We start from the raw sequence: 57,671 nt of genomic DNA, 5'->3' as shown, positions 1-57,671 counted from the left end.
CCGACGAGGAACGGGACGCGGTGTCCGCCCAGATGCGGGGGGACAACCCCAACGCCAAGGTGGAGATCAGCCGCTTCAAGGGTCTGGGCGAGATGGACCCCCACGAGCTGTGGGAGACCACCATGAACCCCGAAACCCGTACCCTCCGGCGGATTACCCTGGAGGACGCGGTGAAGGCGGACGAAATCTTCACCATCCTCATGGGGGAAAAGGTGGAGCCCCGAAAGGAGTTCATTGAGGAGAACGCCAAGTACGTGGTAAATTTGGATATTTGAGTTTGGAGACCTCCCTTGGGAACGGTCTGTGCATCGCCCACCCCAAAAGGGCATACACTACCTCCAGTCAAAAGGAAAGGAAACCAAACTACGCTTATGATGCTATCTTCCATTCTGTTTTTGGTGGCCGCCGCCCTGCTGCCCCCGCTGGTGCTGCTGCGGGTGGTCTACCAAATGGATAAACTGGACCGGGAGCCGGGAGCCCTGCTGTTGGCCCTGTTCTTTCGGGGGGCTTTGGCCATGGTCCCCATCTTGGTGCTGGAGGTTGTGGCCGATCAGTTCATTGATTTTTTCCCCTGGCGTCCCATCGTCTACCTCTTTCTGGCCTATTTTGTGGTGCCGGGATTCATTGAGGAGGGGGTCAAGTACCGGGTTCTTCTCCGGCGCACCTGGAATGAGCCCCATTTTAACCACCGGTTTGACGGCGTGGTGTACGGGGTCTTTGTCTCCCTGGGCTTTGCCGCGGTGGAGAATGTGCTGTATGTGCTCACCTCCGGCTTTTCCACGGCGGTGGTGCGGGCCATTTTCTCCATCCCGGGCCACGCCATGTTCGGCGTGGTCATGGGGGAGGCGATGAGCCGGGCAAAATGGCTGGAGGTCCATGGACAGCGGGAACAGGCCGGGGCGGCCCGGCGGCGGGCCTGGCTTCTGCCGGCGGTTCTCCACGGTCTGTATGACTTTTTGCTCGTGGGATTTGGCTGGATTTTTTATGGATATTTCGCGGGGTTGGTGGTCTATGTGGTCCGTCTGCTGCGGCAAAGCGCCCGGGAGGACGGGCCAATCAACCTGTGAGGCGGCCTGCCTCCGACAAGACCCATCCCCCGCCGCCGGGCGGCGGCAGTGAAGGAGTGAAACTATGGCAAAGAACAAAGACTACCGGCCGGAGGACATCGCTTTCCCGGACCAGGTCATCGTGGAGTCGGAGCTGGTCAAGGAGATGAAGGACAGCTACATTGACTACGCGGTGTCCGTCATTGTGGGCCGGGCCCTGCCCGATGTGCGGGACGGACTCAAGCCCGTGCACCGGCGGATTTTATACTCCATGTATGAAAGCGGTTTGACCTCCGACAAGCCCTTCAAAAAATCCGCCACCTGCGTGGGCGACGTGCTGGGCAAGTATCACCCCCACGGGGACAGCTCCGTGTATGACGCCTTGGTCCGGCTGGCCCAGGATTTCTCCATGCGTTACCGGCTCATCGACGGCCACGGCAACTTCGGGTCCGTGGACGGCGACCCTCCCGCGGCCTATCGTTACACCGAGGCCCGCATGGCCAAGATGGCCGGGGAGATGCTGGCGGATATTGAGAAGGAGACGGTGGACTGGGACCCCAACTTCGACGAGAGCCGGAGGGAACCCCGGGTGCTGCCCGCCCGGTTTCCCAACCTGCTGGTCAACGGCTCCTCCGGCATCGCCGTGGGCATGGCCACCAACATCCCCCCCCACAATCTGCGGGAGGTCATTGACGCGGCGGTCTGCGTGCTGGACAACCCCGAGGCCGACCTGGCCGACCTGATGCAGTACGTGAAGGGGCCGGACTTTCCCACCAAGGGGATCATCATGGGCCGCTCCGGCATCCGGGCGGCCTACGCCACCGGTCGGGGCCGGGTGACCATCCGGGCCCGCACCGAGTTTGAGGAGTACGGCCGCAACCACGAGCGCACCCGGATCATTGTCACAGAGCTGCCCTACCAGGTCAACAAGCGCATGCTCATCGCCGCCATCGCCGAGCAGGTGAAGGAAAAGCGGCTGGAGGGCATCTCCGACCTCCGGGACGAGTCCGACCGCAACGGCATGCGGGTGGTCATTGAGCTCAAGCACGATGCCAACCCCCAGGTGGTGCTGAACCATCTGCTCACCCAGACCCAGCTGCAGACCACCTTTGCCATCAACATGCTGGCCCTGGTGGACAACCAGAGGCAGCCCCGGATTCTCTCCCTGCGGAATATTCTGGACGAGTACCTCACCTTCCAGGAGGAGGTCATCACCCGCCGCACCCGCTATGAAAAGCGCAAGGCCGAGGAGCGGGCCCACCTGCTGGAGGGGCTGCTCATCGCCCAGGACAACATTGACGAGGTCATTCAGATCATCCGCTCCAGCTATGACAACGCCAGGGAGAACCTGATGAACCGCTTCCACCTGGACGAGGTCCAGGCCCAGGCCATCTGCGACATGCGGCTGATCGCCCTGCAGGGCCTGAACCGGGAGAAGCTCCAGGAGGAATACAACGAGCTGGAGAAGAAGATCGCCTGGTACCAGGAGCTGCTGTCCAACCGGGAGAAGCTGGTGGGTGTGATGAAGCAGGAGCTGCTGGAGATCCGGGACAAGTACGGCGACGACCGGATGACGGAGATCCAGGACGTGGAGGACGAGATCGACATTGAGGACCTCATTGAGGAGGAGACCTGCGTCTTCACCCTCACCGCCGCCGGGTACATCAAGCGAATGCCTGTGTCCACCTACCGCGCCCAGAAGCGGGGCGGCAAGGGGGTCTCCGCCCAAAGCCTGCGGGAGGAGGACTATGTGGACACCCTGTTCACCGCCTCCAGCCACGACAACATTCTCTTCTTCACCAGTTCCGGCCGGGTGTACAAGAAGAAGGGATATCAGATTCCCGAGGCCAGCCGGACCGCCAAGGGAACCCATCTGAACAACATTTTCCAATTTGAGCCGGGAGAGCGGGTCACCGCCATGCTCCACGGCCGGGATTATGATGAGAACGGCTATCTGTTCATGGTCACCCGCAACGGCACGGTGAAGCGCACGGAGAAATCCGCCTTCCGAAACATCCGGGCGGCGGGCCTCCGGGGCCTCACCCTGGACGAGGGGGACGAGCTCATTGCCGTGCTGGAGACCGACGGGGAGGCCAATGTCCTCATCGCTACCCACGACGGCATGGCCATCTGCTTCCGGGAGACCGATGTCCGGCCCATGGGCCGGACCGCGGTGGGGGTCCGGGGCATCAAGCTCCGGCCAGGAGACTATGTCATCGGCGGGGTGCTGGCCCAGCTGGGTACTACCCTGCTGGCCATTACGGAAAACGGCTATGGCAAGCGCACCCACATTGAGGAGTACATCCGTTCCGGGGGAGAACCCCAGCACCGGGGAGGCTTCGGCCTGAAGGGATACCAGATCACCGAAAAGACTGGCAAGGCCGCCGGGGTCAAGGTGGTGGAGGAGGACGACGACATCCTGCTCATCTCCGACGACGGCACCATCATCCGCATGGCCGCCGCCGATGTGAACCTGTACAGCCGCACCGCCCAGGGAGTCCGGGTGATGCGGGTGTCCGAGGGAACCAAGGTCATCTCCCTGGCCCGGGTTCCCCAGGAGAATGAAGGGGAAACCCAGGAGGAGACATAAATGGAAAAAGAGTTTCGAAAGATCACCCTCACCTTTGGCATAATTATGGCCGTCCTGGGCGCTCTGGTGATCTGGCGCGGGGTGACAAAGATGATTCCCGTCACCGGCTGGGTCCATGGAGGACTGTTCACCCTGGGAGGCTTGTTCTTCTTCCTGGTGGGAGTGGCGCTGCTGGTGGTCCCGCCCTTGCGGGCCCGGCGGAAGAAAAAGAACGCGGAGGAGCGGGAAAAAGCGTCATGAAGCAGGTGACCATTTACACCGACGGTGCCTGCTCCGGCAACCCCGGCCCAGGGGGCTGGGGGGCGGTGCTCCTGTATGGGAGCCATCGAAAGGAGATTTCCGGCGGGGAGGCCTCCACCACCAACAACCGCATGGAGCTCACGGCGGTGATCGCCGCCCTGTCCCTGCTGAAGGAGCCCTGCGGCGTGGACCTCTATTCTGACTCCAAATACGTCATCGACGCCCTGGAGAAGGGCTGGGCCCGGGGCTGGAAAAAGCGGGGCTGGGTGAAAAGCGACAAAAAGCCCGCCCTGAACCCCGACCTGTGGGAGCAGCTGCTGGCCCTGACAGACCGGCACCAGCTGCGCTACCACTGGGTAAAAGGGCATGCGGAGAACCCCTACAACAACCGCTGTGACGAGATGGCCGTGGCGGAAAGCCGGAAGTTTAAGGCGTAACAGATGGAGGCAGCCCTCTGCAAGGGGGCTGTCTCTTCCTGCGTAAAATCCCTCTTGGCCCTGTTCGGGCCGGTGCGCCCGCCCCAGGGCGGCAAGAAAAAAGGAGAACCAATGAAGAAAAAAACCATTCTATTCGACTTGGACGGGACCCTGCTCCCCATGGACCAGGACGCCTTTACCCGTGGGTATTTCAAACTCCTGGCCCAAAAGCTGGCCCCCCACGGGTATGACCCGGCCGCTCTGGTGGACAATATCTGGGCCGGCACCGCCGCCATGGTGGGCAACGATGGCAAACGCACCAATGAGGCGGCCTTCTGGGATAGATTCGCCGCCCTGTATGGGGAGCAGGTCCGGGAGGACATCCCCCTGTTTGACGCCTTTTACCGGCAGGAGTTTCAGCAGGCCAAGGCTTTCTGCGGCTTTACCCCAAAAGCCCGGGCCGCAGTGGAGGCCTGCAAGGCCGCCGGCCATCGGGTGGCCCTGGCCACCAATCCCATCTTTCCGGCGGTGGCCACGGAGAGCCGCATCCGCTGGGCGGGGCTGGCCCCGGAGACCTTTGCATGGTACACCACCTATGAGAACATCGGCTACTGCAAGCCCAACCCCGATTATTACCGGGAGATTTTGCGGTATTTGGGCTGCCGGGCGGAGGACTGCCTGATGGTGGGCAACGATGTGGAGGAGGATATGATGGCCGCCCAGGCGGCGGGGCTGTCGGTCTTTCTGCTCACAGACTGCCTGCTCAACCGGAAAGAGAAGGACATCTCCTCCTATCCCCAGGGGGATTTTGACGCACTGCTGGCCTTTGTGGAGGAGTGGGGCGGGGAAGCCTCCCTCTGATGGAACGGATGGAAAGAAAGGTTCTCCCCAATTTCCTGGGAAATTGGGGAGAACCTTTTCGTTTTTTCTAAGTTTTCTCCGGAAAAGAGGGAAAAATGGGACTTATGAGATCCACTTTTCCACATCTTCCACGGAAAAGTCCACATGCAGCGCGGTGCTGATGCCCAGGCCCAGCACCCGGGAGAGGGTCTCCACCTCGCTGTCCACGTTTCGGGGGGTGACAAACCACTCGGCCCCCTCCTGACGGAAGAGGGCCGGGTCGAATCCCTCCTGCCCCGCCTGGTCCAGCAGGTCCAGGCAGAGGGTGGCCGCCTCCACCACCGTGGGTACACCCACGGCGATGACGGGAATCCCCAGGTGTTCCTCATCCAGGGCCATTCGGGCGTTGCCCACCCCGGAGCCGGGGACAATGCCGGTGTCAGAGACCTGGACCGTCCGGCACACCCGCTCCTGCCGGCGGGCGGCCAGGGCGTCCACGGCGATGAGGCAGGCGGGCTTGAGCTTTTTCACCACCGCCCCGATGAGCTCGCCGCTCTCGATCCCCGTGGTCCCGGTGACCCCGGCGGCCAGCGCGGAGACCGGGCGGAGGGCGGAGAAGTCCTGGGGCATGGTCTGCACCAGGTGGCGGGTGACCAGGAGAAAGTCCGTGGCCCTGGGCCCGATGGCGTCGGGGGTCACCCGGCGGTTGCCCAGGCCGGCCACCAGAACAGACCCCTGTTTGGGCAGGGTGGGCAGGGCTTCCAGCACCGCGGCCACCCCCCGGGCCGCCCGCAGAACCTCCTCCCGCTCCCGGGGCAGCTGGGGCAGCTCTAAGGTGAGATAGGTCCCCTTGGGCTTGCCCAGGGCGGCCTCCCCCTCCCGATTGAGGATTTCCACCCGGGTGAGGGGATAGCCAAAGACGGTGTCCTCCTGGGCCTTCACCCCGGCCAGACGGGTGGTCTGGGCCGCGGAACCCTCCGCCAGCTCCTTGGCCTCCAGGGCCAAATCAATTTTTCTGTCTTGGATCATGGGGCACTCCCTTCCGTCCCACCACCAGATATGGTGGGACAAGCAGATTCTAATCACTATCTTTAGCACTTTGCAAAAATTTATGTAAAAATTCAGATTTTTCTGGAAAAAAGGTTGCAATTTCAAGCGGGGTATGCTAAAATACATTCTCGCACAGAACTTTTGTGACAAAATGAATCAATCGGAGGAGGTGTTTGGTTTGCCGAATATCAAGTCTGCCAAGAAGCGTGTTCTGGTCAATCAGACAAAGGCCGCCAGAAACAAGGCCGCAAAGTCCGCCCTGAAGACTCAGCTGAAGTATTTTGATGCTGCTATCAACGAAGGCAACCGCAGCGAGGCCGATAAGAGATACAAGGAAGCTGTCAAGGCTGTGGATCAGGCTGCTGCCCGTGGTCTGATGCATAAGAACACCGCAGCCAACCGCAAGAGCAAGATGACCCTGCGGCTGAACAAGATTCCTCAGTAACGAGAAGGACTTACGGAAAACCGTCTGATTGGATCAGACGGTTTTTTTGTATTGGGCTTTTCCCGCCTTGGCGGCGGGAAAAACCAGCATGAGACGGGTTCTCCGGTCCCAATCCGGGCATCCTATCTCTGTCTCCCTCTCTCCCACCATACCGCAGAAAGGACCGTATATGGATACTTCCGCAGACGCCTATTTTCCCGATCCACGCCCCCTGCCGCCTGGACAGCGGCGGCAGCTGTGGGCCCGTCTGGCCATTCGGCTGGGGATTTTTTTGTCCCTGGTTCTCTTCCTCTGCCTGGCGGGCCGCCCTCTGCTCTCCCTGTGCATGCCCTTTGCCCTGGCTCTTTTGGCCACCTGGTTGACCGAGCCATTGCTCCGGTTTTTCCACAGGCGGTGGAACATTCCCCGGGGCATAGGGGCCATTGTCCTGATTTTGCTCCTGGTGGGAGCTCTGGGTGGCCTAATGGCGGCTCTCATTTGGAAAGGCTGGAGTGAACTTTCCACCCTGTGGGGAAACTGGGACCAAGGCTGGAACGCCTTTCAGGAGACTTACTATCAGCTCAGCCATGCCCTGGACAAGTGGCTGGCCTATCTGCCCCAGCAGGTGCAGGACACCCTTTGGAATCTGTCGGACCGGCTGCTGGCCTGGCTGGAGGAATTTGTTTATAATCTGTTACCGAAGACCACCTCAGCGGTGCGGAGCATCTCCTCCTTTGTGCTGGCCTTTCTCTTTTTCCTGGTGGCCTGGTATTTTACCGCCGAGGATTATCCCAATCTCCGCCGGGTGGCCCGGGAGACCATTCCCCGGAGTGTCCGGCGCATCGGCGTACAGGCCCGGGGCGCTTTTTCCGCCGCCTTTGGGGGCTATCTCAAGGCGGAGATTCTGGTCTCCCTGGGGGTGACGGGGATTCTTTTGGTGGGCTTTTTCCTGCTTCGGCAGCCCTATTGGGTGCTGCTGGCGGTGGCCCTGGGCATTTTGGACTTTATCCCCATTGTGGGGGCGGGGACGGTGATGGTCCCCTGGTCTGTCATTCTCCTGGTGCTGGGGGAGTGGAAGCGGGGCGTGGCCTTTCTGGCGGTGTGGGGGGTTATCTGCCTCTTCCGCCGGATGATTGAGCCCAAGATCGTGGGGGACCAGACAGGGCTGCACCCCCTGCTCTCCCTGCTGGCCATTTACGTGGGCATGAAGTTAGGGGGCGTGGTGGCGATGATCCTGGCCCCGGTTCTGCTGCTGATGCTCCGGAACCTGTGGCGGGCGGGGATGTTCCACGCCACCGTCCGGGACCTCACCATGGCGGCCCGGGATATGGCGGCCATCCTCCATGGCAGACCGGAGGAGACAGACCCGCCAGAGCCCGAAAAACCCGGCGAAACCGTTCAAAAAATGGAGAAAGAAAGTTAAAAGTTTTTCTACTTCGATTTCACGAAATCTTCATAAATATCCGCTATACTGACCACAGTAAAAAGAGCACGGGGTCTTCCCTTGGGAGGGGCCTTTGCATCCTCAGAAAACAGGATGGACTGGAGGCATACTTATGGACTACTACGGCAACGACAACGGCAATCAGAACGGCGGCTATTCTCACGATCCCTTTGCTTCGGGAGATGGCCCCTCCTTTCAAGGCTCCGGCTTTCAGGGGCCAAACTTTGACGGGGGAAGTCCCCGGGGGAAAAAGCCCAGAAAGCCCTTGAGTGCCAGACAGAAAAGCACCTTAAAGGTCGTGGCCCTGTGTCTGGTGTGCGCCCTGGTGGGCGGTTTGGCCCATCCTGTGTACAATGCCGTCACCGGCGGAAATGGGACCACCATTTACACCGGCAACCGAACCCCCACCAAGGTGGACACCGCCGCAGTGAACACGGAGAAGGAACTGACCACCGCGGAGATTTACGCCAAGTATGTCAGCTCCTGCGTGGGCATCACCGTGGACATCGTCAGCACCAACATCTTTGGCCAGACCGTCACCGGCGCGGCCGCCGGCTCCGGCTTTGTCATCACCGAGGACGGCTACATCCTCACCAACTACCACGTCATTGACGGGGCCAACTCCATCAAGGTGACCTTCTCTGACGGTAAGGAGTATACCGCCACCTATGTGGGCGGCGAGGAGGCCAACGACATCGCTGTCATCAAGGTGGAGGCCACCGGCCTGACCCCCGTGGTCATTGGCAGCTCCAGCGACATGCTGGTGGGGGAGCAGGTCACCACCATCGGCAACCCCTTGGGAGAGCTGACCTTCTCGGAGACCACCGGCATCATCTCCGCCCTGGACCGCACCATTACCATGAGTGACGGCAACAAGATGAATATGATCCAGACCGACTGCGCCATCAACTCCGGCAACTCCGGCGGTCCCCTGTTCAACAGCCACGGGGAGGTCATCGGCATTGTCTCGGCCAAGTATTCCTCCAGCGCCAGTTCCTCCTCAGCCTCGGTAGAGGGTTTGGGCTTCGCCATCCCCATGGATGACGTGGCGGACATGGTTTCGGAGCTGGTCACCAATGGCTACGTCACCGGCAAGCCTCTCATGGGCATCTCCGTGGGCGACGTGGCTGAGGATGTGCAGGCCTACGGCGTCCCGGCCGGCGCGGCGGTGAAAGTGGTCACCCCCGGCCTGTGCGGGGAGAAAGCCGGCCTGCAAGAGGGTGATATCATCACCAAGATCAACGACACAGAGGTGGCCTCGGGGAATGACCTCATCACCGCCAAGGACAACTACAAGCCTGGGGACACGGTGAATCTCACGGTCTATCGGGATGGAAAAACCATCACCGTGAAGCTGACCTTGGAGGAGTCCACCCCGGAAAAAACAGCCCAACAGGACCAAGCCCAGAAGGAATATGAAGAACAGCAGCAGCAACAGTTGCAGCAAGAGCAGCAGCAAGGCAGCGGCGGCTGGCCTTTCGGCGGCTTTGGGTACTGATTCTATACATTGTGTGTTCAACAACAAAATAGCATCACCAAACCACCTGGGGCGGCCCTTTGATCAGGGCCGCCCCAGGTGGCATTTTTTCAGCATACAGAACATAGGGATTCGTTAGCTTCCAACAAAAGTCTGAACATGATAGTATAGAAGAAGGGTCAACGTATTGGTGTCAGCATCCCAGGCACCATGCCAGTCATCTTGATACCAGCTGCCCTGGGGCTGACTGTCCGGGTGACTGAGATCACAAACCGGGATCATCACTTCTCCATACAGAGCGCGGGCTGGAGTATGAAACTGTCTGGCAAGACCGGATTCGGTGACATACCCAGTATCCCCCATGCGGTAGTCAAAAAAGGCACAGGTCTGGGAGATCATACTAATGCAATAGATCTGCTGAATGGGCCACCACATTTCCGAGTAAGGGTCGTTGATGTTCCAGAGGGGGTTATTGGTGTGCTCGGTGCCATGGTCTTTTATCAGGCGCCTTTCCACATCATAGATGTCTTTGATGGAGGCATAGACCACGTTGTCCACGATTTGGAGCTGAATTTCGTCCGTCTCCTCTTCCCATAGGACGGTTCCTTCCTCTGCGTACTGCACCACAAGATGTATCTCCGGATTCAGCCCCTGCTCCATCTCATGGAGCATCCGCTGAATCATCACCACCGCCTCGGCCCGGGTGGAGGTCTGGTTGGGACGGAAGGTGTTGTCGGGGTAGCCCTCCAGGATGCCGGCCTGGACCGCCTCATGGACATACCCCTTCATCCAGTCCAGAATCTCGGCGTTGTCCGCGAAGGGGAGGTCTTCTCCCGCATACTGGTTGGCCGGATAGACCAGGCCCAGGGCCCGGTCGGTCATCAGGGCGATTTCGTACCGGGCGATCTCCTTTTCCGGCCGGAAGTTTTTGCCGTTGTAGTCATCGGGCACCACCATGCCGGAGTAAAGGGCGGCGTCCGTCCAGCCCTGGGTGGTCAGCCAATGGCCGTCCATGTCGTTGAGGATGGGGACATACTTTTTTTCCGAATACCGGCCATCCTTTGTGGTTGCGGTCTCTGTCATCCAAGCCACCGTCTCGCTGTCCGGGGTCAGATGGATGGCGTCCAGCAGGAGCTTGGTGAACTCCGCCCGGGTGATGGTCTTTTCCGGCTGGAAGCTGCCATCGGGATAGCCGTCTACCCACCCGGCGGCCACTGCCTCCTGAATTTCCTTCTGGGCCCAGTGGCCCTGTACATCCCATAGAGGGTTGCCGCTGCCTGGGGAAGCCGCCGCCGCAGGGATCAGCAAGGTGACCGCCAGCAGGGCGCATACCATTTGCCGCATTGGTTTCATAGGAATCTCTCCTTTCTTTTCTTTCGTCCGGCAGGACGTCCTATATAAACTAAGACGGATTTCCGGTGGAAATGCAAGGGGTTTTTCCAAATTTTTTGCCTGGCTGCCTCAAATTTTCAAAAAACTATGCACAAAAAACCCTTCTCTTGTGGAAAAAGGGCGAGAGAACCGGCGGCGCCAGAGGGGAAAGAGGAAAAATCGGCGCGCTCCCTTGACGCAGGCGGGAAAAGGTGATAGAATACCCCGATGTAAGAGGCTGTGACCGGGAAGAGTACCCCCACTTCCCCGCCCAAGAGAGGAGCCGGACGGTGCAAGGCTCTGGCGGTGGTGGAGGGAAGGCGCCCGTAAGCCGCGGGGAGGCAATGCCCCGCCGGTTCCCCGCCGTTATCGGGTTCGAGTGCGGGCCGCGTTCTTTTTTCGGCCCGAATTCAGGTGGTACCACGGAGAACCTCCGCCCTGAGCTTTCCGCTCAGGGCGTTTTTTTGTCCCCAAAGACTGCCCCATTTTCCCGTAAATTACAAACGAAGGAGTTTGACAGGATATGAAAAACAACGAAAAGACCATGGAAAAAGTCGTGGCCCTGTGTAAGGGCCGCGGGTTCGTCTTCCCCGGCAGCGAAATCTACGGCGGCTTGGCCAACACCTGGGACTACGGCCCCCTGGGTGTGGAGCTGAAGAACAACGTGAAGAAGGCCTGGTGGAAGAAGTTCGTCCAGGAAAACCCCTACAACGTGGGTCTGGATGCCGCCATTCTGATGAACCCCCAGGTGTGGGTGGCCTCCGGTCACGTGGGGGGCTTCTCCGATCCCCTCATGGACTGCAAGGAGTGCAAGGAGCGGTTCCGGGCGGACAAGGTCATCGAGGGCTGGTGCGAGGAGAACGGCTTCGACCTGGGCAAGTCCGTGGACGCCCTGAGCCAGGCGGAGATGAAGGAATTTGTGGAGGAGCACAACATCCCCTGCCCCTCCTGCGGGGGCCACAACTGGACCGATATCCGCCAGTTTAACCTGATGTTCAAGACCTTCCAGGGGGTCACCGAGGACGCCAAGAACACCGTCTACCTGCGCCCCGAGACCGCCCAGGGCATTTTTGTCAACTTCCAGAACGTCCAGCGGACCACCCGGAAGAAGCTCCCCTTCGGGGTCTGCCAGATCGGCAAGTCCTTCCGCAACGAGATCACTCCCGGCAACTTCACCTTCCGCACCCGGGAGTTTGAGCAGATGGAGCTGGAGTTCTTCTGCAAGCCCGGCAGCGAGTTGGACTGGTTTGCCTACTGGAAAGACTTCTGCCACAAGTGGCTGCTGGAGCTGGGCATGCGGGAGGAGAACCTCCGCCTGCGGGACCACGAGCCCGAGGAGCTCTCCCACTACTCCAACGCCACCACCGACTTTGAGTTTGCCTTCCCCTTCGGCTGGGGTGAGCTGTGGGGGGTGGCCTCCCGGACCAACTACGATCTGAACGCCCACCAGACCACCTCTGGCAAGGATCAGACCTATTTCGACCAGGAGTCCGGGGAGCATTACATCCCCTTCGTCATTGAGCCCTCCCTGGGGGCCGACCGGGTGACCCTGGCCTTCCTGGTGGACGCCTACGACGAGGAAGTGGTGGGCCAGGACAAGAACGGCAAGGACGATGTCCGCACCGTGCTCCGCCTCCACCCCGCCCTGGCGCCCTTCAAGTGCGCCGTGCTCCCCCTGTCCAAGAAGCTGGGCCCCGCCGCCCAGGAGATCCAGCAGATGCTGGCCAAGGACTTTATGGTGGACTATGACGAGGCCGGCTCCATCGGCAAGCGGTACCGCCGCCAGGACGAGATCGGCACCCCCTACTGCGTCACCGTGGACTTTGAGACCGTGGGGGACGGGGAGAAGGCGGCCGACCACTGCGTCACCGTCCGGGACCGGGACACCATGGAACAGGTCCGCCTGCCCATTGACCAGTTGAAGGCATATCTCCAGGAAAAGATGGCGTTCTGAGAAAAAATTAAAAAAAAGTTAACGATTTCCTCTTGCATTTTTTCACAATTTGCGTCTAAATAAAATAGTCCCTGCTGAATGAGCAAATTTTCTGGGGGTGGGAGCCGGCTGTTTCTTCGTGCCGGTTTCCGCCCCCGGGGTGTTATTGGCCTGCCCGGCGGGTCCTTGATGCCCAAGCAAGGAGGTTTTCATGAAACAGACAGACAAAGCTTTGGACAAAAATCGGCCCGGCCAGGAGCAGGGCCTCTCTTTCTGGCAGTGTTTTGCCCGGAACTGGCTGTACAGCCGGGACCTGCCCGGTCTGCGGCCCTATCTCTATATCATCCCCTTCTTCCTGGCCTATTTGGTGCTGGATTTCTCCCTGCGGTTTACCTACCGGGGCATGGGCATTGTGGGGGTCAAATACCTCCCGGCGGGGTTGTTCACCCTGGGCTGGGCACTGGTTTTCGCGGGGCTGGTGTTCTTCCTGCCCAAGGTGCCCCGGTGGTTTGTCCGGTGCGTGCCCCTGGTGACCTTTGTGGTGCTGGCCATCACCCACAGCGGGTTTATGAGTGCCTTTCGAAAGTTCTTCTCCTTTTCTTCCCTCTCCTTTGGGGGGACGGGGAGCTTTGTGGACGCCTCATATATCACCATCAACTGGAAGGTCATCGCCGGTTCGGCCATCGCGGTGCTGCTGATGATGATCTCCGGGCGGCTGCTGAAGGTCATCCCCCCCAAGCCCGTCAAGGGGTCTGTGCTGGCCGGGGTGCTGGCCTGCCTGGTGGGGGCGGGACTGGTGGCCTTCACCCACATCCATTACTTCCCTGTGGTGGACCGGATGATCTGGGAGACCTCCCCCGAGGAGAACCAGCGCATGGCCTACCATGAGTTCAACGACACCACCAACGCCCTGATGGTCAGCGGTCTGTATCAGTACACCGTCCGGGACCTGGGGCGGCTGCTCTTCCCCCAAGACACCATGACCGACGGGGAGCGGCAGCAGATAGACGACTATGTGGCCGAGTATGAGGCCGCCCAGAAGGACAACGCCTATACCGGCCTGCTGGCGGGGAAAAACGTCATAATGGTCCAGCTGGAGGCCATTGACACCTGGATGCTCCAGGAGGCCTACATGCCCAACCTGGCCAAGCTGAAGTCCGAGGGGCTGGTGTTTACCAACCATTACACCCCGGCCTACATCTCCGCCGGCACCTTCAACACCGAGTTTATGACCAACAGCGGCCTGCTGCCGGCCACCGGGGGCATCTCCACCTCGGTGTATACTGAGAATGCTTTCCCCTACTCCATGGCCAATCTCTTCCGCCAGGCGGGGTACACGGCCCGCTCCTTCCACAACAGCGACGGGCAGGTGTATGACCGGGGCCTCATCCACCCCAATCTGGGCTATGAGAAGTACTATGGGGGCTACGACATGCAGATGGAGAGCTACCAGCTGGACCGCCATCTCATCAACGGCTTTGACGAGATGACCGAGGGGGACCCCTTCTATTCCTTCGTCATCACCTACTCCGCCCACGGCCCCTACGGGGAGGAAAACGGTGTTTACCAAGCCCATGCGGAGGAGGCCCAGGCCGCGGCCCAGCGCACCGACGGCAACTATGTCTACGCGGTGGCGGGGGCCATGGAGACCGATCTGTTCATCGGCGAGCTGGTGGACCGCCTGACCCAGGAGGGCCTGCTGGAGGACACGGTGCTGATCTTCTACGCCGACCACTATGATTACTACATGATGGATGACCAACTGAACATGCAGATCAAAGGAGTGGACAACGGAAATCTGCTCCAACACACCGACTTTTTCATCTGGTCAGCGGACTTAGCGCCCACCCAGATTGACAAGGTGACCTCCAGCCTGGACGTGCTGCCCACGGTGGCCAACCTCTTTGGCCTGGATACCAGCGGAGCCTTCCTGGCCGGCCACGACGGTCTGGGGGACCAGGGAGGGTATGTCTTCTTCTCCGACGGCAGCTGGTATGACGGGACCACCTACTGGTCCAGCAAGAATGGAGGCGCCGGGGATGAGGCGCGCTCGGCGGAGATCAACCGTATCACCACCCTCAGCAACCGGGTGCTGGCGGGAAATTACTACGGGACAGCGGAGCAATCCCCCTGAAAGAGGAGACAAACAAGCGATGCAAACCAAGAAATCCAAACGAATCTTGCCCCGCTCCGCGGTGCTGACGCTTTTGCTGCTGGTGGCGGCGGGGCTGTCCATCAGCGCCTTTTCCCTGGCCCTGTCGGGGTGGAACGGAGTCAGCTGGGCGGGCAATCCCACCCTGTTTTTCTGGAACACCCTGCCGGTGTTTCTCCTGCTGGGCCTGATTTGGCTGGCCTCCGGGCAGGCCTGGCTGGCCTGCCTGGTGACGGGGGCGCTGATCTTCCTCCTCACCGGCGCCAACTACTTCAAGGTGATGTTTCGGGATGACCCCATGCTCTGGGAGGACCTGTTCCGCATGCGGGAGGGCCTCCAGATGTCTGACCAATATCAGGTGGCGCTGACCCCTATGATGTTCCTGTGGATCGGAGTCATTGTGGCTGCCACAGTGGTTCTCTTCTTCCTGGGCCGGGGCCGGCCCAAGGCCACCCTGCGCCTGCTGGCCCTGACAGCAGTGGGGATGGTGAGCCTGGTTTGTTTTGACTACATTTACCCCGACGATCAGCGGTACACCGCCCTGGCGGGGGAGCATGCCCAGGACGAGCGGGAGGCCTATGCCGCCACGGGGGTGGTCTATCCCTTTTTCCACAGCGCGGGGGATTACCTGTCCTCTTCCAGTTCCTATGACGAGCGGGCCGCCCGCCAGACCTACAACCAGTATACCGACGGGGTCATTCCCCCGGAGAAAAAGGTCAACCTGATCTCCATTCAGATGGAGGCCTTTGCCGACCTCTCCCTGTACGACATCGACGGCCTGTCCCCGGAGGTCTACCGGGACTTCCACGAGCTCCAGGCCGAGAGCTATTCCGGCACCCTCATCACCGACATCTTCGCCGGGGGCACCACCGAGACCGAGTGGGCTGTCCTCACCGGGGGCAACCAGCACGGGGATTTTAAGACCAAGACCGATTCCGTGGCCTGGTACCTGAAGAGCCAGGGCTACACCGCCAACGGCTCCCACCCCTGCCGGGACTGGTTCTATGACCGCAAGCACGTCAACCCCAACCTGGGGCTGGACGACTACCTCTTCACGGACAACTACTACTACCAGTTCATTGAGGAAGGGGAGGACGTGGCCTATGACGAGGTCTTCTTCCCCGATCTCCAGCAGCGTCTGACAGAGTATTTCAACACCAACGACGCCCCTCTGTTCTCCTTCAATGTGACCTACCAGGGCCACGGTCCCTACAACATGGAGAGGACCTACTGGGGGGACAGCTACTGCACCGGGGACTATTCCCAGTCCACCCTCAACGCCCTGAACAACTACTTCTACTTAGTCCAGGACAGCTCGGCCTACATGAAGTCTTTCACCCAGTACCTGGACAGCCTGGACGAGCCGGTGGTCCTCCTCCTCTACGGGGACCACAAACCCTGGATGGGCAACCACGGGGTGATCTACGAGGGCATGGGCATCAGCCTGGACACCACCACGGAGGAGGGCTTCCGCAATTACTACTCCACCTGGTACATGATCTGGGGCAACCAGGCCGCCAAGGATCTGCTGGGCCAGGACTTCCAGGGCCAGGGGCCCGACCTGTCCCCCTGCTTTTTGATGAATGAGGTCTTTGAGCTCATCGGCTGGGAGGGGTCGGCCTACATGCAGGCCCAGCGGGAGACCGCCCACACCCTCCCCGTCCTCCACACCACCGGCTGGGCGGAGGAGAACGGCGTGCTCACCCCCACCCCCTCTCCCGCGGCCCAGGCCCGGATGGAGGAATTCCAGAATCTGTCCACCTATGACCGGACCCGGTTTGAGTGAGTCCGAAGGGGAAAGAAGTTCACAAAGCAAGGGAAAAAACCGGAAATGCCCCGGGATTTCCCAGGAAAAAGAGGAAAAAACCTCCCTTATCCCTTGTGATAAGGGAGGTTTTGTGTTATCCTGTAATATGTATTGTTATTTGCATTTTTTCTTTCTTCGCCCCGCCGGGGCACGGAAGTAAGGATAGAAAATTTCCCGAACCGAGGTCCCAATCATGAAATACCAGCAGTGGAACATCGCACAGCGGTCCCAGGAGGCCTATAAAGCCATGGAACGGCAGGGGGTCCCCACCCTGGTGGCCGCCACTCTCTGTGCCCGGGGGATGACCGACTTGGCAGAGGCCAAGGGTCTCCTCTCCAGCGGGGAGGACCAGCTTCAGGACCCCTTCCTGATGAAAGACATGGACCTGGCCACCGCCCGGATTGGCCGCGCCCTGCGCAACGGGGAGAAGATCGCAGTCTACGGCGACTACGACGTGGACGGCATCACCTCCACCTGTCTGCTCACCCATTATCTCCGCGCCCAGGGCGGTGACGTGTGCTACTACATCCCCAACCGCCTGTCCGAGGGCTACGGGGTCAACCGGGAGGCGGTGGAGGAACTGGCCCGGCAGGGGGTGCGCCTGATGATTACCGTGGACTGCGGCATCACCGCCGTGGAGGAGGTGGCCTACGCCAGCGGCCTGGGCATAGATGTGATTATCACCGACCATCACGAGTGCAAGGAGGAGATTCCCGCCGCCGTGGCGGTGGTGGACCCCCACCGGAAGGACTGCCCCTATCCCTTCAAGGATCTGGCCGGGGTGGGGGTGGCCCTGAAACTGGTGATGGCCCTGGGGGGGGAAAAGCGGTACCGCGCCCTCTTCCAGGAGTACGCCGACCTGGCCGCCGTGGGCACCGTGGCCGACGTGATGAAGCTTTTGGGGGAGAACCGCACCATTGTCCGGGTGGGCCTGAACCACCTGAAAAAAACCCGCCGCCGTGGGCTGTACGCCCTCATGGTGGAGGCGGGCACCCTGAACCGGGCCATCACCTCCACCACCGTGGGCTACTGTCTCTCCCCCCGGATCAACGCCGCCGGCCGGATGGGCCGGGCGGTGACCGCGGCGGAGCTCATCCTCACCGAGGACAACAGCCAGGCCGAGCTGCTGGCCCACGAGCTGTGTGAGCTCAACCGCCAGCGTCAGGCGGTGGAGCTGGAGATTTTCAACCAGTGCCTGGCCCTGCTGGCCGGCCGGAAGCAGTATGACTGCCTGGTGCTGGCGGACAAGGCCTGGCACCAGGGGGTGGTGGGCATCGTGGCCTCCCGCCTGGCCGAGCAGTACGCCTGCCCGGTGTTTATGATCTGCCTCCAGGACGACGGCAAGGGGAAGGGCTCCTGCCGGTCCTACGGCGGGTTCAACCTCTTTTGCGCCCTGGAGCGGTGCGCCGACCTGCTGGAGGGCTACGGCGGCCACGCCCTGGCCGCGGGCTTCACCATTCAGGAGGAGAACATCCCCGCCTTCCGGGCCCGGATGGAGGAGATCGTCCGCCAGGACACCGGGGGAGAGGAGATGGTCTCCACCCTGCAGATCGACGGGGAGATTGAGAACACCGCCCTGCTCACCGTGGAGGAGGTGGAGGCCCTGTCCATGCTGGAGCCCTACGGGGCGGGCAATCCCAAGCCCGTGTTTTCCCTGTCGGGGGTTACCATCACCTGCATGTCCGACGTGGGGGGCGGACGCCACCTGAAAATGCGGGCCAGCCGGGACGGGCGGACGGTGGACATGATCTTTTTCTCCGTCACCCGGGCCAAGTCGGGGCTCACCGTGGGGGACCGGGCCGACGTGGCTTTCTACCCCCAGATCAACGAGTACCGGGGCTCCCGCTCCGTGCAGCTCCACCTGGTGGACCTGCGCCCGGCTTACTCGGCCCAGCAGCTCAATGAGCAGGCCCTGTACCGGAAGTACAGCCGGGGAGAGCCTCTCTCCCCCTGCGAGGCCCGGATGATGATTCCCCAGCGGGAGGAGTTTGCCGCCGTGTGGCGCTATTTGGCCAACCGGGACGGGGAGGTGGTGGAGGTGCCCGCCAGCCTGGCCCGGAAGGTGGCCCAGGAGGGGGACCTGTGGGAGTCCACCCTGCACACCATGATTTGCCTGGAGGTCCTGGAGAGCTTTGACCTGGTCACCCTCCGTCCCGAGGAGGGGGGCGCCCTTCGGATTCGCTTGCAGAAGCGACGAGGAAAGGGCAAGGTGGCCCTGTACCAGGCCCCCATTATTCAAAAGCTCCAGGCCATTGCCTGGGGAGAAGAGAGAAGAAGTCATTTGAGCTCATAAGGGGCGCGGCACACGTCCCGGAGCCAGTGCGGCGGGCCGGCGCCCGCCGGGAGGAAAGGGATGGCCTATGGAAGACAAGCTGGAGGCTCGTTTTCAGGAGCTGGAAGAGAAACTGAAGAATCTCACACAGGAGGACCGGGCCCGGGTCAGGGACGCCTTTGACTACGCCCGCAGCCACCATGAGGGGCAGCTGCGGAAGGACGGCTCCCCCTATATCACCCACCCCCTGGAGGTGGCCCACCTGGTGGCGGAGCTGGGACTGGACGCGGACTCCATCATGGCCGCCCTTCTCCACGACACCATTGAGGACACTGACGCCACCCACGAGGAGGTGGCCAAGCGGTTCAGCGAGACCGTGGCCGACCTGGTGGAGGGGGTCACCAAGCTGACCAAGGTGAAGTACACCTCCACCGAGGAAAAGCAGATGGAGAACCTGCGGAAGATGCTCATGGCCATGGCCCAGGACGTGCGGGTGATCCTCATCAAAATCTGCGACCGGGTCCACAACATCCGCACCCTGGAGTACCAGACAGAGAAAAAGCAGCGGGAGAAGGCGCTGGAGACCCTGGAGATCTACGCCCCCATCGCCCACCGCCTGGGCATGCAGCGGATGAAGTGGGAGATGGAGGACCAGTCCCTGAAATTCCTGGACCCCATCGCCTACCAGGAGATCTCCGACGAGCTGGACCGCCAGGCCAAGGCCCACGCGGCCTTTATGGAGCACATCCAGGAGGAGATCACCACCCGCCTGGAGAAGGAGGGCATCAAGGGCACGGTCTACGGCCGGGTGAAGCACGTCTACTCCATCTACCGGAAGATGTACGCCCAAAACAAAAAGCTCAGCGAGATCTTCGACCTGTACGCCTTCCGGGTGATTGTGGACGATATTTTTACCTGTTACCGGGTCCTGGGGGACATCCACGACATGTACCGCCCGGTCCTGGGACGGTTTAAGGACTATATCAGCACCCCCAAGCCCAACATGTACCAGTCCCTCCACACCACCGTCATCGGCAGCGAGGGCATCCCCTTTGAGGTGCAGATCCGCACCTGGGAGATGCACCACATGGCCGAGTACGGCGTGGCGGCCCACTGGAAATACAAGCAGGGCATGGGCAACAAGAAGCTGGGCACCGAGGAGACCTTCGCCTGGGTCCGCCGCCTGCTGGAAAACCAGCAGGACACCGAGGCCGAGGAGTATATCCGCACCCTGAAGGTGGACCTCTTTGCCGACGAGGTCTTTGTCTTTACCCCCAACGCCGATGTGATCAACCTCCCCGCCGGGGCCACCCCCATCGACTTCGCCTATGCCATCCACTCCGCCGTGGGCAACTCCATGACCGGGGCCAAGGTGAACGGGCGGATCGTGGGCTTTGACTACCAGCTGAAATCCGGGGAGATTGTGGAGGTCATCACCTCCAAAAACGCCAAGGGTCCCAGCCGGGACTGGATGAAGCTGGCCAAGAGCAACCAGGCCCGCACCAAGATCCGCCAGTGGTTCAAGCGGGAGAAGCGGGAGGAAAATGTGGCCCACGGCCGGGCCATGTTTGAGGGGGAGATCAAGCGCCTGGGCCTCACCATCGCCATGCTCACCGCGGAGCACATGCTCCCCCACATCCTGGAGAAGGTCCGGTTTAACTCCCTGGAGGAGATGTACGCCGCCATCGGCTACGGCGGGGCCTCCGCCCAGAAGTGCGCCAACCGGGCCCGGGAGGAGCTGGTCCACCAGGACCGCCAGCAGGCCGAGCGCCTGGCCGCCGAGCGGGCGGAAAAGGAGGCTGAGGAGAAAGCCGAGGCTCCCTCAGCCCTGGACGCCGGGGTAGCCCGAGCGGGCAATAAGAAACGCTCGGTCTCCGGGGTCATCGTCTCGGGGATGACGGAATGTATGGTGAAGTTCGCCAAGTGCTGCACCCCCGTGCCCGGGGACCCCATTGTGGGGTTCATCACCCGGGGCTACGGGGTGTCGGTCCACCGGTCGGACTGTCCCAACGCTGTGGCCGGCGCCCAGCGTCCCGGGGAGAAGGACCGCTGGATCAAGGTCAGCTGGGACCCGGACAGCCTCAACACCTATAAGACCTCCCTGGACCTCATTGCCAAGGACCGTCCCGGCCTGGCCATGGATGTGACCACGGTGATGGCCACAGCCAAGATGAATATTTTGGGGATGACGGTGAACGTGCTGCCCGACGGATACACCAAGATGAATCTGGTGGTGGAGGTGCGGACCCAGAGTGAGGTGACCACCATAATGAATAAGCTCAATCAGGTGCAGGGGGTGTATCAGGTCTCCCGGGTGAGCGGGTGACCGGCGGCCTGCTGCGTTGGTTTTTCGGTTTGACTATCGCCGTTGGAACGGGCGGGAACTTTGCCCTCCCGGGCGGGGCCCTATTTCTTTGAAGAAATAGGGGAAAGAACACCAGGGGCTGTGCCCCTGGACCCCCGCGGGGGAAAGAGTTTCTTTCCCCCACACCCCTTTTCTCCGGGCTGGAGTAGGAGCGGCGATCTTCTTCTATCGGCGTACCTGGCCTGCGGCCTTCACATTGAAAGGCCCGTAACGGCCCGCCCACCAGCTGGGCGGGCTGGGGACGTGGAGGGGTACCCTTTGGGAGAAGGAAGAGAGTATACTTGCGGGTTCCCACTTTTTCCTCCCGTCAACGAACCACTTCTCCCGCCCGCCCGAGCCGGTGGGCGGGCCATGAGGCGTTGGTCTTGGAGGCCGCAGGCCAGGTACCAAGAAAGAAGTACAGCCTCCCCCCACACAACCCCACCAGAGAAGGGGGTCCCGGGGGAGGAACCTCCTCCCCCGGGGGTTCTTTCCCCCATTTCTTCCCAAGAAATGGGGCCCCGGCCGGGCAGGCCAAGGTTCCCTGCCGTTCCAACGGCGTAAGGAGAAAACCCGCAACACCCCCCGCCCGGGAGAGCACCGTCCCGCCCGTTCCAACGGCGCGGGCCCCTGCACCAAGCACCCCTTGCCGTATAAATCCATCCAAAAACGGGAACAAAAAGAGGAGCCGCCCGGCTCCTTTCTTTCCCGGGAAAATAAAGGAAGCGTATATAGCTATGGAACACAACTTCCAGCCCCTCCTCTTCGGCGGGGACATCAATGTTTACAGCGTGGCCCGGGCCTTCCATGAGGCCTACGGGGTGAAATCCGTGTGCTTCGGCAAGTTTGCCTCCGGACCGGCCTATGGCTCCACCATCCTGGATTACCGGGTCTGCCCCCAGAACGAGGACGCGGCCACATTTCGCAAGAATGTGGCCGACGTGGCCGCGGAGTTTGCCGGCAAGACCGTGCTGGTCATCGGCTGCGGGGACAGCTATGTAAAGCTGGCGGCGGAGAACAAGGATACCTTCCCCCCCAACTGCGTGGCCGCCACGGTGAGCGGGGCGCTCATCAACACCCTTATCAACAAGCAGACCTTTTACGAGCTGTGCGACCAGTACGGCATCGACCACCCCGGCACCTTCATCTACCGCCGGGAGATGGGCCACGACTTTACCTTGGACTTCCAGCCCCCCTACATCTGCAAGCCCGCCAACGGGGTGGCCTATTGGGAGCACCCTTTCCCGGGGAATGAAAAGGTGTTCACCTGCCCCGACCGGAAGAGCCTGGAGGAGGTGCTGGACAAGGTCTATGCCGCTGGTTATCCAGACACCATGATTATCCAGGACTTCATCCCCGGGGACGACAGCTACATGCGGGTGCTCACCAACTATTCCGACCGCAACGGCAAAGTCAAGCTCATGTGCATGGGCCATGTGCTCCTGGAGGAGCACACCCCCCACGGCATCGGCAACCACGCGGTGATCCTCACCGAGCCCTGCGGGGAGATCGCGGAGAAGATCCGGGCCTTTTTGGAGGACATCGGCTATGTGGGCTTCTCCAACTTTGACATCAAGTATGACCAGCGGGACGGCAAGTACAAGGTCTTTGAGATCAACTGCCGCCAAGGGCGGAGCAACTACTACGTCACCGGGGCGGGGTATAACATCGCCAAGCTCCTGGTGGAGGACCGGGTGGAGGGGAAGGACCTCCCCTTCGTCCTGGCGGACAACCCCAGCCTGTGGCGGGTGGTGCCCCGAAAGGTGGCCTTCCGCTACATTGTCTCCGACTACCACCAGGAGATGAAGGACCTGATGCGGCAGGGGAGAGAGGTCCGGCCCCTGTTTTACCACAAGGACCGGCCGCTGCTGCGGACGCTGCGGATGGAGAAGAACCTGCTGGGGCATTTTCAGAAGTTTAAGCGGTATTATCAGCGCAAGAGCTGAGGAGAGCGGCATGCCTGGCCGGGGGGTGTTGGGTTTCTTCCCACGCCGTTGGAACGGCAGGGAACCCTGGCTTGCCCAGCCGGGGCCCCATTTCTTGAGAAGAAATGGGGGAAAGAACCCCAGAGGGAAGAGGTTCTTCCCTCTGGACTCCCTTCTCTGGTGAGAAGTGGTCAGACGCTGTACTTCTGCCTTAGTACCTGGCCTGCGGCCCTCACAGCGAAAGGCCCGTAACGGCCCGCCCACCGGCTGGGCGGGCTGGGGACGTGGGTGGGTACCCTTTGGGAAAAGGCAGAGAGGAACCGTTCGGTTTCCCGCTTTCTCTTCCCGTCAACAAACCACTTCTCCCGCCCGCCCGAGCCGGTGGGCGGGCCATGAGGCGTTGGTCTTTGAGGCCGCAGGCCAGGCCCCTACTTGACGGAACCACCTTCCCCCGTTCCTCTCACCAGAGAATGGGGTTCCAAGGGGAAGGAACCTCCTTCCCCTTGGTGTTCTTTCCCCTATTTCTTCAAAGAAATAGGGCCCCGCCCGGGAGGGCCAAGTTCCCGCCCGTTCCAACGGCGTAAGGAAAAAACCAAAATGCTCCGGCAGACAAAGGAGGTACCCCTATGCACCAAGAAGGCATCTTAGGCGTCCTGGGCGGTATGGGCCCCCAGGCCACCAATACCTTTTACCAGCGGATCATCGACCGCACCCAGGCCGAGTCCGACCAGGAGCACCTGCGGGTGCTCATCTGGAGCGATGCGAAGATTCCCGACCGCACCGCCGGCATCCTGGGCACCCCAGACCAGGCGGAGGCCGTCTACCAGCATCTGCTGGCGGACGCCAAGCTCCTGGAGAGGGCGGGCTGCACGGTGCTGGCCATCCCCTGCAACACCTCCCATTACTTTGCCGACCGGCTCCAGGGAGAGCTGCATATCCCTCTCATCCACATGATCCGGGAGACGGTGTCCGCCATTCGGGCCATGGGGAAAACCACCGTGGGCATCCTGGCCACCGACGGCACCGTCCGGACGGGGATTTACCAGCAGGCGCTGGAGGCCGCCGGCCTCACCCCGGTGACCCTGCCGGCACAGCTGCAAAGGGTGGTCATGTCCATTATTTACGATGAGATCAAAAAGGGGGAGACCGGCTCCCGGGAGAAGTTTGGGGAGATTGACGCCTATCTCCGCCAGGCCGGCTGTGACTGCGCCATCCTGGGCTGCACGGAGCTGTCGGTGTACCGCAGCCTCCACAGCCTGCCCCCTTATTACATTGACGCCATGGAGATTCTGGCCGAGCAGGCCATCCTCCGCTGCGGCAAGGCCCTGCGAAACGTATAAAGAGAAGGGGCCGCGCAAAGACGCCGCCCCGTGCCCAACCTTCCAGTAGAAAGGAATATGATTATGAGTCTCACCCTCTATCCCTTGGGGGATTACATTCAGTTGCTGCAAAGGAAAAACCTCCAGCTGGAGTTCTCCGGGGCCCCTCTGACCCGGGAGGTCTCCCTGGTCAGCTGCGACTCCCGGCAGGTGGTGCCCGGCACCCTGTTCATCTGCAAGGGGGCCCACTTCAAGGTGGAGTTTTTGCAGTCCGCCAAGGAGCAGGGGGCCTTCGCCTACCTGTCGGAAAAGCGCTATGACCAGGTGGACCTGCCTTGCATCCTGGTCAGTGACGTGCGTCTGGCCATGGCCCTGCTGGCGGACTTTTACTATAACCACCCCTCGGCCAAGCTGGGGGTGGTGGGCATCACCGGAACCAAGGGAAAATCCTCCACGGCCTACTACTTAAAGTATATCTTTGACGAGTACCTGGCCGCCAAGGGCCAGCCCGCCAGCGGGGTGATCTCCTCCATTGAGACCTATGACGGGGTGGAGAAGTTTGAGTCCCACCTGACCACCCCGGAGCCCCTGGACTTGGAGCGCCACTTTGCCAACGGGGTGGCCACCGGCATGCGGTACCTCACCATGGAGGTCTCCAGCCAGGCGCTGAAGTATGACCGGGTGAAAAACGTGGAGTTTGCCGCCGCGGTCTTCCTGAACATCGGCATGGACCACATCTCTCCCATTGAGCACCCGGATTTCGAGGACTATTTTGCCTCCAAGCTGCGGATTTTTTCCCAGGCCGCCGCGGCCTGCGTGAACCTGGACTGCGACCACGCCGACCGGGTGCTGGAGGCGGCCCGGAAGAGCTGCCCGAGAATGATTACCTTCTCCCAGAAGGACCCTTCGGCCACCATCTTCGGCTCCCAGGTCCGCAAAGTGGGGGGAGACATCCTTTTCCGGGTCAAGACCCCCCGGTACAGCCGGGAGTTCCGGCTGACCATGCCCGGCCTGTTCAATGTCCAGAACGCCCTGGCCGCCCTGGCGGTGTGCGAGGCGGTGGGGGTGCCGGAGCAGTACGCCTTCGCGGGTCTGATGAAGGCCCGGGTCCCCGGACGGATGGAGGTCTACGCCAACGCCGATGAAAAGGTCACTGTCATCGTGGACTATGCCCACAACCGGCTGTCCTTTGAGACCCTCTTCCAGTCGGTCCGGGAGGAATACCCCGGCCGGCGGATCGTCACCGTCTTCGGCTGCCCGGGCTACAAGGCCTATGACCGCCGGAAGGACTTGGGGGAGATTTCCGGCCAGTATTCCGACCTGGTCATCCTCACCGAAGAGGACGCCGGGGAGGAGCCGGTGGAGGAGATCTGCCGGGACATCGCCCAGTATGTGGAGCAGGGGGGCTGTGACTACTCCATCGTCCCCGACCGGGGAGAGGCCGTCCGCCAGGCGGTGATGGGCTGCCAGGTGCCCACGGTGATCCTCCTCACCGGCAAGGGGGCCGAGACCCGGCAGAAGCGAGGCATCGAGTATATTGACTGCCCTTCCGACGTAGACTATGCCAAGGAATATCTCCATGAGTACGATGTCCAGCACGGCATGGATGGGATGAGCAAAGTCCGGGCCCTGCTGGATGTGCTCCCGCTGCTGCGCCGGTATGAGGGGCGCACCATTGTGATCAAGTACGGCGGCTCCGCCCTGGACGCGGCCTCCACCGACACCATTTTGGAGGACGCCGCCGCCCTCCAGTCCGTGGGGGTGCGGGTGATTCTGGTCCACGGCGGCGGCAAGGAGATCTCCGCCCTGCTGGAGCGGCTGCAGGTGGAGACCCACTTTGAAAACGGCTACCGGGTCACCGACCAGACGGTGCTGGAGACAGCGGAGATGGCCCTGTCTGCCCGGGTGAACAAGTCCATTGTGGCTGCTCTGGACCGGATCGGCGCCAAGGCCTGTGGCATCTCCGGCCGGGACGGGGGCCTCATCACCGCCCGGCAGAAGGACAAGGCCCTGGGCCTGGTGGGGACCATCACCAAGGTGGACCCCCGGGTTCTGCGTACCCTGCTGGAGGGGGGCTTCCTCCCGGTGGTCTCCCCGGTGAGCCGGGGAGAGGATGGGGGAGCCCTCAACTGCAACGCCGACGACGCCGCCCGGGCGGTGGCCGAGGCGGTGGGGGCGGACAAGCTCATCTTCCTCACGGACACCGATGGAATTCTGGTGGACAGCCACAACCAGTCCACCCGCATCGCCAAAATGGATGTGAGCCGGGCCAAGGAGCTCATGGACAGCGGCCTGATCGCCGGAGGTATGATTCCCAAGACCCTCAACTGCATCCACGCGGTGGAGCACGGGGTGGGCTCGGTGACGGTGCTGGACGGCCGGATGGAGCACGCTATTCTTCTGGAGGCGATTTCTGAGAAGTCTCTGGGGACGACGATGGAGAAGAAGCGGTAAAGGGGGAGGCGGGTTCCCGGCCGGGCAGGCCAAGGTTCCCCGCCCGTTCCAACGGCGTGGAAGCACACAGGGGAGCCCCCCTCACCACAACCAACACAAGGAGGCCATCTATGGTTCAAATCGAAACCCTCCCCAACGGAGTCCGCATTGTCACAGAGCCCATGGATACCGTCCGCTCCGCCGCCCTGGGCATTTGGGTGGGCGGCGGCTCCCGGGAGGAGGCCCCGTCGGAGTCCGGCGCGGCGCATTTTATTGAGCACATGCTCTTCAAAGGGACCCAGCGCCGTTCCGCCCAGGACATTGCCCGGGAAACCGACGCCATCGGCGGCCAGATGAACGCCTTTACCACCAAGGAGTGTACCTGCTTCTACGGCCGGGTGCTGGACAGCCATTTGCCCCAGGCCCTGGATATCCTCTTCGACATGGTCTATCACTCCTCCTTTGCCCAGGAGGCGGTGGAGACCGAACGGGGGGTCATCCTGGAGGAGATCGACATGTATGAGGACACCCCCGACGACCTGTGCGCGGAGAAGCTCTTCGGGGCGGTGTTCCAGGGCAGCGCCCTGGCCCGGCCCATCTTAGGGTCGGCGGAGACCCTGGCCCCCATGACGGGGGAGTTCCTCCGGGAATACCACAGGACCCACTATCGGGGGGACAACACGGTGGTGGCCCTGTCGGGGAGCTTTTCCCAGGAAATTCTGGACGAGCTTCGCCGGCGGTTTGCCGCCCTGCCCGCCGGGGCGCCCCAGCCTGTGGTTCCGGCGGTGTATACCCCTGCGTTCGTGGTCACGTCCAAGCCCATTGAACAGAATCACCTGACCCTGGCCTTCCCGGGTCTGGACTACAACTCCCCCAAGCGGTTTGCCCTCCAGCTGCTCTCCTCCATTCTGGGCGGGGGTGTCTCCTCCCGACTGTTCCAACAGGTGCGGGAGCGCCAGGGGCTGTGCTATACCATTTACTCCTATGGGGCGGGCCACGCGGACACCGGGGTGTTCTGCATCTACACCGCCCTGAACAAGGAGACCGAGGCCAAGGCCCTGGCCACCATCCGCCAGGTGGTGGACCAGCTGCGTCGGGAGGGGCCCACCTCCGAGGAGCTGGAGCGGGCCCGGGAACAGTCCAAGGCCAATGTGGTCATGGGTCTGGAGTCCACCCAGTCCCGGATGAGCCACGCCGGCCGCTCCCTCCTCTTTTCCGGGGAAATCCTCACCCCAGAGCAGATCATCGCCGCCTATGACAGCGTCACCCACGAGGATGTGGTGGCTCTGGCCCAGGAGATTTTCCGCTGGGATCAGGTCTCCCTCTCCGCTGTGGGCCAGGTGCGGACCGCCGAGGCGTACCGGGCGCTGGTGCTGGAGGCGTAAGGCAGTGGAATACTGCCTCCTCCACGGACTGGGGCAGAGCCCAGCTGACTGGGCCGCTGTGGAGGCCGGTCTCCCTGGACAGAAGATTCTCTGCCCGGACCTGGCCGCCTGGTGGGCGGGCCGGCCCGTTACCTATGAGAGCTTGTTGGAGGGTCTGGAAGCCCAGTGTGCTGGGCGGGAAGAGGCCATGGTCCTGTGCGGGTGCTCCCTGGGGGCCATTCTCGCCCTGGACTATGCCTGGCGTCATCCCCGACAGGTGTCGGCCCTGGTGCTGATTGCCCCCCGGGTCAGGATGCCCCGGGGGCTGCTGCGGCTTCAAAACGGGGTTTTCCGCCTGCTTCCGGCCCGGGCCTTTGCGGGCCAGGGCATGGGGAAGGACCAAGTCCTCTCCCTCACCCGTTCCATGCTGGCGCTGGACCTCACCCCTACCCTGGACGCGGTCTGTCAGCCGACCCTGGTACTGTGTGGAGAGAAGGACCGGGTCAACCAAAGCGCGGCCCGGGAGATTGCCCGGCGGCTTCCCCATGGGCGGTATGAGCAGGCCGCCGGCGCTGGGCATGCGGTGAACAAGGACAGGCCCGGGGCGGTGGTGCGGGCCCTTCAGACCGTTGCGATGATGAAACCCCCTGTGTAGGTTTGGATTCCTGCACAGGGGGTTTGATTTTGCGGCGGGTTTGCCGGGGGAGGCGGTGGTGGGTTTTCCCCCGGCGCCGTTGGAACGGCAAGGAACCTTGGCTTGCCCAGCCGGGGCCCCATTTCTTGGGAAGAAATGGGGGAAAGAACCCCAGAGGGAAGAGGTTCTTCCCTCTGGACTCCCTTCTCTGGTGGGATGGTGTGGGGGGAGGCTGTACTTCTTTCTTAGTACCTGGCCTGCGGCCCTCTCCTTGTCACGCTGGTAACGGCCCGCCCACCGGCTGGGCGGGCTGGGGACGTGGGTAGGTACCCTTTGGGAAAAGGCAGAGAGTAACCGTTCGATTTTCCGCTTTTTCCTGCTGTTAATAAACCACTTCTCCCGCCCGCCCGAGCTGGTGGGCGGGCCATGAGGCGTTGGTCTTTGAGGCCGCAGGCCAGGCCCCAATTTGACCAACTACCTTCCCCCATTCCTCCCACCAGAGAATGGGGTTCCAAGGGGAAGGAACCTCCTTCCCCTTGGTGTTCTTTCCCCTATTTCTTCAAAGAAATAGGGCCCCGCCCGGGAGGGCACCGTTCCCGCCCGTTCCAACGGCGATAGAAAAGAGCGCAGGGACACCCCCCTCACCGCTGCTTCTTCAGCAGCCGAATATCCTGCCCAAAGAATGCCATCAGCAAATACTCCCCCTCCAGCCGGGAGGCCACCTGGGGGGAATACCGCTGCCGCACCCCTTCCAGGTTCAGGTTGGAGGAGATCACCGTCCGCTTCCCCTCAATCAGCCGGGTGTTGATGAGTTCATACAGGGCCGCCTGGACAAAGGGAGAGGTGAACTCGCTGCCCAGATCGTCTAAGATCAGCAGGTCACAGGTGAGATACCGGCGGGTGTCCGCCTCCGCCTGGCGGCTCTCCTCCCCATACCGGGCAAATTTCCGGGTTTCAAACCGGGAGAGGATGTTGGCCGCGGTGTCGTAAACCACGGCATACCCCTGTTCCGACACCACCCGGGCGATGCAGGCCGAGAGGAAGGTCTTTCCCAGGCCGGGGGGGCCGTTGAAAAAGAGGTTTTTGTGGGGATAGGCGTCAAAGTTCTCCGCATAGCTGCGGCAGGAGGAGAGGATAAACTCCATGTTCTCCCGGGGAGAGCGGTGGAACTCCGGCCAGGTCTGCCGGTCGTAGTAGTCCAGGCGGAAGGTGTCGAAGGACTGATCCCCCAGGTCCAGCAGGGAGGAGAGCTCCGCGATCTGCTCCTGGCGGCACAGGTCCTTCAGGCAGTCGCACATGGCCGCGCCCCGCCAGCCCCGGTCGTTGCACAGGGGACAGTAAGGGGTCTCCTCCAAGGCGTCGGGGGGGTAACCGGCCTGGTCCAGCAGAGCGGCCTCCTCGTCCTGGAGGGCCAGATTCTCCCGGCGCAGGGCGGCCAGAGCCTCTTCCTGGCCCAACCCCTGGCGGAGGGCGGCGGCCAGAATCCGGGGGGCGGTCTGCCGCAGCTGGCGGTCAATCTCCGCGGTGCGGGGCAGGGCCCGGTAGATCTCCGCCCGGCGGCGGGCCTGGTCCAGCTGGTGGGCCCGCTGGGCCTGCTTGAGCCGGGCCTCGGCCCGGGTGAGAATGGATGCGCTGTATGCCATGGGTCAGCCCTCCTTCGCGGCTGCGGCCCGGCGGGCCTGTTCGATCATCCGGCCGATGTCATCCGAGGGCAGCGGCTGGGTCCCCTGGGCCGGCTGGGGGGTGGCCCGGGGGTACTGGGGCCGGCGGTTTTTGCGCTCGCTGGCCTCCACGGCCTCCACGGTGGTCAGGCCCTCCTTGTACCAGCGGGTGAGAATGCCGTTCATATAGGTCCACTTGAACTCCTGAAGCTGGAAGATGGTCCGGTCCCGGGCCAGCAGCAGCAGCTCGTCGGAGCAGCCCATCTGAATCCAGGCGTCCAAAAATTCCGCCTCCTTCTCCACCGGCGCCCGGCTCTCCCCGAAGAGGAGCTGGAGGATCTCCGTCCCCCGGCGGTTGCGCCGGCTCAGCCGGTGCAGATGGGCGTCGGCGGCCTCCAGGGTGTCAATGCCGGCCTTCTGCCATTTGTAGGCCTCCCGGCGGATCTGGGTGAGGGTGGGCTTGCGGCCGGGCCCCTTCTGCTTGGCCTGCTCCACGCACCAGCCGGTGAGGGTGAGGATGACCTCCGGGGGCAGGGCCAGAAAGTCAAAGAGGGTGTAGAGAATCTTGAGGTCGGCGGGGGAGAGGACCTTCCCCAGCATCTGCTCCACCGCCGGCACCAGGGCCTTGAAGCCCCCGTCGTTCTGGAAGGCCTGGGCGATGTCCTGGGTGGTGTAGTCCGGGGGCCGGTCGTCCTCCAGCTTTTCCGGCCGGGGGGGCTGAACCGGGGTGTCCGAGGAGATGAGGCCCAGCCGGAGCAGGGTGTTTTGGGCCGCCTCCACCTGGTCCGGTCCCCAGGGCAGGGCCCCGCTGTTCTGGCCGGCGGTGAGGCAGAGATACAGCAGGGCGGCGTCGCCGTTGCCCGCTTTCAGGAGTTTTTCCACCGCGGACCGGTGAAGAGAGAGGATACTTCCGGGCAGCAGCAAGTCCTTTGCCATGGGGCCGCCTCCTTTCGTGGGGATAGAATCATACGATAACACTTTATTTTACAAGAAATTTCCCGGTTCGTAAAGGTGTAACTTTTTTCACCCCGGTGTCTCGCCCCCGGTGGGTGGGGGTCTATCCTTTTTTGTCGAACCGTGGTATAATATCCTATTCCAAAGAAAACCCAACCTGGAAACGGAGGAATCCCTATGGCAAATCCAGTGACCATTTATATTCACCACCAGAGCTACCGCTTTTTGGCCGAGGAGGAGGAGACCTACCTCCAGCAGTGCGCGGACATCGTCAACAAAGAAATGGACCAGGCCATGGCGGGCAACACCCTCTCCATCACCGACGGTGCGGTGCTGGCGGCCATGAACGTGGCGGATAAGTACTGTAAGGAGCGCCAGGTGTCCGACAATCTCCGGGCCCAGCTGAAGCAGGCCCTGGACGAGAACACCCGCCTGGCCCGGGAGCTGGCCGAGGCCAAGCGGGAGGCCCGCAAAGCCGCCCGGGGGGAGAAGGGGACCAAGGCCCCCAAACAGGGCCCCCGACAGGAGGAGACCTGATGGAGCTCCTGGCCCCCGCCGGCTCCCCGGAGGCCCTGACGGCCGCGGTCCAGGCCGGGGCGGACGCGGTGTATCTGGGGTTTGGGCCCCTGAACGCCCGCCGGAACGCGAAGAATTTCACCCGGGAGGAGCTGGAGGCCGGGGTGGCCTACTGCCATCTGCGGGGGGTGAAGGTCTACCTCACCCTCAACACCCTGCTGACCAACCGGGAGTTGCCCCTGGCCGCGGAGACCGGAGCCTGGGCCTCGGACCTGGGGATTGACGCGGTTCTGGTGCAGGACCTGGGGGTGGCCCGCCTACTCCGGCGGACCTGTCCAGACCTGCCCCTCCACGCCTCCACCCAGATGACCGTCCACAGCCTGGACGGGGTCCGGGCCTGCGCCGACCTGGGCATGACCCGGGTGGTGTTGTCCCGGGAGCTGTCCGCCGATGCCATCGCGGACCTGTGCGCCCGCTCCCCCGTGGAGCTGGAGGTTTTCGGCCATGGGGCGCTGTGCATGTGTTACAGCGGCCAGTGCTTTCTCTCCGCCGTGCTGGGGGGACGCAGCGGCAACCGGGGCCTGTGCGCCCAGCCCTGCCGCCTGGCCTTCCGGTGGCCGGGGGAGAAAACCCCCTCCCACCCTCTGTCCCTGAAGGACCTCTCCCTGGCCGGGGCCCTGGGTCAGCTGGAGGAGATGGGAGTGGCCTGCCTGAAGATTGAGGGCCGGATGAAGCGCCCGGAGTACGTGGCTGTGGTCACCGGCATCTACGCCGCCGCCCTGCGCCAGGGGCGGGAGCCCACCCAGGCGGAGCTGGCTCAGCTGGAGGCCGCCTTCTCCCGCCAGGGCTTTACCCAGGGGTATTTCCGGGACCAGAAGGGTCCGGCCATGTTCGGCACCCGTCCCCAGGGGGCCCGGGACCCGGCGGACCTCTTTGACCAGGCCCGGCGGTTCTACACCCGGGGAGAGCACCGGACGGTTCCCGTGTCTCTCACCGCCCAGGTCCAGGGGGAGATGCCCATGGTTCTCACCGCCCGGGACCCGGCGGGCCATACCGCTGTCGTCCAGGGCCCCTGTCCCCAGGCCGCCCGCACCCGCCAGACCACGGCAGACCAGGTGGCCGGCCAGCTGAGAAAGACCGGGGGCACCGTCTACCAGGCGCACCAGGTCCAAGTGGACCTGGCCCCCGGCCTGTCGGTCCCCCTGTCGGCGGTGAACAGCCTGCGCCGCCAGGCCTTGGAGGAACTGGACCGGGCCCGCACCCAGCCCCCTGCCCGGCGGACCCTTCCCTTTGTTCCGGCCGCCCCGGAGAGAGGGCGGGCGGGTGTGCCGGCGTTTACCCTGTCCTTCCGCCGGTGGGAGCAGCTGACGCCGGACTGCCTGGACCAGGGCCCCGCCCTGGTCTATCTGCCCTGCCAGGAGCTCCCGGGCCATGAGGACGCCCTGCGCCGGTGGGCCCAGGCGTATCCAGACATCGGGTTTGGGGTTGTTCTGCCCCGGGTGGTCTGGGACCGGGAGCTGCCCCGGCTGCGGAGAGAGCTGGAAGCCGCCCGCCAGGCAGGGGTCACCCAGGCCCTGCTGGGGCACATCGGACAGCTTCCCCTGGCTCGCTCCTTTGGACTGATTCCCCGGGGAGACTTTGGGCTGGGCCTGACCAACGACGAGACGGCGGCGGAGCTGGCCCGGCTGGGGTTTGCCTCGGCCACTGCGTCCTTTGAGAGCCGTTTGGCCCAGATTCGGGACCTGAGCAAGCCCCTGGACCTGGAGCTGCTGGTCTATGGCCGGCTGCCTTTGATGCTCATGGAGCACTGCATCCTCCGAAACCGGGGGCAGGGCTGCCACTGCCAGGACAAGCCTCAGTCCCTGGGGGACCGGAAGGGGGAACACTTCCCCGTGGAGTCGGCCTGGGGCTGCCGCAATGAGCTCTTCAACGCCAAGCCCCTGTGGCTGGCGGACAAGACCGACTGGCGGACCGCCGGGGCGGCCTATGCCCGGCTGGCCTTCCTGCGGGAGGGTCCCGGGGAATGCGCCCGGGTGTTTCGGGCCTACCGGGAGGGGGCGGGGGAGCCGCCGCGGGCCTTTACCCGGGGGCTTTACTATCGAGGGGTGGAGTAGGAGTATCTCTCCGGTGGGGGAGGCGTTCCTTTCGGTCGCCGTTGGAACGGCAGGGAACCTTGGCCTGCCCGGCCGGGGCCCCATTTCTTGGGAAGAAATGGGGGAAAGAACCCCCGGGGGAGGAGGTTCCTCCCCCAGGACCCCCTTCTCTGGTGGGGTTGTGTGGGGGGAGGCTGTACTTCTTACGGGATACCCGGCCTGCGGCCCTCACATTGGAAGGCCCGTAACGGCCCGCCCACCGGCTGGGCGGGCTGGGGGCGTGGGTAGGTACCCTTTGGGAGAAAGCAGAGAGTAACCGTTCGGTTTCCCACTTTCTCCTCCCGTCAATAAACCACTTTTCCCGCCCGCCCAAGCCGGTGGGCGGGCCATGAGGCGTTGGTCTTTGAGGCCGCAGGCCAGGCCCCTACATGACCAACCACCTTCCCCCGTTCCTCCCACCAGAGAATGGGGTTCCAAGGGGAAGGAACCTCCTTCCCCTTGGTGTTCTTTCCCCTATTTCTTCAAAGAAATGGGGCCCCGCCCGGGAGGGCTCCGTTCCCGCCCATTCCAACGGCGCTGGCGATGGAACGCCCCCCACGAAAGGAGATCGCATATCATGAAGTCCCTCTTCCCAATCCTATTGTGCCTGCTCCTGCTCCCTCTCACCGCCTGCCAGCCGGATTTCAGCGGCAGCCGCATGGGCACCCCCCGGGGACTTCACATGTCGTACACCGCCTTTCACACCACGGAGAAGCAGACCCTGTCCCTGAAGGCCGGAGAGGAGATTGCCCTCTCCCTGGTCAGCCAGGCGGGGACCCTGTCCATCACCATCTGGAAGGGGGAGGAGGAACCCATCTATGAAGGAGAGGGCCTGACCACTCAGGACTTCACTGTGGAGGTGGAGGAGGCCGGACTCTACACCGTGGCCGTCACCGGCCAGGGCGCGGTGGGCAGCGTAGATATCACCGTGGGCCAGGCCCCCTCTGTCCAGGGGACATGAGGAGGACAGGGGGAAGAAATTTTTGCAAACCACCCAAATTCGATGGAAAAAACGGAGGCAACCCATGAAAATAGTCTTAGCGTCCCAATCCCCCCGCCGCCGTCAGCTGCTGGGGCAGATGGGACTGGAATTTACCACACAATCGCCGGAGATTGACGAAGCCGCGTTCCAGGGCCGGGATGCCCGGGACCTGGTGCAGATTCTCTCCCGGGAGAAGGCCCGCTGGATCGCCGGGCAGGTGGACCCGGAGACCCTGGTCATCGGGGCGGACACCGTGGTGGTCCGGGACGGGGAAATCCTGGGAAAGCCCAAAGGGGAGGAGGAGGCCCGCGCCATGCTGGCCTCCCTGTCCGGGCGCACCCACCAGGTTTGCACCGGGGTCACGGTCTGCCGGGGGGACAAGGTCCTCACCCAGGTGGAGGAGACCCAGGTGACCTTCCGGCCCTTGACAGACCAGGAGATCCGCCAGTATGTCTCCACCGGGGAGCCCATGGACAAGGCCGGCGCCTACGGCATCCAGGGCCTGGGCGGGCTGCTGGTGGCGGGGATTCAGGGGGACTACCACAATGTGGTGGGCCTGCCGGTCTGCCGCTTGGGGCGGATGCTCCTGGACTTCGGCGTGGACTGTCTGGCACTGGCTGGCCGCTGACCTGGGGGATGGACTCCGGCGTCCCGGCCCGCCCGGGAACAGGAGAGGACCTGCCGTGAAACGATGGATGCAGCATACATGGGTAAAAATCATCGCCGTGGCTCTGTCTCTGAGCCTCATCGCCGCCGCTGTGGCACTGGTCCTGACGGGGACCACCGAGCCGCTGCGGGGGGTGGGGGAGACCGTGTCACGGCCCTTTTCGCGCTTTTTTTCCCTGGTTACGGACAAACTCCGCCAGGGCGGGGACTATCTCAAGGGGGTCCAGGCCCTGCAGGAGGAGAACAGGGCCCTGGAGCAGGAGGTGGCCCAGCTCCGGCGGGCCGCCCGGGCGGGGGACCTGGCCACAGAGGAGAACGCCCGGCTCCGGTCCCTGCTGGAGCTCCAGGAGACCGGGCAGGACCTCACCTTCACCGCCGCCTGGGTGGTGGCCCGGGCCCCGGACAACTGGAAGGGGGAGGTCACCCTGGACCAGGGAACCGACCAGGGGATTCAGGCCGGCCAGTGCGTGGTGGATGAGCACGGGGCCCTGGTGGGCCGGGTGAAGGAGGTGGGGGCCAGCTGGGCCAATGTGACCCTGCTGTGGGACCCTGGCTTCCAGATGGCCGGCCAGGGGACCAAGTCCGGGGTGCTGGGCTCCCTGGAGGGGTCCTTGGACCTGCTGTCCCGGGGAGAGCTGGCCCTGGCCTGCCTGACGGAGGCCGACCCCGTCTCCCTGGGGGAGGAGGTGGTCACCTTCGCGGCCCAGGGGGTGTATCCCTCGGGGCTGGTGGTGGGCACGGTGATGTCCCTGGAGGAGGACCCCGGCGGCCTCACCCGCTCGGCCATCCTCACCCCGGCCGCGGACCTGAATACGCTGTCCCAGGTGTTCGTGGTGACAGCCTTCTGGGAGGAGCGCTGAATGGGCCGCCTTCGTCTCTACCTCATCACCGCCCTGGCCTTCCTCCTGGAGGTGCTGGTCCTGCTCTGGTTTCCCGTGGCCGGGGTTCGGCCCAGGGTGCTTCCCCCGCTGGTGTGTCTGGTGGGGGTGGAGCAGGGCCCGGACCGGGGGGCGGAATGTGGATTTTTTGGGGGAATTCTTTGCTATCTGGCCGGCGCCACCCCCTGGCAGATGGCCCTGCTGGCCCTATTGGGGGGGCTGTCCGGGGTCATTTTCCACAAAGCCAGTTCCTTTTGGGGAAAGTGGCTCACCTGTCTGGCCGCGCTGGCGGGGCTGGAGGTCCTGCTGGTGCTGGGGCACTGCCTGGCCGGGGCCTCTGTATTCGCGGGGCTGCGCATTGCCGGGCCGGAGCTCCTCCTGTCTGCGGCCTGCTTCCCCCTGGCTGTGCTCCTGACCCGGCTCAAAGGGCATCCCCGCAGGAAGAGGAAGGGCTGGTGAGCCGGCCCGGAAAAACACTGTTTTATGACAGGCCCCTCCTGGATCACAGGCCGGGAGGGCGCCCTTTGTTTGGAAAGGAGGACCACCATGCCCAACCGCCGCCTTCCCGCCGCCGCCGCTTTTTTTGCCGCTGCCCTCACGGCCTTTGCTGTCCTGCTCTGGGGCCTGCAAGTCACCAGCGGCGCGGCCTACTATGCCAAATCCCAGCGAAGCATTGCCCAAGTGGAAACCGTCCCCGCCGCCCGGGGCAAGCTCCTGGACCGCAACGGAACCATTCTGGCCCAGGATCAGGTGACCTGGTCGGCGGTTCTGGCGGAGGACGTGGAGGACCAGGTGGTCCGCCGTTTGAAAACTCTCTGCCAGGAGGAGGACGTGGCCTGGGAGGGGACCGGCCCCATTGCCGGGGTTACCCCCCGTCTGCTGGCCCGGGTGAAGGAGGAGGGGCTGGCAGGGGTGAGCTTCACCCCTGCGGTCCAGCGGGTGGGCAGCGGCACCCTGGCCCCCCACGTTCTGGGCCGGGTGGGACAGATGAGCCCTGAGGAGTGGGAGGTCTACCAGGACCGGGGATACGCCATGGATGAAACCGTGGGCAAGGACGGGGCGGAGGGGGCCTTTGAGTCCTACCTCCACGGCACCCCGGGCCAGAAGGTGCTGGAGACCGACAAGGACGGCCGGATCACCGGGGAGACCAACGCGGTGCAGCCCCAGGCGGGGCGGGATGTGACCCTGACCCTGGACCGGGACCTCCAGGCCGCGGCGGAGACGGCCCTGGCCGGCTTCTTGGACCGCCATCCCCAGGCCACCGGCGGGGCCCTGGTGGCCCTGGATGTCCGGGACGGCGGGGTGCTGGCCATGGTGAGCCAGCCGGGGTATGACGCGGCCTCCTTCTCCGCCGACTATGCGGCCCTGTCCCAGGACGAGGCCCACCCCCTGATGAACCGGGCGGTGCAGGGGCTCTATGCCCCGGGGTCCACTTTTAAGCTGGTCACCGCCGCCGCGGCCTTGGAGGAGGGATTTCTCACCCCTGAGACCCAGATTTTAGACACCGGCCGCTATACCTACTACAAGAGCCCCCAGCCCCAGTGCTGGCTCTACCGGCAGGAGGGCAAGACCCATGGCCTGGAGACGGTGTCCGAGGCCATTGCCGACTCCTGCAACATCTTCTTTTACGACGCCGGCCGGCGGGTGGGCATTGACATGCTGGGGCAGTATGCCCGGGCCCTGGGCCTGGGGGAAAAGACCGGCATCGAGCTGGCCGGAGAGCAGGCCGGGGTGGTGGCCGGCCCGGAGTATACGGCTTCGGTGGGGGGCACCTGGTATGAGGGCAGCGTCCTCTCCGCGGCCATCGGCCAGGAGAACAACCGCTTCACCCCCCTCCAGCTGGCCCACATGGTGGCCACTCTGGTGGGGGGTGGGGACCGGTGGCAGGTCCACCTGCTCCAGAAGGTGGCCGGGGAGGCCCCCCGGGAAAAGGTACGCTTGGGCAAGGTCAACCTGTCCCCCGGCAATGTGGCGGCCATCAAGGAGGGGATGCTGGCGGTGACCCAGTCCGGCTCCCTGGCCGCGGCCTTCCAGTCCCTCCCGGTCCAGGTGGGGGCCAAGACCGGGTCGGCCCAAGTGGACGGGGAGGAGACCTCCAACGCGGTGCTGGTGTGCTTTGCCCCCTACGAGGACCCGGAGATCGCCCTGGCCGTGGTGGTGGAGCAGGGCGGGTCCGGCTCCTCCCTGGGCACCGTGGCCGCCCAGGTGATCCAGGCGTACGTGCAGTAACACCAAATCCCCGCCCCTGGGAACAGGCAGGTTGACGGGTCCGACCGCGCAGAGCGCCCCCGCTGGTTAGAATTTACACCAGCGGGGGCTTTGTCTGTGCCCGGTCCTTTGCCAAGGAAAGGGACGCCTCTTGGGTCGGGGGCTGTCAGTAAGAAAGAGAACGCTCTGCTCATCAGTACCGCTCTTGCGTTTTCTAAAAACCAAAATATAATTGAGGGTATCCGATACCATACTGTTGCCGCTACAGAATGATAAGTTCCTATTTCTGGAGGCGCGCCGTATTTCGGGAGAATGGGTTGAATACGACACGGCGTTGAAGGGCTGGAAGTTGCGCGTTGGGGAATCCGTCCTATGGGGAGATGTCTAAAAGAGGAGCAGGAGGGATAGCATGGATCGGGCAGAAGCATACCGGCGGGAAGTGGAAATGTTGTTCCGCACATGGAAAGAGAAGAACCCCCTTGACGGGATGGACCATCAGCATGGCATCTTTATTCGGGACGGCGTTGTCTGTCCCGAGCGGTGGTTTTCCCAAACGGTACGACCCCTGTTTTTATTGAAAGAGGCGTATCACGGCGATGGCGATTGGGATTTGATAGCGGACCATCTCTTGACTGAGGGAAAAATTGGAAGGCATACCACTTGGAAACGAATTTCTCAGTGGACCCGGGGGCTGATGCTGACCACGGAAGACTGCTTATACCCCTATGCCGATGAAGCCGCGGACCACGTTTTCGGAAATCCCTATCTGCGTCAGGCCGCCGTGGTCAACGTCAAGAAAAGTGGTGGGGAGAAAGTCTCGGATTATAAGGAAATTCAGCGGTATGCGGAATATGACCGCCGGGAGCTTCGCCGTGAGATTGAACTAATCGACCCGACCGTCATCGTCTGCGGCTATACAATTTCTGCCCTGAATATCATCATGGAAACGCCTGTCAAGGAGTATGCCAACGCCGAACAGCAAAACAGCAACTTGTTTTACACGGTGCAGATAAACGGCCACGCCGCCATCGTTTTGGACTATTGGCATCCATCCAACCAGTTTCCCGATCTGCTCAACTATTACGGCTTGATGGGGAGCTATCAGCAGGCGCTGCTCCACCGGGCAAAGGAGTAAGAAGCCGATGAATTTACGGAAGGCCGCCATACAAGTGCCCTGCCAGATGGCCTATGATGATGTCTGGCACTGGGAAAACGGTTTGATTAAAGTATCGAAGGAGGGGCTGTGGGGCTTCATCGACGAGAGAGGAAATGTGGTCATTCCAGTCGAGGATGACTCCTTGTCAACATGGCCTTTTCCGGGATTTTTCTCGGACTTGCCCTCGGTCTGCTCCTGCAGAACAGAAACCGCGCGGAACAATGAGTTTTCTGCACTGGCATCCCCCTCCGGCCCATTTCCCGGCACGGAGGGGGATGTTGCCTTGCCGAAAGCCCTTTCCCGCCGTGGAAAACCTTGCAATCATACCCCGTTTGGAGTATGCTAAACGGAGAATATCACCCAGAGGAGGGATGGAACGATGGCCTATGGGTCCGTGAAAATGTGCCTGCAGTGCGCCACCTGCAGCATGGTCTCCACCTGCCTGTTCCGGGCGCTGAAGTTTTTGTCCTGCCGGGACAGCCGGGTCAAGGAGGAGGCCTGCCGGTGGCCCCAGGGGAAGACCCTGCGGCTGGAGATCCCCGGCGCCAGGGGGTTCACCGTCACCGGCACGGAGAAGGGCTTCCGGAAGCTCCCCCAGGACACCCCCGGGGATGTAACCATTCGCTTTAAGAGTCCGGATGACGCCTTCCGGGTCTTCACCGGGCAGATCGGCATCGCCCAGGCGTACGCCCAGCACCGATTTACCCTGCGGGGAAACATGGGCCTGGCCATGCCCTTTGTGCGATGTGTGGACATTGCGGAGGGGTATCTTTTCCCCGCGGTTCTGGCCAGGCGAATCCTGAAGCGACGACCAAAAAAGGAAATATCCACCGCCCGGGTCTACCTGGCGGTGCTGTTTGGGAGGTAATGTGAATGTCCGCCTACTATGAGTTCAAACTGCCCGCCAAAATTCTCTCCGGGGACGGGGCCCTGGAGCACATCCCCCACGAGCTGGACAGCCTGGGGGCCCACCGCCCCCTCCTGCTCAGCGACCAGGGCCTGGAGCAGGTGGGGACGGTAAAGATTGTGCAGGCCGCCCTCCGCCAGGGGGGGATGGCGGCGGCGGAGACCTTCTGCCGGATTCCCCCGGACTCCTCCATCCAGGTGGTCAACCAGATCGCCGGCCTCTACCGCCAGGCCCAGTGCGACAGCCTCATCGCCGTGGGGGGCGGATCGGTGATTGACACCGCCAAAGGGGTGGGGATGGTCCTGGCCCAGGCGGGCAGCGACCTGCTGGATTCCGCCGGCTGCGAGGTCCTCCCCCGGGGGGCCCATGTCCCCTTTGTGGCGGTGCCCACCACCGCGGGCACCGGCAGCGAGGCCACCTTGGTGGCCGTGGTGGCCAACCCGGCGCTCCAGGTGAAAATGGAGTTTCTCAGCTATCATCTGCTCCCCGACGTGGCGGTGCTGGACCCCCGGATGACCGAGACCCTGCCCCCCCGGATCACCGCCTCCACGGGCTTTGACGCCCTGGTCCACGCCATTGAGGCGGCCACCTGTCTCCAGCGCAACCCGGTGAGCGACTCCTTTGCCGAGCGGGCTATCCGCCAGATCACCCAGAGCCTGCCCCGGGCGGTGAAAAACGGCAGGGACCGGCGGGCCCGCATGGCCATGGCCAACGGCAGCCTGCTGGCCGGGGCGGCCTTTTCCAACTCCATGGTGGGTCTGGTCCACGCCATCGGCCACGCCCTGGGCGGGGTGTGCCATGTGGCCCATGGGGACGCCATGACCATTCTGCTGCCGGCGGTGATGCAGTACAACCTGGACAAATGCCGGGAGAGATATGGGGAGCTGCTGCTCCACGTGGCCGGCCCCGAGGTCTACGCCGCCACCCCGGCGGCCCAGCGGGCTCAAAAGACCATCGACACCCTGAAAGCCCTGCGCCAGGAGCTGGCTGACGCCACCGGCCTGCCCACCACCCTGTCCCAGACCGGGCGGGTGAAGCAGGAGGACTTCGAAGCCGTGGCCCGCACGGCGCTGAACGACGGGGCCATTATTGTGAACCCCGCCGAGGCAGACTACGACGAGATCCTGGGAATTCTTAAGGAGGTGTGGGCATGAGTAACGCCACCCACGTTGCCAAGATTGAGGAGACCGTGGCCCGGCAGCGGGCCTTCTTCCAGACCGGCGCCACCCGTCCGGTGGCGGTCCGGGTGGCCGCCCTGAAGCGGCTGAAAAAAGAGATTCAGGCCCGGGAGCAGATTTTGTTGGACGCCCTCCAGGCCGACCTGCACAAGTCCCACTTTGAGGGGTATATGTGTGAGCTGGGACTGAACCTGGACGAGCTGGGCTACCTGGCCCGGCATGTGGCCGAGTGGTCCCGCCCCCGCCGGCGTCCCACCCCCCTGGCCCAGTTCAAATCCAAAAGCTATGAGCTGGCCGAGCCCTATGGGGTGGTGCTGGTGATGTCCCCCTGGAACTATCCCTATCTGCTGAGCCTGGACCCCCTCTTCGGCGCGGTGGCCGCGGGCAACTGCGTGGTTCTCAAGCCCAGCGCCTACGCCCCCAACACCAGCCGGGCCATGGCCGAGCTCATCGCCGCTGTCTTTAACCCCGACTGGGTGACTGTCATCGAGGGCGGCCGGGAACAGAACGCCGCCCTGCTGGAGCAGCGGTTTGACTACATTTTCTTCACCGGCAGCGTGGATGTGGGCAAAATGGTCATGGAGAAGGCCAGCCGCCACCTGACCCCGGTGACCCTGGAGCTGGGGGGGAAGAGCCCGGTTATTGTGGATCGCACCGCCAACATCCCTCTCACCGCCAAGCGCCTGGCGTTCGGCAAACTCCTCAACGCTGGCCAGACCTGTGTGGCCCCGGACTACTGCCTGGTGGACCGAAAGGTCCGGGACGAACTGGTGGAGGAGCTGAAAAAGCAGTTCCAGCGGATGCTGGGCCAGGACCCTCTGGCCAACGACCACTTTGTGCGGATCATCAACCGCAAGCACTATAACCGTCTCCAGGGCCTACTGGAGGGGGAGGAGATCCTGTACGGCGGCGGCCACCGGGACGACCCCGACTCGGACAGCGGATGGATTGCCCCCACCTTGGTGGCGGATACCCTGGACGGGACTTCCAAGCCCATGGGGGAGGAGATTTTCGGGCCCATTCTGCCCATCATCCCCTATGACGGTCTGGACCAGGCCATCCACTTCATCAACCGCCGGGAAAAGCCCCTGGCCCTCTATCTCTTCACCCGGAGCCAGCGGATTAAGGAGCGGATTCTGCGCAGCTGTTCCTTCGGGGGCGGGTGCATCAACGACACCATCATCCACCTGGCCACCCACCACATGGGCTTCGGCGGCGTGGGGCAGAGCGGCATGGGAAGCTACCACGGCAAGCGGAGCTTCGACACCTTCTCCCACTACCGGGCCATCGTGGACAAGGCCACCTGGCTGGATCTGCCCATGCGGTATCACCCCTATAAGAAGTTTAACGGCAAGCTCATTCGGATGTTTATCCACTGACCTTGCTGGGTTGGCACCCGTCCGGGAGGGTTGGACTCTCTCGGGCGGGTGTTTTGGGTTTTATCCCCACGCCGTTGGAACGGGCGGGAACGGTGGCTTGCCCAGCCGGGGCCCCATTTCTTGGGAAGAAATGGGGGAAAAAACCCCAGAGGGAAGAGGTTCTTCCCTCTGGACTCCCTTCTCTGGTGGGGTTGTGTGGGGGGAGGCTGTACCTCTTACGGGATACCTGGCCTGCGGCCCTCACAGTGAAAGGTCCGTAACGGCCCGCCCACCGGCTGGGCGGGCTGGGGACGTGGGAAGGTACCCTTTGAGAAAAGGAGGAGAAAAACCATTCCGTTTCCCACTTTTTCCTCCCGTCAACGAACCACCTCTCCCGCCCGCCCGAGCTGGTGGGCGGGCCATGAGGCGTTGGTCTTGGAGGCCGCAGGCCAGGCCCCTACCTGACGGAACCACCTTCCCCCGGTCCTCCCACCAGAGAATGGGGTTCCAAGGGGAAGGAACCTCCTTCCCCTTGGTGTTCTTTCCCCTATTTCTTCAAAGAAATAGGGCCCCGCCCGGGAGGGCTCCGTTCCCCGCCGTTCCAACGGCGCCGGGCAAACACCCCAATGGCTCCCTCCCCCGAAACCAAGGGCCGGACCCTGCCAGCCCCCGACAACAAACGGCCTGCCGCACATCCTGCGGCAGGCCGTTCGCGAAATAGGAAAAGTCAAGCACTGGGCAGCTCTGCCCGGGTATAGGTCTGTTCTCCTGTGGCCAGATCCAAGGTGACCGAGTACAGCCCTTGTGAGAACAGCAAGTCCCCTTGGTTGCCGTTGCTGTCAAAATCGTAGACATCCTGTTCTACCTTGGCCTGGTAAAAGACCTGACTTCCGTCGGGAGAGAGGGACAGGTTCTCCAAATGGGCGTCATGTACGCCGTACCGCCCGTCTGAACTGCCTTTGATCACTTCCCGATAATCTGTTCGTTTCAGGTCTTGGTCAAAGACAGAGATGTAATATTTTGCACCTGACAGGGTACCCTTTCCAGCGGCCCAAGCTGCTGCCGTTACCTGCGCTGTGTTTTCAGTGTCCGCATAGGCAACCATCTCCCGGCTTCCGCAGAAACCGCCGATGACAGCTTCTTCCTGCGTCATGGCAAAGGGGCTGGGCCCTGGATAGGGTGTGATCTTCTGCAGCAAACGGACCAGGGAGGAAAAACACTGTTCGACGGTGTAGCTGCCCTGGGGATGAAAGCGGTTGTCCCCAACCCCCTGCAGGATTCCCAGCTGGGTCATTAGCTGAACGTCCTCTTGGGCCCAGGATGCAATCTGCGCGCTGTCGTCGTAGGACAGAGGGGACAGGGCATCGGACACCTTTCCCATGCAGGCCCGATAGGTGCGGGCCAAAATCACGGCAGCTTCCTGACGTGTTATGAGGGTGGCACCGTCTAAGCTGCCGTCTTCCCGGCCCTGCAGAATCCCCAGCTCTTTGGCCACCGCCAGCACGGGGTCGTACAGTCCTACGGTCCCCCAGCCGGAGGCTTTCTGGAGCCGGAAGCTGGTTACATTGAGGTAGAGGTCCAGGTCCGTACCGTATGTCCGGGCCACCAGGGCGGCGGCGTTCTCCCCAAAGGCCTGCCGCTGAATGGGCTGGCGGTAATCCCCGCCGTAGGGTGCCCGGGCCAATCCATAGTACAGGGCGGAAAAGACATCCGTTTCCGCCCAGTCAGAGCAGGTATATGTCCGCTCCGCCTCGGCCGCGGAGCAGAATGTACCGGCGCCAGGGATCAGAAGCAGCAGAGCCAGGCAGAGTGTGCAGAGTTGTTTTTTCATGGGAGCCTCCTTTTCAGTTTGTTTGGCACTATTGGCACTATAAACAGTATATAAAAATGCTCTAACTATTGTCAATTAAATTGGACAAGTTATAAGCGCCTCCCCAAAACTGGGCAGGCGCTTATTGCAAAAAGGACGCATCTTTATGAGACTGCCGGCAGCACCACCGGGTCAAACGCCGCCAGGGCCTCCTGGTCCTCGGCCTGGGTCCACACCCGGCCGAAGGTGGCCAGCAGGGCGGTGGTCTGGCCGCTGACGGGATCGGCGGTGACGCTGTCCCGCTGTCCCATCACCGACAGGGTGACAGGCGTGTCAGCCAGGGCGCCCTGGAGCTGGCGGCAGAAGGTCTCCAGGGTTTCCTCCTTCTCTTCCACGGCGCGGAGGGAGTCCAGGTCTCCCTGGGTGGGGAAACCGCAGTCGGTGAGCAGGATCTCGTCAAAGCCCAGCTGGGCCAGCTCCCGGCACAGGCCGATGAGGTAGGATTGGACCTGGGGCTGGGCGGGGTCCAGCCAGCCCTGGCGGCTTTCGTCCAGCCAGGGGGAGCCGCTGACCCGGTGCAGGGAGAGACCGGGTTCCTCCCGGACCAGAGCACTGTCCCGAAGGCAGGAGACCTGGGCCACGGTGTACAGGCCGGGGGTGTCGTTCAGGGCGCGGAGGACTTCGTTTCGGTCCGGGTCCCCGGAGGAGGCCCCGGCATCGGCGGCCAGGGGGAGGGCGGAGACATAGCCCAGGGCGCCGTCGGCGGTTTTCATGGGGAGAATGACCCCGTCATAGCCGTCGGCCAGGGTCTGGGCATCGGCCAGCTGGTCCAGGGAAAGGAAAACCCCCTGGAAGGGGTCGTTTTCCTCCGGCAGGGAGAGGTCCTCCGCGGGGGCCGAGGCGGGGGTGGAGGCCGCCGGCGGATGCAGCCAGGCGGACACCTGCTGAGAGATGGCGGCGGGGGAGAGGACCCCCAGGCCGCACAGCAGGAGAAAACCGCCGGAGAGCACCCCGGCGGAACACAGGAGAACCAGCAGAACCCGGCCGATCCGGGACGGGAGGGAGGGGGTGTGATAGGAGCTGTGGCGCATGGAGGATCACCTTTCTCTGGGGAGATTTGGCGGGACGGGGGACTTGGGCGGGGCCGCCGGGCATTATGTACCCACCCACCGGAAAAGAAAGAGCAGCCCCAGCCCTGGCAGCCCCAGCAGGCCCAGGGTGAGGGCGTTGAAGGCATTGACCCCCAGGGCCAGACCGGCGGCCAGGCCGCTCTGGGACCACAGGGCCAGAAACCCCAGACCCAGGGCGGAGCGGGCCAGGAGCTTCAGCAGCCAGCCCAGGGGCCGTCGGAAGATCACCAGGAACAGGACGCTGAAAAACAGGATGGTCAGCCAGGGGCCGCCCTCGGCAAAGAGATTCATGATGTGGCCTCCGTTTCCAAGGATTTCATCTGCCGCAGCAGATAGGTGTGCTTGGCCCGCAGGGCGCTGATCTCATAGAGATAGTACTCCAAGAGGTCCCGGTCCGCCGTCTGGTCAAAGCCCGCTTGGGCGGCGGCCAGGTCCCGGCTGGTCTCTTCCAGGTGCCGGCGCAGAGACTGGGCCTGGGTGGGGGGCGAGGATTTCGCCATACAATCCCTCCTTGGGAGACAGGGTCTCCCTGTGATTTCAGTATATGGATAGCCTGCGCGGATATGCCGGGGATTATGCGGGGGAATTTTTGGACCAGGCGACAAAAAACCAGAAAAAGTCGGAAATCTTGCAAAAAGCCCTTCCCGAAACGGCAGGATATGCTATAATGGACCTGTTCTTTCCCTTGGCCTTCGTTTCCGGGGGCCAAGGCTTACTTTCGATCCTTCAGATGAGGTGGATGCCATGAAAAAGACCCTGAACCGATCCCTCTCCCTCCTGCTGGCTCTGGTGCTGGCGGTGAGTCTGGCTGTGCCCGCTTTGGCCGCTGACGAACCGGTGACGCTGGATCAGACAAAGCTCTCCCTGTCTCCCAAGCAGAGCGTTGTCCTCCACGCCACCCGCTCCAGCGAGTATCAGGACCAGCGGATCACCTGGAAATCCAGCGACACCAGCGTGGCCACCCTCTCTGACCAAGATCATAAAAAGGGGAACGTGACCATTACGGCGAAAAAGAAGGGCACCACCGCCATCACCGCCTCCGTGGGCGGCTACCTGGCGGTGTGCAACGTCACCGTGGAGGATGACTATGTCACCGATGTCACCATCACCCCCGCCGGTCCGGAGACCCTCCCTGTGGGCAAAACCCGCCAGCTGGAGGCGGAGGTGGTCTATGCCCACGGCACCCAGGGGGACCAGACCGTCACCTGGACCACCGACAACCCCAAGGTGGCGACCGTCACCCAGAAGGGCTTGGTCACCGCAGTGTCCGAGGGCACAGCGGAGATTGTGGCCCTGTCCAAGGAGGGCAGCAAGAACGGCACGCCGGTGATGGAGACCTATCAGCTCACCGTCACCAAGCAGGGGGCGTCCTCTGCCGATGATGTCCTCTCCCTGTCCGCCACCACCGTGACCACCAGCGGCGGCCAGTACGTGGATACGGTGCTGAAGGCCCCGGTGGTCACCATCCGCAGCGGCGCCACCGATGTCACCGACGCCTACACCCTCTCCTACCGCTGGACCGACAGCGCCCAGAAGGAGCTGGGCACCCAGGACACCCAGCTGATCCAGCCTGTGACCCTGTCGGACCTGACGGTGACCTGTACCGTCACCGCCACCAGCAAGACCGACAGCACCCAGGTGCTCACCGGCAGCTGCCGCTATGGCGTCAAGGTCTACCCCGGTACCACCGTGGGGGCGGCCCACGCGCTGACGAAGGGGAGCGTCACCCTGGACAAGCTCATGGATCTGGAGGGCAAGCAGTCTATCCTGGATCAGCTGCTCCAGGGGGATGGGGACTCTCTGCTGACCCCCGCCATCCCCGGCCTGACCCATGTGGTCTTTGACATGAACTCCGTCACCGGCGCTGCCGTAGGCACCCTGTCGGCCAGGGGAGAGGTGGAGTACTATCTCAGCCGGGAGGCCGACGGGAATCACCTGGCCGACGTGTCCTTCACCCCCCTCCAGGCGGGGACCTATGGGATCAACTTCCTGGCCTATGGGGACCAGGTCTACTACGGCCGGCTGGAAGTGGTGGTCAGCGGACAGGCCGTGGAGCCCCCTGACGGGGAGGATATCCCATGTGACTGCACCGGCTATACCTTCACCGGCTCGGACTTCTTCCACAGCGGGGACGCCGACCCGGTGGCCGCGGTGCTCTTTGGCAAGCCCTCCGCCGGCCAGCTGCTGCGGGACCTGGCCCATGGCAGCGGGGTGGCCGAGGAGGGCGCCCGCTACTACACCAACGCCGCCAGCAACGGCGAGTACCATGTCTCCACCCTGAGCTACCTCCCGAACGCCGGTTTCTCCGGCCGGGTGACCCTTCCCGTGACGCTGATCACCCAGTCGGGCAAGCAGGTGGAGGATACCCTCTCCTTCTATGTCACCAGCAAGACCCACTCGGAGCAGTTTACCGATGTCACGGAGACCACGGTGGGCCTCTGGGCGGCCGACGCGGTGGACTTTGCCTACCACTTCGGACTGGTCAGCGGGGTGGAGGAGACCAAGTTCGCCCCCAACTCCCCCATGACCCGGGCCCAGCTGGTGACGGTTCTGTACCGGGCAGCGGGCAGCCCCGAGGTGACGGTCACCACCAACTTTGAGGACCTGGACGTGGGCGCCTATTACTACAACGCGGTGGTCTGGGGCAATGTGATGGGGGTGGTCAACGGCACCTCGGACACCACCTTCAGCCCCAACGCCTATGTGACCCGGGAGCAGCTGGCCACCATCCTCTACCGCTACGCGGACACCATGGGGGACAATGTGGCCGTGTCAGGCAACCTGAATGCCTACACCGATAAGGACAAGGTGGGTTCCTACGCGGTGACCCCCATGACCTGGGCGGTGGAGCACGGCATCATCACCGGTACCACCGGCACCACCCTCTCCCCCAAGTCCACCACCACCCGGGCTCAGGTCGCGGTGATGCTCCACCGGTACCTGACCGACTGATCCCTCTGCCCTTTTATCCCAGCCAGCCTCCCAGGAGGCTGGCTGCTTTTCTGCCCCCGGGGCCTGCCAGGATTCCCCTTGACATACCGCGGAAAAATGGATTAAGATAAAGGGTATTATATGACGAGCTTGGGCCCATGGGCCCATTTTCATAGGACAAGGAGAACTTCCATGGCAAAGAGCAAACGGGAATATGGCAACGAATCCATCTCCATGCTGGAGGGGGCCGACCGGGTGCGGAAGCGGCCCGGGGTGATTTTCGGCTCGGACGGGCTGGAGGGCTGCGAGCACGCGGTGTTCGAGATCCTCTCCAACGCCATCGACGAGGCCCGGGAGGGCTACGGCAAGGAGATCATCCTCACCCGGTTCCGGGACGGCCGGATTCAGGTGGAGGACTTTGGCCGGGGCTGCCCTGTGGACTGGAACGAAAAGGTGGGAAAATACAACTGGGAGCTGGTGTTCTGTGAGCTCTACGCCGGGGGCAAGTATGACAACGCCGCCGGGGACAACTATGAATACTCCCTGGGCCTGAATGGCCTGGGCGCCTGCGCCACCCAGTATGCCTCCCGGTTTATGGACGTGGTGGTCCGCCGGGACGGCAAGCGGTATGACCTGCATTTTGAAAAGGGAAGCCTGGTGGGAGAGATGAAGGTCTCCCCCGCCGACCGGAAGAAGACGGGCACCACCATCACCTGGCTGCCCGACCTGGAGGTCTTCACCCAGACGGACATCCCCACAGACTACTTCACCGACATCCTCCACCGCCAGGCGGTGGTGAACGCGGGGGTGGTCTTCCGCTTTAGGAACCAGGGGGAGCGGGGCTTTGAGGAGACCCTCTTCACCTACGAAAACGGCATTGCCGACTATGTGGCCGAGCTGGCCGGCCAGGCCCCCCACACCCCCATCCAATTCTGGACCGGGGAGCGCACCGGACGGGACCGGCCGGACAAGCCGGACTACAAGGTAAAGCTCTCCTGCGCCTTCTGCTTCTGCCCGGCCCATCATATCATTGAGCACTATCACAACTCCTCCTGGCTGGAGCACGGGGGCGCCCCGGAGAAGGCCATGCGCTCGGCCTTCCTCTCCGCCATGGACGGGTGGCTGAAGCAGAACAACAAGTACAACAAGAACGAGGCCAAGATCACCTGGCCCGACGTCCAGGAGACCCTGATCTTTGTCTCCAACAACTTCTCCACCCAGACCTCCTACGAGAACCAGACGAAAAAGGCGGTGAACAACCGCTTTATCCAGGAGGGCATGACGGAGTTTTTGCGGGAAAAGCTGCAGATCTTCCTGCTGGAGAATCCCCAGGCGGTGGAGGAGGCCGCCCGGCAGATCCTGGTGAGCAAGCGCAGCCGGGAGGCCGGGGAGAAGGCCCGGCTGAGCATCAAGAGCAAGAGCCTGGCCGGCTCGGTGGACATCGCCAACCGGGTGCAGAAGTTCGTGGACTGCCGGACCAAGGAGGTGGCCCGCCGGGAGCTGTATATCGTGGAGGGGGACTCCGCCCTGGGCTCGGTGAAGCTGGGCCGGGACGCGGAGTTTCAGGGGATCATGCCCGTCCGGGGCAAGATCCTCAACTGCCTGAAGGCCGACTACGGCAAGATTTTTAAGAGTGAAATCATCACCGACCTGCTCAAGGTCATGGGCTGCGGGGTGGAGGTCAATGACAAGCACAACAAGGACCTGTCCCTGTTCAACCTGGCCAACCTTCGCTGGAATAAAATTGTCATCTGCACCGACGCCGACGTGGACGGCTATCAGATCCGTACCCTCATCCTCACCATGCTCTGGCGGCTGACCCCCACCCTGATCCAGGAGGGGTATGTCTACATCGCCGAGTCCCCCCTGTATGAGATCAACGCCGGGGGAAAAACCTGGTTTGCCTATTCCGAGAAGGAAAAGGCGGAGATTCTCACCCAGCTCGACGGGAAAAAGCCCGTCATCCAGCGCTCCAAGGGCCTGGGCGAGAACGACCCGGAGATGATGTGGATGACCACCATGAACCCCGACACCCGCCGCCTGATCCGGGTGATGCCCGCCGAGGCGGAGGCCACCGCCCAGGTCTTTGACCTGCTGCTGGGGGAGAATGCCCAGGGGCGGAAGGAGCACATTGCGGAAAACGGCTATAAATATTTGGACCTGGCGGACATTTCCTGACCGCCGGGCCGCCCCAGGATAGAAAGGAGACTGGCGTATGGACCACAGGCAAGCAAGAAAAACAGGCTGGACCATCATCGGCTGCGGCTGTGTCTTTATCATTCTCACAAAGCTCTGGGTGGGGCTGGCCATGGCGGCGCTGGGCCTGCTGCTCATCGCCCTGGGGGGCCGGTGCCCCCACTGCGGGAAGATTCTGTTCTTCCTGCCCGCCAACGCCAACCAGTGCCCCAAGTGCCACGGCCCCCTGTAAGCGGGCCCGCTGGTGTGCCCCCCCAGGGGGAATCTACAACAGAGGAACAACAGGAATATGGCAAGAAAAAAATCATCTGACCAGGGTAAGAAACGGGTCAATCCCGAGGGGGTGATGGGGCTGCACGCCGAGGTGCTGGAGCAGCCCATCACCGACACCCTGGAAATCAACTATATGCCCTACGCCATGAGCGTCATCATCTCCCGGGCCATTCCGGAGATTGACGGGTTTAAGCCCTCCCACCGGAAGCTGCTGTACACCATGTACCAGATGAAGCTGCTCACCGGGGGCCGCACCAAGTCGGCCAACGTGGTGGGGGCCACCATGAAGCTCAACCCCCACGGGGACGGTGCCATTTACGAGACCATGGTCCGTCTCTCCCGGGGGTATGGGGCTTTGCTCCACCCGCCGGTGGACTCCAAGGGCAACTTCGGCAAGGTCTACTCCCGGGACATGGCCTACGCCGCCTCCCGGTACACCGAGGTCAAGCTGGACGGGATCTGTGAGGAGCTCTTCCGGGACATTGACAAGGACGTGGTGGACTTTGTGCCCAACTACGACGGCACCCTCACCGAGCCGGTGCTGCTGCCCACCACCTTTCCCAATATTCTGGTCTCGGCCAACATGGGCATTGCCGTGGGCATGGCCTCCAACCTCTGCGGGTTCAACCTCACCGAGGTCTGTGAGGCCGCCATCGCCCGGATCAGGCACCCCGAGGCCGACCTGCTGGACACTCTCCGGGCCCCGGACTTTCCCACCGGGGGACAGCTGCTCTACGACCGGAAGGAGATGGAGAACATCTACCGCACCGGCCGGGGCTCCTTTAAGGTCCGGGCCAAATGGCGGTATGTGAAGAGTGAAAACCTCATTGAAATTTATGAGATTCCCTACACCACCACCGCCGAGGCCATCCTGGACAAGGTGGCCGAGCTCATCAAGCTGGGCAAGGTCCGGGAGGTGGCCGACATGCGGGATGAGACCGACCTGTCGGGTCTGAAGCTGGCCATTGACCTGAAGCGGGGCACCGACCCGGACAAGCTCATGCAGAAGCTCTTCCGCACCACCCCCCTCCAGGACTCCTTCGCCTGTAACTTCAACATTTTGGTGGACGGCATGCCCAAGGTCATGGGGGTGGGGGAGATTCTGGACCGGTGGACCGCCTGGCGGTCTGACTGCGTCCGGCGGTCGGCCCAGTTCACCCTGAGGCAGAAGGAGGAGAAGCTCCACCTCCTCCGGGGTCTGGGGGCCATTCTCCTGGACATTGACAAGGCCATCGCCATCATCCGGGGTACGGAAAAGGACGCCATGGTGGTGCCCAACCTGATGGAGGGCTTCCAGCTGGACAAGGTCCAGGCGGAGTATGTGGCGGACATCCGCCTGCGCAACATCAACAAGGAGTATATCCTAAAGCGCACCGCCGAGACCGAGCAGCTGGAAAAGGACATCGCTGACCTGGCCGACCTCATCGCCAAGCCCACCCGGATTCAGAAGGAGATCATCCGGCAGCTGGAGGCGGTGAAGAAAGCCCACGGGCAGGACCGCCGCACGGAGATTCTCCTCCAGGATCAGCTGGCGGAGGAGGTGCCGGAGGAGGAGGACGTGCCCTCCTACCCGGTCCACCTGTTCCTGTCCCGGGAGGGATACTTCAAAAAGATCACCCCCCAGTCCCTGCGGATGTCGGGGGAGCAGAAATACAAGGAGGGGGACGGCCCGGCCTTCCACTGGGAGACCACCAGCGCTGCGGAGCTTCTCTTTTTCACCAACCGGCAGCAGTGCTACAAGGCCTTCGCCCATGCCTTTGACGACAGCAAGGCCAGCGTCCTGGGGGACTATCTCCCCGCCAAGCTGGAGATGGAGGAGGGGGAGACCATCCTCTGGGCCGGCCTGGCCGGGGACTATACCGGGCAGCTCCTGTTCTTCTTTGCCAACGGTAAGGTGGCCCGGGTACCCCTGGCCAGCTACCAGACGGTGACCCGCCGGAAGAAGCTCACGGGGGCCTACTCTGACAAGAGCCCCTTAAAGGACGTGCTGGCCCTTCCGGCGGGGCAGGAGGAGGACGTGGTCCTCTACTCCACCGAGGGCCGGGCTCTCCTCTTCCAGACCGACGGCATTCCGGTGAAAACCACCCGGTCCACCCAGGGGGTCCAGGTGATGACCCTGAAGAAATCCTACCAGGTGGACCACGCCGCCCCGCTGGGACAGACCAGCTTGGTGAACCAGTCCCGCTACCGGGCCCGCAGTCTGCCTGCCGCCGGGGCGCTGCTGAAGGCGGAGGATCAGGGGGACCGGCAGATGACGTTGGAGATTTGAGGGGGGCTTTTTCATCGCCTTCATCGCCGTTGGAACGGGCGGGAACGGAGCCCTCCCGGGCGGGGCCCTATTTCTTTGAAGAAATAGGGGAAAGAACACCAAGGGGAAGGAGGTTCCTTCCCCTTGGAACCCCATTCTCTGGTGGGAGGACCGGGGGAAGGTGGTTCCGTCAGGTAGGGGCCTGGCCTGCGGCCTCCAAGACCAACGCCTCATGGCCCGCCCACCAGCTCGGGCGGGCGGGAGAAGTGGTTTATTGACGGGAGGAGAAAGCGGGAACCCGAACGGTTACTCTCTGCCTTTTTCCCAAAGGGTACCCTCTCACATCCCCAGCCCGCCCAGCCGGTGGGCGGGCCGTTACGGACCTTTCGCTGTGAGGGCCGCAGGCCGGGTATCCTGTAAGAAGTACGGCCTTCCCCCACATAATCCCACCAGAGAAGGGAGTCCAGAGGGAAGAACCTCTTCCCTCTGGGGTTCTTTCCCCCATTTCTTCCCAAGAAATGGGGCCCCGGCTGGGCAAGCCAAGGTTCCCTGCCGTTCCAACGGCGTAAGGAGAAAACCCGCAACGCTCCCCGCCTGGGAGGCCCCCGTTCCCGCCCGTTCCAACGACGCAGGGAACCCCACCATACCCCACCGTTGGAAACGGTACCCCCAGAAAGGAGGCCGCCATGAAAAAGTACACCCTTCTCCCGCTGCTTCTGGCCCTCAGCCTCCTGACAGGCTGCGGTTCCCTGTTAGAGCGCAGCTACACCGCCGTCACCCCCCACACCCAGTTTTCCGACGAGTCAAAAAACGACGCCATCCTCCGGGCGGAGACCTACCAGGGCCTGGTCAGCGCCCTGCTGTACCTGGTGGAGCAGGGGGAGGAGACGGGGACCGTGCGTCTCTACCAGTACGGCAGCGTCACCGGCACCGCCGCCAGCGACGTGGATCAGGCCTGCCTGGAGGTCACCCAGGAGGACCCCTTGGGAGCTTACGCGGTGGACTATATCAAGTACGATGTGAAGCAGACGCCCTCCTATTACCAGGTGGAGGTCAAACTGGCCTACGCAGTGGACCCCGAGGAGCTCAGCCAGGTGATCTCCGTCACCGGTAGCACCGCCGTGGAGCAGGAGCTCCGGGCGCTGCTGCCCGATCAGCCGGAGAAGGTGGTCTTTCGGATCAGCTACTTTACCCAGGAGGACAGCGCCGAAACCCTGCGCCAGGCGGTCCAGGAGGCCTACCAGGCCCAGACCCGCCCCCTGCCCCCCCTTCTGGGGGTGGAGGTGAAGCTCTACCCGGACAGCGGCCAGCAGCGGGTGGCGGAGATTCTGCTCACCTGGCAGGCGCGGGAACACCAGACTGTGGAAGATTTTTTGGGAAATTTGAAAAATTAAGGTTGACAGAGCAGCCGGGATATGATATTATAATCCCTGCTGATGCGAGTGTAGCTCATCTGGTAGAGCGCCACCTTGCCAAGGTGGAGGTAGCGAGTTCGAGCCTCGTCACTCGCTCCACGGTGAGTCCATTCTGGGCTCACCGATTTTTTTGCAAAAAAAGACATCCAGACGGATGTCTTTTTTCTTATGTGGAAAGAGACGCCCCCGATCCCCGGCCCAGCCGGACCTCCGCCGGCGGGACCCCCAGCAGCAGCTGAAGGCCCGCGCAGGCCAGAAGGAAGAGGGGAGAGGCTTGACTTTGCCGGGGCAGGGGCCATTCCTGGGGTTCCAGGCAGTCCCCGGACAGGGTGACCAGTTCCCGCTGCAGAGCCAGGCAGAGGGTATCCTGCCCCAGGCTGGAGAAGGTGAGGGTGTCCCGGGGGGTCAGGCCGTAGCTCACCACCCAGGCTGCGGAGAGTTCTCCCGCCAGATGGGCCAGGGAACCGGGCGCCAGCAGGGCCCGGCAGGCGGTGGGAGCGGATGGGACCTGGATAAGGTCGGGGGAGACCACCACCAGATCGGCCCGCCCCGCCGGGGCGGAGGACAGGGCCCGCCCCCACTGGGGCGGCAGGTGGGCGCTTAAAAAGTGGGAGAGCGCCGGCTCCCGCTCCAGAATTTTCATGGTATACATCTCTGTTGCCCCCCTTTTGTCCCTTTAGTATGGGAAAACCAGGGCAAAATTATACGAAGACCTGCCGGGCGGGAAAATTCCCGGGCCGCCCGTGAAATTTTCCTTTTCAACGCCGGCCCCGTGTGCTATAATTTTATTGTATACGCATGGGGAAACCCTGAGCACCCACACATTTTTGAACTGATATAGAAAAAGGAGCGATTTACCATGGAACTGGAAACCGTACTGTATCGCGTTGAGGGGAACGTCGGCATCGTCAGCCTCAACCGCACCAAGGCACTCAACGCCATGAGCAAGCAGATCTTCGTGGACCTGACCACCGCCTTCGACGCAGCCGAGAAGGACGACACTGTCCGCTGCGTGGTGGTCAACGCTGAGGGCCGCGCTTTCTGCGCCGGCGGCGACATCCCCGAGATGAAGGGCCTGGACAACCCCGAGGCTGTCTTCGACTTCTACAACGTGGCTGGCATCTTCATGAAGAAGATGATCAACTTTGTCAAGCCCACCATCACTGTGGCCCACGGTGCCATCGCCGGTGCCGGCACCTCCCTGCTGCTGGCCGGCGACATCGCCCTGGTCTCTGACGACGCTATGTTCATGGTGGCCTTCGGTGCGGTGGGTCTGATTCCCGACTGCGCTGGTCACTGGCTGCTGCCCCGGGCCTGCGGCCTGAACATGGCCAAGGAGCTGATGATGACCCAGCGTGCTGTGAAGGCCCCCGAGATGAAGGAGCTGGGCCTGTGCAACCACGTCTATCCCAAGGAGCAGCTGATGGACGAGGCCATGAAGCTGGCCAACAAGATCGCCAAGGGCCCCCTGAACTGTTACAGCAGCTCCAAGCTCATCCTGAACAAGTCCTTCGAGACCAACCTGGAGGACCTGCTGAAGGAGGAGACTGAGGCCCAGGCCGCTGCCCGTCTGCATCCCAATGGCGACGAGGGTCTGGCTGCATTCCTGGAGAAGAGAAAGGCCAACTTCCAGTAAGTTGTTCCCGTTTCCCTGTGGGGGAAAACAGGGGAAGTATGCAATATTCATACGAAATGAATATTCTCTTGTCGAACCTGGGCAGCACGGTTTCTCCGTGCTGCCCAGTTCTTTTTATTTCATACGATTCCGCCGGCTCTTTTTTGAAAAAAGGACTTGCATCTTTTGTGAATATTGTGTATAATGCAAAGCGTTCTCCCCCCGGCGGGCGCAAAAAAACCTGCGGGGGAGAGCAGAAGTGAAATGAAAAGAGGTTATTCCAATGAAGAAGTTTCTCTCTGTCCTGATGGCGGCCACCATGCTGGTGGGCGTGATGGCCCTGACCGGCTGCGGCGGGGACACCACGGAGCCTACC

At 62.8% G+C, this 57,671-nt stretch carries 46 protein-coding genes, 1 tRNA gene and 1 other annotated feature (1 of these 48 running past the window's edge); of the genes, 38 read left to right on the top strand and 9 right to left on the bottom strand.

Going from position 1 to position 57,671, the window contains the following annotated elements; all coding sequences use genetic code 11:
- The 6 genes from gyrB to DV520_RS07835 all read left to right on the top strand — a co-directional run.
- Positions 1-275, top strand: the 3' portion of a protein-coding gene (gene gyrB, locus DV520_RS07860) for a DNA topoisomerase (ATP-hydrolyzing) subunit B (protein WP_021920087.1). It extends 1,672 nt beyond the left edge of the window; 275 of the gene's 1,947 nt are visible here — the last part of the coding sequence; its start codon lies off the left edge, out of view; its stop codon occupies positions 273-275.
- 96 nt (positions 276-371) lie between these two features.
- Entirely contained in the window at positions 372-1,067 is a 696-nt protein-coding gene (locus DV520_RS07855; RefSeq protein ID WP_021920086.1) for a PrsW family intramembrane metalloprotease, read from the top strand.
- A 64-nt stretch (positions 1,068-1,131) separates the two neighbouring features.
- Positions 1,132-3,636, top strand: coding sequence for a DNA gyrase subunit A (gene gyrA, locus DV520_RS07850; protein ID WP_021920085.1), 2,505 nt, complete (start codon positions 1,132-1,134; stop codon positions 3,634-3,636).
- Entirely contained in the window at positions 3,637-3,876 is a 240-nt protein-coding gene (locus DV520_RS07845) for a hypothetical protein (RefSeq protein ID WP_021920084.1), read from the top strand.
- Positions 3,873-4,313, top strand: coding sequence for a ribonuclease HI (gene rnhA / locus DV520_RS07840; RefSeq protein ID WP_021920083.1), 441 nt, complete (start codon positions 3,873-3,875; stop codon positions 4,311-4,313). Before DV520_RS07845 ends, rnhA begins: the two co-directional genes overlap by 4 nt.
- A 111-nt stretch (positions 4,314-4,424) precedes the next feature.
- Positions 4,425-5,153 carry an HAD family hydrolase gene (locus DV520_RS07835; RefSeq protein ID WP_117142367.1) on the top strand — a complete coding sequence of 243 codons (729 nt, stop codon included), beginning with the start codon at positions 4,425-4,427 and terminating at the stop codon, positions 5,151-5,153.
- A 102-nt stretch (positions 5,154-5,255) separates the two neighbouring features.
- Here the strand turns inward: DV520_RS07835 and gpr are convergent, their stop codons facing one another.
- A complete protein-coding gene (gpr, locus tag DV520_RS07830; RefSeq protein ID WP_021920081.1) occupies positions 5,256-6,161 on the bottom strand; it encodes a GPR endopeptidase in 906 nt (301 codons plus the stop codon).
- A 199-nt stretch (positions 6,162-6,360) separates the two neighbouring features.
- Between gpr and rpsT the strand changes: the two genes are divergently transcribed.
- The 3 genes from rpsT to DV520_RS07815 all read left to right on the top strand — a co-directional run bounded on the left by rpsT (position 6,361) and on the right by DV520_RS07815 (position 9,548).
- Complete coding sequence (rpsT, locus tag DV520_RS07825; RefSeq protein ID WP_117142362.1) at positions 6,361-6,627, top strand: 30S ribosomal protein S20; 267 nt, start codon at positions 6,361-6,363, stop codon at positions 6,625-6,627.
- A gap of 169 nt (positions 6,628-6,796) precedes the next feature.
- Positions 6,797-8,029: a sporulation integral membrane protein YtvI gene (gene ytvI, locus DV520_RS07820; protein WP_165850070.1), complete on the top strand. Its 1,233-nt coding sequence runs from the start codon at positions 6,797-6,799 to the stop codon at positions 8,027-8,029.
- A gap of 133 nt (positions 8,030-8,162) precedes the next feature.
- Positions 8,163-9,548: a S1C family serine protease gene (locus DV520_RS07815; RefSeq protein WP_117142360.1), complete on the top strand. Its 1,386-nt coding sequence runs from the start codon at positions 8,163-8,165 to the stop codon at positions 9,546-9,548.
- 114 nt (positions 9,549-9,662) lie between these two features.
- On the opposite strand, the gene DV520_RS07810 is transcribed toward DV520_RS07815, so the two are convergent.
- Entirely contained in the window at positions 9,663-10,880 is a 1,218-nt protein-coding gene (locus DV520_RS07810) for an S-layer homology domain-containing protein (protein WP_117142359.1), read from the bottom strand.
- A 249-nt stretch (positions 10,881-11,129) separates the two neighbouring features.
- Positions 11,130-11,342: a binding site (T-box leader), on the top strand.
- Between the two features lie 79 nt (positions 11,343-11,421).
- On the opposite strand from DV520_RS07810, the gene DV520_RS07805 reads away from it, so the two are divergent.
- The 10 genes from DV520_RS07805 to DV520_RS07755 all read left to right on the top strand — a co-directional run bounded on the left by DV520_RS07805 (position 11,422) and on the right by DV520_RS07755 (position 29,102).
- A complete protein-coding gene (locus DV520_RS07805; RefSeq protein WP_117142358.1) occupies positions 11,422-12,852 on the top strand; it encodes a glycine--tRNA ligase in 1,431 nt (476 codons plus the stop codon).
- A 190-nt stretch (positions 12,853-13,042) separates the two neighbouring features.
- The gene (locus DV520_RS07800) at positions 13,043-14,965 is read left to right on the top strand and encodes an LTA synthase family protein (protein WP_117142357.1); all 1,923 of its coding nucleotides are present in this window, start codon (positions 13,043-13,045) and stop codon (positions 14,963-14,965) included.
- A gap of 19 nt (positions 14,966-14,984) precedes the next feature.
- Positions 14,985-16,769: an LTA synthase family protein gene (locus tag DV520_RS07795; RefSeq protein WP_021920074.1), complete on the top strand. Its 1,785-nt coding sequence runs from the start codon at positions 14,985-14,987 to the stop codon at positions 16,767-16,769.
- Positions 16,770-16,983: 214 nt separating this feature from the next.
- Entirely contained in the window at positions 16,984-19,083 is a 2,100-nt protein-coding gene (gene recJ, locus DV520_RS07790; RefSeq protein WP_117142355.1) for a single-stranded-DNA-specific exonuclease RecJ, read from the top strand.
- Positions 19,084-19,150: 67 nt separating this feature from the next.
- On the top strand, positions 19,151-21,388 hold the full coding sequence (locus DV520_RS07785; RefSeq protein WP_021919863.1) for a RelA/SpoT family protein: 2,238 nt from the start codon (positions 19,151-19,153) through the stop codon (positions 21,386-21,388).
- Between the two features lie 755 nt (positions 21,389-22,143).
- Positions 22,144-23,352, top strand: coding sequence for a carboxylate--amine ligase (locus tag DV520_RS07775; protein WP_117142353.1), 1,209 nt, complete (start codon positions 22,144-22,146; stop codon positions 23,350-23,352).
- A 605-nt stretch (positions 23,353-23,957) separates the two neighbouring features.
- Positions 23,958-24,671, top strand: a complete 714-nt coding sequence (cuyB, locus tag DV520_RS07770) for a cysteate racemase (RefSeq protein WP_021918858.1) — start codon at positions 23,958-23,960, stop codon at positions 24,669-24,671.
- A 57-nt stretch (positions 24,672-24,728) separates the two neighbouring features.
- Positions 24,729-27,104: an acetylglutamate kinase gene (gene argB, locus DV520_RS07765; protein ID WP_165850069.1), complete on the top strand. Its 2,376-nt coding sequence runs from the start codon at positions 24,729-24,731 to the stop codon at positions 27,102-27,104.
- Positions 27,105-27,214: 110 nt separating this feature from the next.
- Positions 27,215-28,468, top strand: coding sequence for a M16 family metallopeptidase (locus DV520_RS07760; RefSeq protein WP_021918723.1), 1,254 nt, complete (start codon positions 27,215-27,217; stop codon positions 28,466-28,468).
- Positions 28,469-28,472: 4 nt separating this feature from the next.
- The gene (locus tag DV520_RS07755; protein WP_165850068.1) at positions 28,473-29,102 is read left to right on the top strand and encodes an alpha/beta fold hydrolase; all 630 of its coding nucleotides are present in this window, start codon (positions 28,473-28,475) and stop codon (positions 29,100-29,102) included.
- Positions 29,103-29,722: 620 nt separating this feature from the next.
- Here the strand turns inward: DV520_RS07755 and DV520_RS07750 are convergent.
- Both DV520_RS07750 and DV520_RS07745 read right to left on the bottom strand, forming a co-directional pair.
- Positions 29,723-30,724: an ATP-binding protein gene (locus tag DV520_RS07750; RefSeq protein ID WP_117142350.1), complete on the bottom strand. Its 1,002-nt coding sequence runs from the start codon at positions 30,722-30,724 to the stop codon at positions 29,723-29,725.
- A gap of 3 nt (positions 30,725-30,727) precedes the next feature.
- A complete protein-coding gene (locus DV520_RS07745) occupies positions 30,728-31,678 on the bottom strand; it encodes a DnaD domain protein (RefSeq protein ID WP_117142349.1) in 951 nt (316 codons plus the stop codon).
- 195 nt (positions 31,679-31,873) lie between these two features.
- Between DV520_RS07745 and DV520_RS07740 the strand changes: the two genes are divergently transcribed.
- From DV520_RS07740 to DV520_RS07685, 12 genes are all read left to right on the top strand, one after another.
- A complete protein-coding gene (locus tag DV520_RS07740; RefSeq protein ID WP_117142348.1) occupies positions 31,874-32,233 on the top strand; it encodes a cell division protein ZapA in 360 nt (119 codons plus the stop codon).
- Positions 32,233-34,326 carry a U32 family peptidase gene (locus DV520_RS07735; protein ID WP_242984668.1) on the top strand — a complete coding sequence of 698 codons (2,094 nt, stop codon included), beginning with the start codon at positions 32,233-32,235 and terminating at the stop codon, positions 34,324-34,326. Before DV520_RS07740 ends, DV520_RS07735 begins: the two co-directional genes overlap by 1 nt.
- 595 nt (positions 34,327-34,921) lie before the next feature.
- Positions 34,922-35,305 (top strand): hypothetical protein, encoded by a 384-nt coding sequence (locus DV520_RS07730; protein ID WP_117142346.1) that lies wholly within the window; start codon positions 34,922-34,924, stop codon positions 35,303-35,305.
- Positions 35,306-35,369: 64 nt separating this feature from the next.
- On the top strand, positions 35,370-35,954 hold the full coding sequence (locus tag DV520_RS07725) for a Maf family protein (RefSeq protein WP_021919328.1): 585 nt from the start codon (positions 35,370-35,372) through the stop codon (positions 35,952-35,954).
- A gap of 55 nt (positions 35,955-36,009) precedes the next feature.
- Positions 36,010-36,852: a rod shape-determining protein MreC gene (gene mreC / locus DV520_RS07720; protein WP_165850067.1), complete on the top strand. Its 843-nt coding sequence runs from the start codon at positions 36,010-36,012 to the stop codon at positions 36,850-36,852.
- On the top strand, positions 36,853-37,329 hold the full coding sequence (locus tag DV520_RS07715; protein ID WP_117142344.1) for a hypothetical protein: 477 nt from the start codon (positions 36,853-36,855) through the stop codon (positions 37,327-37,329). It begins immediately after the preceding gene.
- 87 nt (positions 37,330-37,416) lie between these two features.
- Entirely contained in the window at positions 37,417-39,099 is a 1,683-nt protein-coding gene (locus DV520_RS07710) for a penicillin-binding transpeptidase domain-containing protein (RefSeq protein ID WP_165850066.1), read from the top strand.
- A gap of 388 nt (positions 39,100-39,487) precedes the next feature.
- Positions 39,488-40,213 carry a hypothetical protein gene (locus tag DV520_RS07705; protein WP_117142342.1) on the top strand — a complete coding sequence of 242 codons (726 nt, stop codon included), beginning with the start codon at positions 39,488-39,490 and terminating at the stop codon, positions 40,211-40,213.
- A 7-nt stretch (positions 40,214-40,220) separates the two neighbouring features.
- Positions 40,221-40,580, top strand: coding sequence for a WG repeat-containing protein (locus tag DV520_RS07700; protein WP_021919323.1), 360 nt, complete (start codon positions 40,221-40,223; stop codon positions 40,578-40,580).
- Between the two features lie 33 nt (positions 40,581-40,613).
- Positions 40,614-41,102: an SCP2 sterol-binding domain-containing protein gene (locus DV520_RS07695; RefSeq protein WP_021919322.1), complete on the top strand. Its 489-nt coding sequence runs from the start codon at positions 40,614-40,616 to the stop codon at positions 41,100-41,102.
- 5 nt (positions 41,103-41,107) lie between these two features.
- Entirely contained in the window at positions 41,108-42,295 is a 1,188-nt protein-coding gene (locus tag DV520_RS07690) for an iron-containing alcohol dehydrogenase (RefSeq protein WP_021919321.1), read from the top strand.
- Positions 42,292-43,698 (top strand): aldehyde dehydrogenase, encoded by a 1,407-nt coding sequence (locus DV520_RS07685; protein WP_021919320.1) that lies wholly within the window; start codon positions 42,292-42,294, stop codon positions 43,696-43,698. Before DV520_RS07690 ends, DV520_RS07685 begins: the two co-directional genes overlap by 4 nt.
- Before the next feature lie 706 nt (positions 43,699-44,404).
- Here DV520_RS07685 and DV520_RS07680 read toward each other — a convergent pair.
- From DV520_RS07680 to DV520_RS07665, 4 genes are all read right to left on the bottom strand, one after another.
- Positions 44,405-45,508, bottom strand: coding sequence for an S-layer homology domain-containing protein (locus DV520_RS07680; RefSeq protein ID WP_117142341.1), 1,104 nt, complete (start codon positions 45,506-45,508; stop codon positions 44,405-44,407).
- 143 nt (positions 45,509-45,651) lie between these two features.
- Positions 45,652-46,578, bottom strand: a complete 927-nt coding sequence (locus DV520_RS07675) for a putative glycoside hydrolase (RefSeq protein WP_165850065.1) — start codon at positions 46,576-46,578, stop codon at positions 45,652-45,654.
- A 63-nt stretch (positions 46,579-46,641) separates the two neighbouring features.
- Positions 46,642-46,908 (bottom strand): pro-sigmaK processing inhibitor BofA family protein, encoded by a 267-nt coding sequence (locus tag DV520_RS07670; RefSeq protein WP_117142340.1) that lies wholly within the window; start codon positions 46,906-46,908, stop codon positions 46,642-46,644.
- Positions 46,905-47,117, bottom strand: a complete 213-nt coding sequence (locus DV520_RS07665) for a DUF2508 family protein (RefSeq protein ID WP_021919318.1) — start codon at positions 47,115-47,117, stop codon at positions 46,905-46,907. Before DV520_RS07665 ends, DV520_RS07670 begins: the two co-directional genes overlap by 4 nt.
- Before the next feature lie 244 nt (positions 47,118-47,361).
- Between DV520_RS07665 and DV520_RS07655 the strand changes: the two genes are divergently transcribed.
- The 6 genes from DV520_RS07655 to DV520_RS07630 all read left to right on the top strand — a co-directional run bounded on the left by DV520_RS07655 (position 47,362) and on the right by DV520_RS07630 (position 55,779).
- Positions 47,362-49,569: an S-layer homology domain-containing protein gene (locus tag DV520_RS07655; protein WP_117142338.1), complete on the top strand. Its 2,208-nt coding sequence runs from the start codon at positions 47,362-47,364 to the stop codon at positions 49,567-49,569.
- Between the two features lie 171 nt (positions 49,570-49,740).
- The gene (locus tag DV520_RS07650; protein ID WP_021919859.1) at positions 49,741-51,726 is read left to right on the top strand and encodes a DNA gyrase/topoisomerase IV subunit B; all 1,986 of its coding nucleotides are present in this window, start codon (positions 49,741-49,743) and stop codon (positions 51,724-51,726) included.
- 37 nt (positions 51,727-51,763) lie between these two features.
- On the top strand, positions 51,764-51,976 hold the full coding sequence (locus DV520_RS07645; RefSeq protein WP_021919860.1) for a hypothetical protein: 213 nt from the start codon (positions 51,764-51,766) through the stop codon (positions 51,974-51,976).
- Between the two features lie 57 nt (positions 51,977-52,033).
- A complete protein-coding gene (locus DV520_RS07640) occupies positions 52,034-54,286 on the top strand; it encodes a DNA gyrase/topoisomerase IV subunit A (RefSeq protein WP_117142337.1) in 2,253 nt (750 codons plus the stop codon).
- 665 nt (positions 54,287-54,951) lie between these two features.
- Complete coding sequence (locus tag DV520_RS07635; RefSeq protein WP_117142336.1) at positions 54,952-55,659, top strand: hypothetical protein; 708 nt, start codon at positions 54,952-54,954, stop codon at positions 55,657-55,659.
- 44 nt (positions 55,660-55,703) lie between these two features.
- Positions 55,704-55,779, top strand: a tRNA-Gly gene (locus DV520_RS07630).
- A 67-nt stretch (positions 55,780-55,846) separates the two neighbouring features.
- On the opposite strand, the gene DV520_RS07625 is transcribed toward DV520_RS07630, so the two are convergent.
- A complete protein-coding gene (locus tag DV520_RS07625; RefSeq protein WP_021919206.1) occupies positions 55,847-56,332 on the bottom strand; it encodes a hypothetical protein in 486 nt (161 codons plus the stop codon).
- A 207-nt stretch (positions 56,333-56,539) separates the two neighbouring features.
- Between DV520_RS07625 and DV520_RS07620 the strand changes: the two genes are divergently transcribed.
- On the top strand, positions 56,540-57,316 hold the full coding sequence (locus DV520_RS07620; protein ID WP_117142335.1) for an enoyl-CoA hydratase/isomerase family protein: 777 nt from the start codon (positions 56,540-56,542) through the stop codon (positions 57,314-57,316).
- The last annotated feature ends 355 nt before the right edge of the window (positions 57,317-57,671 follow it).

It is taken from the genome of Evtepia gabavorous, assembly GCF_003425665.1.
Lineage (GTDB): Bacteria > Bacillota > Clostridia > Oscillospirales > Oscillospiraceae > Evtepia > Evtepia gabavorous.
Note: the sequence above shows the minus strand (reverse complement) of the source record. Positions and strands in the feature narration are given on the sequence as shown.

Bases quoted from the DNA above. Each gene is read 5' to 3' on its own strand.
- DV520_RS07855 (WP_021920086.1), top strand. From the start codon at position 372: ATGATGCTATCTTCCATTCTGTTTTTGGTGGCCGCCGCCCTGCTGCCC.
- gyrA (WP_021920085.1), top strand. From the start codon at position 1,132: ATGGCAAAGAACAAAGACTACCGGCCGGAGGACATCGCTTTCCCGGAC.
- DV520_RS07845 (WP_021920084.1), top strand. From the start codon at position 3,637: ATGGAAAAAGAGTTTCGAAAGATCACCCTCACCTTTGGCATAATTATG.
- rnhA (WP_021920083.1), top strand. From the start codon at position 3,873: ATGAAGCAGGTGACCATTTACACCGACGGTGCCTGCTCCGGCAACCCC.
- DV520_RS07835 (WP_117142367.1), top strand. From the start codon at position 4,425: ATGAAGAAAAAAACCATTCTATTCGACTTGGACGGGACCCTGCTCCCC.
- gpr (WP_021920081.1), bottom strand. From the start codon at position 6,161: ATGATCCAAGACAGAAAAATTGATTTGGCCCTGGAGGCCAAGGAGCTG.
- ytvI (WP_165850070.1), top strand. From the start codon at position 6,797: ATGGATACTTCCGCAGACGCCTATTTTCCCGATCCACGCCCCCTGCCG.
- DV520_RS07815 (WP_117142360.1), top strand. From the start codon at position 8,163: ATGGACTACTACGGCAACGACAACGGCAATCAGAACGGCGGCTATTCT.
- DV520_RS07810 (WP_117142359.1), bottom strand. From the start codon at position 10,880: ATGAAACCAATGCGGCAAATGGTATGCGCCCTGCTGGCGGTCACCTTG.
- DV520_RS07805 (WP_117142358.1), top strand. From the start codon at position 11,422: ATGAAAAACAACGAAAAGACCATGGAAAAAGTCGTGGCCCTGTGTAAG.
- DV520_RS07800 (WP_117142357.1), top strand. From the start codon at position 13,043: ATGAAACAGACAGACAAAGCTTTGGACAAAAATCGGCCCGGCCAGGAG.
- DV520_RS07795 (WP_021920074.1), top strand. From the start codon at position 14,985: ATGCAAACCAAGAAATCCAAACGAATCTTGCCCCGCTCCGCGGTGCTG.
- recJ (WP_117142355.1), top strand. From the start codon at position 16,984: ATGAAATACCAGCAGTGGAACATCGCACAGCGGTCCCAGGAGGCCTAT.
- DV520_RS07785 (WP_021919863.1), top strand. From the start codon at position 19,151: ATGGAAGACAAGCTGGAGGCTCGTTTTCAGGAGCTGGAAGAGAAACTG.
- DV520_RS07775 (WP_117142353.1), top strand. From the start codon at position 22,144: ATGGAACACAACTTCCAGCCCCTCCTCTTCGGCGGGGACATCAATGTT.
- cuyB (WP_021918858.1), top strand. From the start codon at position 23,958: ATGCACCAAGAAGGCATCTTAGGCGTCCTGGGCGGTATGGGCCCCCAG.
- argB (WP_165850069.1), top strand. From the start codon at position 24,729: ATGATTATGAGTCTCACCCTCTATCCCTTGGGGGATTACATTCAGTTG.
- DV520_RS07760 (WP_021918723.1), top strand. From the start codon at position 27,215: ATGGTTCAAATCGAAACCCTCCCCAACGGAGTCCGCATTGTCACAGAG.
- DV520_RS07750 (WP_117142350.1), bottom strand. From the start codon at position 30,724: ATGGCATACAGCGCATCCATTCTCACCCGGGCCGAGGCCCGGCTCAAG.
- DV520_RS07745 (WP_117142349.1), bottom strand. From the start codon at position 31,678: ATGGCAAAGGACTTGCTGCTGCCCGGAAGTATCCTCTCTCTTCACCGG.
- DV520_RS07740 (WP_117142348.1), top strand. From the start codon at position 31,874: ATGGCAAATCCAGTGACCATTTATATTCACCACCAGAGCTACCGCTTT.
- DV520_RS07735 (WP_242984668.1), top strand. From the start codon at position 32,233: ATGGAGCTCCTGGCCCCCGCCGGCTCCCCGGAGGCCCTGACGGCCGCG.
- DV520_RS07730 (WP_117142346.1), top strand. From the start codon at position 34,922: ATGAAGTCCCTCTTCCCAATCCTATTGTGCCTGCTCCTGCTCCCTCTC.
- DV520_RS07725 (WP_021919328.1), top strand. From the start codon at position 35,370: ATGAAAATAGTCTTAGCGTCCCAATCCCCCCGCCGCCGTCAGCTGCTG.
- DV520_RS07715 (WP_117142344.1), top strand. From the start codon at position 36,853: ATGGGCCGCCTTCGTCTCTACCTCATCACCGCCCTGGCCTTCCTCCTG.
- DV520_RS07710 (WP_165850066.1), top strand. From the start codon at position 37,417: ATGCCCAACCGCCGCCTTCCCGCCGCCGCCGCTTTTTTTGCCGCTGCC.
- DV520_RS07705 (WP_117142342.1), top strand. From the start codon at position 39,488: ATGGATCGGGCAGAAGCATACCGGCGGGAAGTGGAAATGTTGTTCCGC.
- DV520_RS07700 (WP_021919323.1), top strand. From the start codon at position 40,221: ATGAATTTACGGAAGGCCGCCATACAAGTGCCCTGCCAGATGGCCTAT.
- DV520_RS07695 (WP_021919322.1), top strand. From the start codon at position 40,614: ATGGCCTATGGGTCCGTGAAAATGTGCCTGCAGTGCGCCACCTGCAGC.
- DV520_RS07690 (WP_021919321.1), top strand. From the start codon at position 41,108: ATGTCCGCCTACTATGAGTTCAAACTGCCCGCCAAAATTCTCTCCGGG.
- DV520_RS07685 (WP_021919320.1), top strand. From the start codon at position 42,292: ATGAGTAACGCCACCCACGTTGCCAAGATTGAGGAGACCGTGGCCCGG.
- DV520_RS07680 (WP_117142341.1), bottom strand. From the start codon at position 45,508: ATGAAAAAACAACTCTGCACACTCTGCCTGGCTCTGCTGCTTCTGATC.
- DV520_RS07675 (WP_165850065.1), bottom strand. From the start codon at position 46,578: ATGCGCCACAGCTCCTATCACACCCCCTCCCTCCCGTCCCGGATCGGC.
- DV520_RS07670 (WP_117142340.1), bottom strand. From the start codon at position 46,908: ATGAATCTCTTTGCCGAGGGCGGCCCCTGGCTGACCATCCTGTTTTTC.
- DV520_RS07665 (WP_021919318.1), bottom strand. From the start codon at position 47,117: ATGGCGAAATCCTCGCCCCCCACCCAGGCCCAGTCTCTGCGCCGGCAC.
- DV520_RS07655 (WP_117142338.1), top strand. From the start codon at position 47,362: ATGAAAAAGACCCTGAACCGATCCCTCTCCCTCCTGCTGGCTCTGGTG.
- DV520_RS07650 (WP_021919859.1), top strand. From the start codon at position 49,741: ATGGCAAAGAGCAAACGGGAATATGGCAACGAATCCATCTCCATGCTG.
- DV520_RS07645 (WP_021919860.1), top strand. From the start codon at position 51,764: ATGGACCACAGGCAAGCAAGAAAAACAGGCTGGACCATCATCGGCTGC.
- DV520_RS07640 (WP_117142337.1), top strand. From the start codon at position 52,034: ATGGCAAGAAAAAAATCATCTGACCAGGGTAAGAAACGGGTCAATCCC.
- DV520_RS07635 (WP_117142336.1), top strand. From the start codon at position 54,952: ATGAAAAAGTACACCCTTCTCCCGCTGCTTCTGGCCCTCAGCCTCCTG.
- DV520_RS07625 (WP_021919206.1), bottom strand. From the start codon at position 56,332: ATGTATACCATGAAAATTCTGGAGCGGGAGCCGGCGCTCTCCCACTTT.
- DV520_RS07620 (WP_117142335.1), top strand. From the start codon at position 56,540: ATGGAACTGGAAACCGTACTGTATCGCGTTGAGGGGAACGTCGGCATC.